At 30.0% G+C, this 57,671-nt stretch carries 49 protein-coding genes, 2 rRNA genes and 1 other annotated feature (2 of these 52 cut by a window edge); of the genes, 7 read left to right on the top strand and 44 right to left on the bottom strand.

Translation table 11 applies throughout. The features are described 5' to 3' along the window. From F3K33_RS08960 to F3K33_RS08910, 11 genes are all read right to left on the bottom strand, one after another. Positions 1-485 carry the 5' portion of an ABC transporter ATP-binding protein gene (locus F3K33_RS08960; RefSeq protein ID WP_020372905.1) on the bottom strand. The gene continues 253 nt to the left of window position 1, outside the view, so 485 of the gene's 738 nt are visible here — the first part of the coding sequence; it begins with the start codon at positions 483-485; its stop codon lies beyond the left edge, outside the window. Positions 486-498: 13 nt separating this feature from the next. Beyond that, positions 499-1,974, bottom strand: coding sequence for an efflux RND transporter periplasmic adaptor subunit (locus F3K33_RS08955; RefSeq protein WP_039772385.1), 1,476 nt, complete (start codon positions 1,972-1,974; stop codon positions 499-501). 2 nt (positions 1,975-1,976) lie between these two features. Further along, the gene (locus F3K33_RS08950) at positions 1,977-3,221 is read right to left on the bottom strand and encodes a TolC family protein (protein ID WP_017212994.1); all 1,245 of its coding nucleotides are present in this window, start codon (positions 3,219-3,221) and stop codon (positions 1,977-1,979) included. A 322-nt stretch (positions 3,222-3,543) separates the two neighbouring features. Beyond that, positions 3,544-4,242, bottom strand: a complete 699-nt coding sequence (locus F3K33_RS08945) for a response regulator transcription factor (protein WP_017212993.1) — start codon at positions 4,240-4,242, stop codon at positions 3,544-3,546. 41 nt (positions 4,243-4,283) lie between these two features. Then, positions 4,284-5,729: a HAMP domain-containing sensor histidine kinase gene (locus tag F3K33_RS08940; RefSeq protein WP_017212992.1), complete on the bottom strand. Its 1,446-nt coding sequence runs from the start codon at positions 5,727-5,729 to the stop codon at positions 4,284-4,286. Next, entirely contained in the window at positions 5,726-6,055 is a 330-nt protein-coding gene (locus tag F3K33_RS08935) for a hypothetical protein (protein ID WP_039772383.1), read from the bottom strand. The genes F3K33_RS08940 and F3K33_RS08935 overlap by 4 nt, the downstream gene beginning before the upstream one ends. 217 nt (positions 6,056-6,272) lie before the next feature. Next, on the bottom strand, positions 6,273-7,118 hold the full coding sequence (locus tag F3K33_RS08930; RefSeq protein ID WP_039772381.1) for a pseudouridine synthase: 846 nt from the start codon (positions 7,116-7,118) through the stop codon (positions 6,273-6,275). A gap of 48 nt (positions 7,119-7,166) precedes the next feature. Beyond that, entirely contained in the window at positions 7,167-7,922 is a 756-nt protein-coding gene (locus F3K33_RS08925) for a YdcF family protein (protein ID WP_039772379.1), read from the bottom strand. Positions 7,923-8,062: 140 nt separating this feature from the next. After that, on the bottom strand, positions 8,063-8,944 hold the full coding sequence (gene hslO, locus F3K33_RS08920; protein WP_017212989.1) for an Hsp33 family molecular chaperone HslO: 882 nt from the start codon (positions 8,942-8,944) through the stop codon (positions 8,063-8,065). Between the two features lie 26 nt (positions 8,945-8,970). Beyond that, a complete protein-coding gene (locus F3K33_RS08915) occupies positions 8,971-9,708 on the bottom strand; it encodes a class I SAM-dependent DNA methyltransferase (protein ID WP_039772377.1) in 738 nt (245 codons plus the stop codon). Positions 9,709-9,809: 101 nt separating this feature from the next. After that, the gene (locus F3K33_RS08910; protein WP_039772376.1) at positions 9,810-10,028 is read right to left on the bottom strand and encodes an alpha/beta-type small acid-soluble spore protein; all 219 of its coding nucleotides are present in this window, start codon (positions 10,026-10,028) and stop codon (positions 9,810-9,812) included. 442 nt (positions 10,029-10,470) lie between these two features. Here F3K33_RS08910 and F3K33_RS08905 point away from each other — a divergent pair, with 442 nt between their 5' ends. Genes F3K33_RS08905 through dapB form a run of 3 tightly spaced genes read left to right on the top strand, consistent with a single transcriptional unit; the run spans position 10,471 to position 13,136 of the window. After that, the gene (locus F3K33_RS08905; RefSeq protein WP_011969120.1) at positions 10,471-11,463 is read left to right on the top strand and encodes an aspartate-semialdehyde dehydrogenase; all 993 of its coding nucleotides are present in this window, start codon (positions 10,471-10,473) and stop codon (positions 11,461-11,463) included. A 29-nt stretch (positions 11,464-11,492) separates the two neighbouring features. Continuing rightward, entirely contained in the window at positions 11,493-12,371 is an 879-nt protein-coding gene (gene dapA / locus F3K33_RS08900; RefSeq protein WP_011969119.1) for a 4-hydroxy-tetrahydrodipicolinate synthase, read from the top strand. Positions 12,372-12,380: 9 nt separating this feature from the next. Further along, positions 12,381-13,136: a 4-hydroxy-tetrahydrodipicolinate reductase gene (gene dapB, locus F3K33_RS08895; protein ID WP_039772374.1), complete on the top strand. Its 756-nt coding sequence runs from the start codon at positions 12,381-12,383 to the stop codon at positions 13,134-13,136. A 234-nt stretch (positions 13,137-13,370) separates the two neighbouring features. Here dapB and F3K33_RS08890 read toward each other — a convergent pair whose 3' ends face one another. The 3 genes from F3K33_RS08890 to F3K33_RS08880 form a co-directional block, all read right to left on the bottom strand. After that, positions 13,371-13,679 (bottom strand): MGMT family protein, encoded by a 309-nt coding sequence (locus F3K33_RS08890; protein WP_039772373.1) that lies wholly within the window; start codon positions 13,677-13,679, stop codon positions 13,371-13,373. A 305-nt stretch (positions 13,680-13,984) separates the two neighbouring features. Next, the gene (gene ppnP, locus F3K33_RS08885; RefSeq protein ID WP_039772372.1) at positions 13,985-14,302 is read right to left on the bottom strand and encodes a pyrimidine/purine nucleoside phosphorylase; all 318 of its coding nucleotides are present in this window, start codon (positions 14,300-14,302) and stop codon (positions 13,985-13,987) included. 84 nt (positions 14,303-14,386) lie between these two features. Continuing rightward, positions 14,387-15,532, bottom strand: a complete 1,146-nt coding sequence (locus tag F3K33_RS08880; RefSeq protein ID WP_039772370.1) for a pyridoxal phosphate-dependent aminotransferase — start codon at positions 15,530-15,532, stop codon at positions 14,387-14,389. A 155-nt stretch (positions 15,533-15,687) separates the two neighbouring features. Between F3K33_RS08880 and dapD the strand changes: the two genes are divergently transcribed. After that, on the top strand, positions 15,688-16,398 hold the full coding sequence (gene dapD / locus F3K33_RS08875; RefSeq protein ID WP_011969114.1) for a 2,3,4,5-tetrahydropyridine-2,6-dicarboxylate N-acetyltransferase: 711 nt from the start codon (positions 15,688-15,690) through the stop codon (positions 16,396-16,398). A 225-nt stretch (positions 16,399-16,623) separates the two neighbouring features. Here the strand turns inward: dapD and F3K33_RS08870 are convergent, their stop codons facing one another. Then, positions 16,624-17,274: a single-stranded DNA-binding protein gene (locus F3K33_RS08870; protein ID WP_011969113.1), complete on the bottom strand. Its 651-nt coding sequence runs from the start codon at positions 17,272-17,274 to the stop codon at positions 16,624-16,626. 195 nt (positions 17,275-17,469) lie between these two features. Continuing rightward, complete coding sequence (locus F3K33_RS08865; RefSeq protein WP_039772368.1) at positions 17,470-18,255, bottom strand: polysaccharide deacetylase family protein; 786 nt, start codon at positions 18,253-18,255, stop codon at positions 17,470-17,472. A gap of 167 nt (positions 18,256-18,422) precedes the next feature. Here F3K33_RS08865 and F3K33_RS08860 point away from each other — a divergent pair, with 167 nt between their 5' ends. Beyond that, positions 18,423-18,947 (top strand): DUF4364 family protein, encoded by a 525-nt coding sequence (locus F3K33_RS08860; RefSeq protein ID WP_011969111.1) that lies wholly within the window; start codon positions 18,423-18,425, stop codon positions 18,945-18,947. Between the two features lie 243 nt (positions 18,948-19,190). Here F3K33_RS08860 and F3K33_RS08855 read toward each other — a convergent pair whose 3' ends face one another. Then, on the bottom strand, positions 19,191-20,069 hold the full coding sequence (locus F3K33_RS08855; protein ID WP_039772366.1) for a YncE family protein: 879 nt from the start codon (positions 20,067-20,069) through the stop codon (positions 19,191-19,193). Between the two features lie 226 nt (positions 20,070-20,295). Between F3K33_RS08855 and F3K33_RS08850 the strand changes: the two genes are divergently transcribed. Beyond that, positions 20,296-20,553 (top strand): TIGR03905 family TSCPD domain-containing protein, encoded by a 258-nt coding sequence (locus F3K33_RS08850; RefSeq protein WP_011969109.1) that lies wholly within the window; start codon positions 20,296-20,298, stop codon positions 20,551-20,553. Between the two features lie 128 nt (positions 20,554-20,681). Here the strand turns inward: F3K33_RS08850 and F3K33_RS08845 are convergent, their stop codons facing one another. The 14 genes from F3K33_RS08845 to F3K33_RS08780 all read right to left on the bottom strand — a co-directional run bounded on the left by F3K33_RS08845 (position 20,682) and on the right by F3K33_RS08780 (position 39,967). After that, positions 20,682-22,661 (bottom strand): HIRAN domain-containing protein, encoded by a 1,980-nt coding sequence (locus F3K33_RS08845; protein ID WP_039772364.1) that lies wholly within the window; start codon positions 22,659-22,661, stop codon positions 20,682-20,684. A gap of 102 nt (positions 22,662-22,763) precedes the next feature. Continuing rightward, the gene (locus F3K33_RS08840) at positions 22,764-24,077 is read right to left on the bottom strand and encodes a bifunctional folylpolyglutamate synthase/dihydrofolate synthase (protein ID WP_039772361.1); all 1,314 of its coding nucleotides are present in this window, start codon (positions 24,075-24,077) and stop codon (positions 22,764-22,766) included. Positions 24,078-24,293: 216 nt separating this feature from the next. Beyond that, on the bottom strand, positions 24,294-25,145 hold the full coding sequence (locus F3K33_RS08835) for a TerC/Alx family metal homeostasis membrane protein (RefSeq protein WP_051144861.1): 852 nt from the start codon (positions 25,143-25,145) through the stop codon (positions 24,294-24,296). Positions 25,146-25,411: 266 nt separating this feature from the next. After that, complete coding sequence (locus F3K33_RS08830; RefSeq protein ID WP_039772359.1) at positions 25,412-28,057, bottom strand: valine--tRNA ligase; 2,646 nt, start codon at positions 28,055-28,057, stop codon at positions 25,412-25,414. A gap of 264 nt (positions 28,058-28,321) precedes the next feature. Beyond that, positions 28,322-28,540, bottom strand: a binding site (T-box leader). Between the two features lie 512 nt (positions 28,541-29,052). Beyond that, positions 29,053-30,243, bottom strand: coding sequence for a MalY/PatB family protein (locus tag F3K33_RS08825; RefSeq protein ID WP_039772357.1), 1,191 nt, complete (start codon positions 30,241-30,243; stop codon positions 29,053-29,055). A 40-nt stretch (positions 30,244-30,283) separates the two neighbouring features. Next, a complete protein-coding gene (gene gloA2, locus F3K33_RS08820) occupies positions 30,284-30,664 on the bottom strand; it encodes an SMU1112c/YaeR family gloxylase I-like metalloprotein (RefSeq protein ID WP_011969103.1) in 381 nt (126 codons plus the stop codon). A gap of 136 nt (positions 30,665-30,800) precedes the next feature. After that, on the bottom strand, positions 30,801-31,178 hold the full coding sequence (locus F3K33_RS08815) for a phage holin family protein (protein WP_011969102.1): 378 nt from the start codon (positions 31,176-31,178) through the stop codon (positions 30,801-30,803). Between the two features lie 320 nt (positions 31,179-31,498). Then, positions 31,499-32,347: a metallophosphoesterase gene (locus F3K33_RS08810; protein WP_011969101.1), complete on the bottom strand. Its 849-nt coding sequence runs from the start codon at positions 32,345-32,347 to the stop codon at positions 31,499-31,501. 39 nt (positions 32,348-32,386) lie between these two features. Next, on the bottom strand, positions 32,387-33,583 hold the full coding sequence (locus tag F3K33_RS08805) for an Mbeg1-like protein (protein ID WP_039772354.1): 1,197 nt from the start codon (positions 33,581-33,583) through the stop codon (positions 32,387-32,389). A 176-nt stretch (positions 33,584-33,759) separates the two neighbouring features. Further along, positions 33,760-34,758: an inorganic phosphate transporter gene (locus F3K33_RS08800; RefSeq protein WP_011969099.1), complete on the bottom strand. Its 999-nt coding sequence runs from the start codon at positions 34,756-34,758 to the stop codon at positions 33,760-33,762. Continuing rightward, entirely contained in the window at positions 34,751-35,374 is a 624-nt protein-coding gene (locus F3K33_RS08795; RefSeq protein WP_011969098.1) for a DUF47 domain-containing protein, read from the bottom strand. Before F3K33_RS08795 ends, F3K33_RS08800 begins: the two co-directional genes overlap by 8 nt. Positions 35,375-36,104: 730 nt before the next feature. Further along, positions 36,105-38,039 (bottom strand): [FeFe] hydrogenase, group A, encoded by a 1,935-nt coding sequence (locus F3K33_RS08790; RefSeq protein ID WP_011969097.1) that lies wholly within the window; start codon positions 38,037-38,039, stop codon positions 36,105-36,107. Between the two features lie 503 nt (positions 38,040-38,542). Further along, positions 38,543-39,208 (bottom strand): HAD family hydrolase, encoded by a 666-nt coding sequence (locus F3K33_RS08785; RefSeq protein ID WP_039768405.1) that lies wholly within the window; start codon positions 39,206-39,208, stop codon positions 38,543-38,545. A 99-nt stretch (positions 39,209-39,307) separates the two neighbouring features. Next, positions 39,308-39,967 (bottom strand): ferredoxin-like domain-containing protein, encoded by a 660-nt coding sequence (locus F3K33_RS08780; RefSeq protein WP_039768402.1) that lies wholly within the window; start codon positions 39,965-39,967, stop codon positions 39,308-39,310. A gap of 343 nt (positions 39,968-40,310) precedes the next feature. Between F3K33_RS08780 and F3K33_RS08775 the strand changes: the two genes are divergently transcribed. Next, a complete protein-coding gene (locus tag F3K33_RS08775) occupies positions 40,311-41,540 on the top strand; it encodes an MFS transporter (protein WP_039768399.1) in 1,230 nt (409 codons plus the stop codon). 128 nt (positions 41,541-41,668) lie between these two features. On the opposite strand, the gene F3K33_RS08770 is transcribed toward F3K33_RS08775, so the two are convergent. From F3K33_RS08770 to F3K33_RS08710, 13 genes are all read right to left on the bottom strand, one after another. Continuing rightward, on the bottom strand, positions 41,669-43,207 hold the full coding sequence (locus tag F3K33_RS08770; RefSeq protein ID WP_039768397.1) for a histidine kinase N-terminal 7TM domain-containing diguanylate cyclase: 1,539 nt from the start codon (positions 43,205-43,207) through the stop codon (positions 41,669-41,671). A 258-nt stretch (positions 43,208-43,465) separates the two neighbouring features. Continuing rightward, complete coding sequence (locus F3K33_RS08765; RefSeq protein WP_039768395.1) at positions 43,466-43,858, bottom strand: zinc ribbon domain-containing protein; 393 nt, start codon at positions 43,856-43,858, stop codon at positions 43,466-43,468. 165 nt (positions 43,859-44,023) lie between these two features. Beyond that, a complete protein-coding gene (locus F3K33_RS08760) occupies positions 44,024-45,187 on the bottom strand; it encodes an ABC transporter substrate-binding protein (protein WP_039768394.1) in 1,164 nt (387 codons plus the stop codon). 282 nt (positions 45,188-45,469) lie between these two features. After that, the gene (locus F3K33_RS08755; RefSeq protein ID WP_011969090.1) at positions 45,470-46,183 is read right to left on the bottom strand and encodes an ABC transporter ATP-binding protein; all 714 of its coding nucleotides are present in this window, start codon (positions 46,181-46,183) and stop codon (positions 45,470-45,472) included. Further along, positions 46,176-46,946 carry an ABC transporter ATP-binding protein gene (locus F3K33_RS08750; RefSeq protein WP_017212967.1) on the bottom strand — a complete coding sequence of 257 codons (771 nt, stop codon included), beginning with the start codon at positions 46,944-46,946 and terminating at the stop codon, positions 46,176-46,178. The genes F3K33_RS08755 and F3K33_RS08750 overlap by 8 nt, the downstream gene beginning before the upstream one ends. After that, the gene (locus F3K33_RS08745) at positions 46,946-48,004 is read right to left on the bottom strand and encodes a branched-chain amino acid ABC transporter permease (RefSeq protein ID WP_011969088.1); all 1,059 of its coding nucleotides are present in this window, start codon (positions 48,002-48,004) and stop codon (positions 46,946-46,948) included. The genes F3K33_RS08750 and F3K33_RS08745 overlap by 1 nt, the downstream gene beginning before the upstream one ends. A 2-nt stretch (positions 48,005-48,006) precedes the next feature. Continuing rightward, on the bottom strand, positions 48,007-48,909 hold the full coding sequence (locus F3K33_RS08740; RefSeq protein WP_011969087.1) for a branched-chain amino acid ABC transporter permease: 903 nt from the start codon (positions 48,907-48,909) through the stop codon (positions 48,007-48,009). A 14-nt stretch (positions 48,910-48,923) separates the two neighbouring features. Then, positions 48,924-50,090, bottom strand: a complete 1,167-nt coding sequence (locus F3K33_RS08735; protein ID WP_039768388.1) for an ABC transporter substrate-binding protein — start codon at positions 50,088-50,090, stop codon at positions 48,924-48,926. A 586-nt stretch (positions 50,091-50,676) separates the two neighbouring features. Continuing rightward, positions 50,677-51,417 (bottom strand): tetratricopeptide repeat protein, encoded by a 741-nt coding sequence (locus tag F3K33_RS08730; RefSeq protein WP_011969085.1) that lies wholly within the window; start codon positions 51,415-51,417, stop codon positions 50,677-50,679. A gap of 597 nt (positions 51,418-52,014) precedes the next feature. Beyond that, positions 52,015-53,415 carry an MATE family efflux transporter gene (locus tag F3K33_RS08725; protein ID WP_011969084.1) on the bottom strand — a complete coding sequence of 467 codons (1,401 nt, stop codon included), beginning with the start codon at positions 53,413-53,415 and terminating at the stop codon, positions 52,015-52,017. Between the two features lie 312 nt (positions 53,416-53,727). Further along, a complete protein-coding gene (gpmA, locus tag F3K33_RS08720; RefSeq protein ID WP_039768380.1) occupies positions 53,728-54,426 on the bottom strand; it encodes a 2,3-diphosphoglycerate-dependent phosphoglycerate mutase in 699 nt (232 codons plus the stop codon). Positions 54,427-54,741: 315 nt separating this feature from the next. Then, positions 54,742-54,858, bottom strand: a 5S ribosomal RNA gene (gene rrf / locus F3K33_RS08715). A gap of 251 nt (positions 54,859-55,109) precedes the next feature. Beyond that, positions 55,110-57,671 (bottom strand): 23S ribosomal RNA (locus F3K33_RS08710) (it continues 352 nt past the right edge of the window).

The raw sequence follows: 57,671 nt of genomic DNA, 5'->3' as shown, positions 1-57,671 counted from the left end.
GCTAATGCTCTAGCAATAGCCACTCTCTGCTTTTGTCCTCCTGACAGTTCATTGGGTTGATGAGACATTCTATCTTTCATTCCAACAAGATCTAAAAGTTCTTCTGCACGTATTCTTCTATCTTTTTTACTCATTCCATAGTAAAGCATTGGCAATTCCACATTTTTCAAAGCTGAACTTCTTGGAATTAGATTATATGTCTGAAATACAAAACCTATTTGTTTATTTCTTACTTCAGATAAACCATTATCAGATATTTCATTGATATTTGTACCATCTAAAATATAGTTCCCAGAAGTTGCTCTATCAAGTGCTCCTATAATATTCATTAATGTACTTTTTCCAGAACCAGATGAACCAACTATTGCTACAAATTCTCCTTCTTTTACACTAATATCAATTCCTTTTAAAATATTTAATTGATTTGGAGTTCCAATATAGAAGCTTTTTGTAATGTCTTTCATTTCTATTATATTTTTACTCAAAGACACTCACCCCCTACTTTGTTTTTCTAGAATTTATTTCTACTGGATCACCAACTTTATAGCTTGTTGGTTCATTAAGTATAATCATTCCATCTGATAGATCAGAACCATCAATTTCAACATTTGCATTTGATTCTATACCTTTAGTTACTGGAATCTCCTTAACGATATATTTCCCACCCTGTTCAACTGCTGCATAAACCTCGTTTTGTCCACTGTTATTAATTACTGCTCCATATGGTACTGAATAAATATCATCTTTTTCATCTGTGATAATATTTACTACTGAATTCATACCTACTTTCACCTTATCATTTTTACCGGTTAACTGTACCTTAACTGTGAAAGATACATCACTGCTTGTCGTATTACTAGTGCTACTAGTACTAGTGCTAGTTTTACCGTTACTACTACTAGTTGTACTTGTACTCGCACTGGCAGTACTAGAAACTGGTTCAACACTTAAAACTTCTGCATCAATAATATCAGAACCTGAAGCATCCGTTGTTATTTGAGCTTTTTGTCCCACTTTTACTTTTGCGACATCTGTTTCATCAACACTCGCATTAACAATTAAATTGTCTAAATCCTGAATTACAAATAATGCCCCAGATGCTTGTATACCTACTACAGCATTTACATTAGTTACTGTCCCATCTACAGTCGCTACAACCTGAGCATCTTGCAATTTCTTTTTCTTGTCTTCATATGCAAGTCTATTACTCTTATCATTAGCTGCTGCTTGAGCAGATTCATAAGCTGTTTTTGCTTCAGATAATGCTTGATCAGAATTAACTTTTGCTGCTTCTAATGCAACTGTTGATTTATCATAAACTCCTTTGGAATTTTCATAATTGGTTTTTGCTGTATTTAGATCTTGCTGAGAGATTTCGCCATTTTGAAACATGACCTTATCATATTCATAAACTTTACTCTTATCTTCCATATCGAGTTTTGCACTATCAACAGATTTTTCTGCATTTATTATATCAGTTTGTAAGTTATTATCATGTAAATACTGCAAATTGTCATATTTTTGTTTTGCACTTGTTAATGATAACTGATTTTTTTGCTCATTTGCATTTAGAGTTTGTTCTGCCTCAGCAAGTTGTTCTTGAAGAGTTGATGTATCTATTGTTGCAAGCACATCCCCTTTTTTTACTACATCTCCAACTGAAACATTAATTGATGCAACATTATATTCTAAATTTGAATATATATTAGTTGAATCTCCACTCTTTATAGCGCCTGATGAACTAATTGTTGTAGCAATATTTGTTTTCTTAAGAGTTGTATACTTAACGCTGCTTTGTGTTACTTTCGTTTTAGCAAATTTAACCTTATAAATACCTGCTCCTATTGCTAAAACAACTAATATCGCAACTAAACTTATAACTTTCTTTTTAGTTAAAAATTTTTTCTTGCTTGCTTCAGTTGTTTCCATAATTTCTTTATTAGCTAAAGTTTTTTTATTAAATAAAAGCTTCAATTTTAGTAACCCTCTTTCATTTCAATGTACTTTAAATAAGACAAATAGCATTGATTTCTTTTATTTATAAAATCCGCATTATCATTATCTAGAGTCAATTTCGCAGCATCTACATCATTTTTTGAAACAAATCCATAATCATATTTTGTTTGCTCAATTTCATATTCTTTTTGTTTCTGGTTTATTACATCATAACTGCTTTTTATTGAATTGTAAGAAGTCATTAAATCATTATATTGTTTTTTAAAGCTTGTCTCAGTACTATTCATTAGCGACTTTAATTTGTTATTTGCTTCTTCAACTTTATTATCATAAATATCTTTATTATCATAATCATCTTCAGCATCATCTAAATCATCAATCTCATCATTTTGAAGTTTTATATCAATATTATTTTCAAGCATTTTGCTCAAATCATCTTCATAATTAATTTTAGATATAACATCAAAATTTTTATCTATATCATTTTCAAATGTAACTTTACTCTCAGAACTTATTCCAAGTAAGTTAAATAGCTTAAGTTTATCAAGCTCTGCTGTATTCTTTGACGAATCCAAGTCGTCAACTGAAGTATTTCCTTGCAATAATTCAGTATATTTATTTTTAGATATAAAGCCACTATCATATTGAAGTTTATATATTTGTTCTTTCTTAGTATTAATATTCACTGTATCTTCTTTTATTTTTTCATTTGGTAAATCAGACAAATAAGTTATGTATGCCTGTTGAGCTGCGTAAACTTGATCTTCAATTTCCTTGTTATAATCATCCCTGGCTGTTTTAAAAGCATCTCGCTTTGTCGTTAAAGTTGTATCAGCATTATCATAAGCATTTTTCGCATCATAAGCTGCTTTGGCATTATCATAAGCTACTTTAAGAGTTTCTTTTTGAGCGTCATCTGTACAATTTTCATAAGCATTTTTTGCCGATTCATAGTTTGACTCGATATTCTCCTTATCACTATAAGCATCATATGAGCTCTTTGCACTACCATAATCATCTAATGCATCATGATATTCCTCTTGTGCTATTTTTAAATTATTCTGTTTAATCTTAATATCTAAATTATTTTCAGTCATGATATCTCTTATGTTTTCTAATGATACTTTAATCGTACCACTATCAGACACTTCGTTAACTGCACTATTATCAGTCGTAGCAGCATATGCACCTGGTATATTAAGAATTGATATGCCACCAGAAACCACTAAAGTTCCAATTAAAAAACTTATAAATGTCTTTCTCAATCTTGTCTCCTCCTCGATTTGTCATTTAGTAATATTATTCTATTTTAAATTTATTTTCTAATTATAATAAAGGATTGTAACATCTCTATTACACATATATAAACAGAATATAAACAAATGTTAAATTCATGTTAAATTTAATATTATAAATTAAAACTAGAGGTGCAAGTAACTTTTGCATTTTCTTACAAAAGTTACTTGCACCTCTAGCCAACATTTCATAATTTCATTATTTTCCCATGTGGTTTTTAAAATTTATAGTATAAACTCAAACCATTATCAAAATAAACATATTTTTATTCAATATGAAATAATTATTAGTTTATAAGTTAAATCTATATCCAGCTCCCCACACAGTTTCAATATACTCAGGATTACTGCTATCTAACTCAATCTTCTCTCTTATTCTATTAATATGTACAGTTACAGTAGAACTATCTCCTAAAGATTCTTCTCCCCATATCCTGTCTAGCAATGTATCTTTTGAAAATACGATATTAGGGTTTGAAGCTAAGAACATTAAAAGTTCAAATTCCTTGTTAGCAAATTTAACTTCATTTTTCCCTATATAAACTCTTCTTGCTTTAAGTAAAATTTTAATACGCCCAATAGTTATTGAACTTTTTTCATTATCGCTATTTTTTTCAATAGTTGTGAGACGTTCATATCTAGAAATATGTGCATTTACTCTTGCTACAAGTTCGCTTGGACTAAATGGCTTTACAATATAGTCATCAGCACCTATGCCGAGTCCTTGTATTTTATAGATATCTTCTTTTTTAGCAGTTACCATCAAAATGGGTATTTCTTTAACAGCTCTTATCTCCTGACAAACTTTAAATCCATCCTTTCCTGGCAGCATAACATCTAAAAGGATCAAATCAAATTCTTCATTTAGCGCAAGATCTAGTCCTTTATATCCATCTTGAGCAATTTCTGTTTTAAATCCAGTTATCTCCAGATAATCTCTTTCTAATTCAGCTATACTTTCATCATCTTCTATTATCAATATCTTTTTCATTGACTATCCTCCCTACCTTATAATATATATCTGTTTTACAATTATCTTTTAGGTAATGTTATTCTTATTGTAAGTCCATCATTATTAAAAGCTTCAATCTCTCCATCATGCGCTTCTATTATATGTTTTGCTATAGCTAATCCAAGTCCACTTCCTTCATTAGGCTTTGTTCGTGAAACATCTCCTCTATAAAAACTTAGAAATAACTTTGAAAGCTCTTCATCAGGAACCCCTGAACCATTATCACTAATTTCTAATATTGCAAATTCCTCATCTTCATACAATTTAATTTTTATTTTAACTAAATTCCTTTGCTTATATTTAACACTATTATCCAATATATTCAGAAGAACTCTATTTATTTCATTATAATCGAGTTTCACTAATGTTGAATTCTCACATTTACTTTCAAATGAAATTTCAACGTTTTTTCCATAAAACTCTTTCTTAGCACACCTGTAAAATCTCTCTATATATTCCCTAATGCTTACTACATCAAATTTAAATGGAAATCGGCCTGTATCTAATTTAGAAAAAAGGAACAGACTATCAACTAATACATCCATATCACAAGCCTTAGTATAAATTGTGTCTAAATACTTTTTTTGTTTTTCAGGAGTATTTGCTACCCCATCACGTAATCCTTCCACATAACCTTTAATTGCAGTTAATGGTGTTCTTAGATCATGGGATATTCCTACCACTAGTTGCTTTCTATCTTCTTCATATTTTAGCTGCATATCGACCGAATGTTTTAATCTTAATCTCATTTCATCAAAATCACCACAAACTTGTCCAAATTCATCATCACTTTCATAATTCATTTCAAAATCCAGATTTCCGTTTTTTATCTGTTCAGCTCCATAGCTTAAAAGTTCTAAAGGGCGAATCAATTTCTTATAAATCTTACTGGATAGTATAACATTAGTTATCGTAACAACAATTAGCGAAATTATAATAACTATTATTATATAGCTTATTACCAAAGTTGACATTTCATTTTTTATGTCAATCCTTACAGGTTTATATGATGGATTTATTGCAATAATATTTACTACTTTATTATCCTTAACAAAGCTATTTTTAACTAAAGATATGGAGTTCATCTCTAAAACTAATGAATTAGATTTGAAAAGTACATCATCTCCTATCATCGAAATAGCTTCTTTATCCTTATCTTCAATATTTGATGACACAATTTCCCCATCATATGTTATTATTAGATGATATCCCTTAGGATCAAGAAATTTCTGTAATTGCTCTGGAAATTTATCTAAATCATTTTTATTTTCTATATTTCTCATATCTGGTTTTAAACTTTGTTGAATGAAATAAGCATTCTGATCATGCTCCCTATAACCTTCAAATTTATTTTCATAAGCCTTTGAAAATGGAATATTCATTATAAATGCAATAATAAATATGATAATTACAGGTATAATTAACATGAATATATTTGAAATGGTTAGACGTTTCTTTATTTTCATAATAGTTCCTCAACCAAATTCTTAATAACATATAAACTTGATAAATTTATTTTATCTGGATTCGTCAACAGGGAATAATCCTTTATCCATAAATTACCCTGAACTATTTTGCACTCTTTTATTTCTTCCGTTGGATCTTCATCATAAACTTCTTCCAATTCCTTTGTCTTAGTAAGTACAACAATTCTTCTGCATGCCTCTTCATGCTCATCGTAAATATTAAAAAAGCTGTTATATGAATCGTAGTTTCTAACTGATGTCACTACCTTTAAAAATAAATTATATCTTTCTGCTGCTTCAATTGCTTTTATCAATTCTTTTTTCATACTATCTCTCCATGTGAATCAAAATATTTCTTCAAAACTATAGTGGTTTATATAATAAAAAGGCTAAATATCCCTATATTATAGAATTTACTTATAATTTTAACTATAACTTTACTATATTTAATTTAATTATCTCATAGGGATATATCCTTTTCAATAAAGTTTACTTATATACTTATCAATATTAGCCTAAAATTGATGTTAACTAAAATATTTTTTACCTAAGCAACTCATTTTTAAGGCTTTTTATTTCATTTTCCTCTAAGTACCTCCATTTTCCTATCTCCAGATTATTAAGCTTTATATTCATTATTCTAATTCTTTCAAGTTTAATAACCTTATAACCTAAAGCTCCGCTCATCTTACGAATTTGTTTATTCATCCCCTGAGTTAGTATAATTTTAAATGTATTATCATCTACCCTTTCTACTCGACATGGTCTTGTTTTAACAAATTTATTTTTTTCACGTTCTATATTTTTCAATTCTTTCAACTGTACTATGGATGAGTCACCTATATTTTCTTCCCCTAGTGGATTTTCTTTATCTTCTATTTTATTATATAAACCTAATTTATCACTTATCCTTCTAACACCAGAACTTTTATTCCCTGTAATCTCCACTCCATCAGACATCCTCTTTAAAAATTCATCATCAAAGTTTTTATTTACTTGAACTAAATATTCTTTTTCATGCATATTATCGCTTTCTAAAATCCTATTAGCAACTTCACCATCATTAGTCATTAAAATAAGCCCTTGCGAGTCTTTATCTAATCTGCCAACTGGAAATATATAGTGTGGATATTTCATATAGGAAATTATATTATCACTAACTTTATTCTCTGCAGTACAAGTAATTCCAACTGGTTTATTCAAAACAATATATACTTTTTCCACCGTAGAAATTGGTTTGCCGTCAAATATTATTTCATCCGAATCATTTACCCATTGTCCCTCAACACAATATCTTCCATTTATAATAATTCTCTTTTCTTTAATCAATCTATTTGTTTCCTTTCGAGAACAAATTCCATAGTTACTAAATAATTTATTTATCCTCATTGTTTACGCTATCCTTTCAAGCTACTAAAATTCAATTGTATATTAATATTAATCAAATATTATACTTTTAACAATAGCAAAAGCTTCTCTTGTATATGTTATAGGAATTAAATACCATACAGTGCAACTAGAATAATTGCTATAATTTACATATCCATTTCTCTTTGCTAAGATACTGCTTCTAAGAGCATGAAAATCGCTTGTTACTATTTTAATATTAAGTTTATCTAGAGGTTTCCCACTATTCTCTTCTATTTTTGCTTTTGAAAATTTAAGATTTTCATCTGTATTCCTTGAATTATCTTCAATTATTACTTTTTCCTCATCAACTCCTCTATTTAATAAATATTTTTTCATTGCATGTGATTCTGGCAGCTTCTCGTCAGATCCTTGTCCTCCTGATAAAACAATGAATCTACAATTATCTTCTTTTATGTATTCTAAAGCTGCATCCAACCTTCCTTGAAGGATTAAACTTGGGTTAGAGTTAGTATCAAGTCCTGCTCCCAAAACAATAATATAATCTGCATTCCCCTTATTATATTTAGGATAATTAATTATAAAAATTTCTATTCCTAAAAAAAATATACCTCCTATGCAAATTAGTACTTTTAAAACTTTAAAATACCTATATATAAACTTATTATTTTCTATTCCCCTCTTAATAAAATGATATATTATTAAAGTAACTCCTAAAATAAAAATAGGAATACTAAATGAGATTTTAGAGCTGCTTATAATATTTATTACTGCAATATATACTATAATAATCATGCCAAAGATAATATCCAAATTTTTTTTCATAACATGCACTCCTTAATTAAAATAAAAAATATTCTGTTATAATATTTATGCACGAAAAAAGAGAATAATCTGCTTTTTCATAGTTTTCCAAATTATTCTCTGTATCTTTTTATTATTTTTATTCTATAATTTTAGTATGTTTATCTACTATTATTTAATAATTCTCCTATTTCATCATTAGTAAATTCATATTTAGTATTGCAAAAGTTACATACTATTTCCTCATTCTTTTTGTCATCATATATCTCTTGAAGAGTTTCCTTTCCAATAGATATTAAGGCTTTTTCAACTCTTTCTCTAGAACAATCACATTTATATTCTGGAGTTAAAGAATCTAATACTTTTAAATCCATTCCATCAAAAATATACTCCAAAATTTCTTCTATTGTTTTTCCTTCACTTATTAATGTAGTTATTGGTGGAATTTCTTCTAATCTATATGTTATAACATCTGCAAGAAGTTCATCTGCGCCAGGCATCATTTGCACTATAAATCCACCTGCCGCCTTTATAGATAAATCTCTATCAACCAATACACCAAGTGATACCGCTGATGGTGTTTGCTCAGATGCTGTGAAATAATATGCAAAATCTTCTGCTATTTCTCCAGTTTGTATAGGCACTTGTCCAATATATGGATCTCTAAGCCCTAAATCCTTTATTACATATAAAATACCATCTGTTCCAATAGCTCCTCCAACATCTAATTTTCCTTTTTCATTAAGAGGCCTATCAACATATGGATTTCCAATAAACCCTTTAACAGATGCATCACTATGTGCAGTTACTGTTATTCCATTTATTTCCCCATTACCATTTATTTTTAAAGTTACAACTTCTTTTTCACTTTTTAGTGTAGTTCCTATAAGTGTACCTGCAGTTAACATTCTTCCTAAAGCTGCTGAAGCTACAGGCGTACATTCATGTATTTTACAGCCCTCATTTACTAAATTAGTAGTAATCCCTGCTATTATTCTAACCATTCCATCCTTAGCTGTTGCTCTAACTATTTTATCTTGCATTTTTATCTCATCTCCTATTTCACGTCTTATTTACTTACTATGTAAAGTATTCTTTCACTATTTTCATTTACTTCCTCATCAGAATATCCTGAAAATTTATTTATTATTCTAAAGTTACATTTTTTTAATATATCTTCTATATAGCTTTCTTTATAAGCTCTCTCAAAATGCTCTTCTTCAAATTTTTTATATAGTTCATTTTCGGTTTTTACGAAGAATGTTAAAAACATATTTAATACATCATCTTCAAATGAATTTTCCCACGTATAAAAAATTTCTTCAGAACTGTAAGTGTATATATTATTTCCGAGAACGGTAGAAAGTTTATAATACGAATTTATATCAAAAATAAATATACCATTTTCTTTTAAATGTTCATATACACTTGAGAAATAATCAAGCAAATCTTCATCCTCAGTTATATAATTAGTTGAGTCAAGAACAGAAGTTATAAGATCAAATCTTTTATTTAAACTTAACTCACACATATCTTGACAAATTACTTTTGCTTTAATTTTATTCTTTTTAAATTTATCAAAAGCTACATTTAACATATCATCTGACAAATCTACTGCATAAACAGTTTTAAAGTATTTTGCTACATTAATCGAAACATTTCCAGTTCCACATGCTAAATCCAAATAATCTTCAAACTTTAACTTATTTTTTCTACATATATTTATAATCTTATCTGCAACTTTATCATAATTAATATCTTCATATATTAATTCATCATATATATTGGCAAACTCTTTATAAGCCATCTGCTTTATCACGCCCTTAACGTAAATTTACTAATTCATCTAGTATATTATATCGTAATTATTTACTTAGTCAAATTAGTAAAAATATAGAAGCTTGTCATTTACTTTGGCACTTTTTTTCTTTTAGCCATTATTCCGCCTATTCTTCCGGTCTCTCCAGAAGATAGTCCGCCCCATCCTTCTTTATTAACTTTATCGATTAAACCAAGTTCTTCTGCAATTTCATATTTAACTTTTTCTCTCATTTTTTCAGCTTCAGTAAGCTCTTTATTTGCTTTAAGTTTTGCTTTTATTGTCTTTTTTACAGATTTATTACTCATTCTTTATCCCTACCAATCTTAATAATTAGTTTTTTATTGATATTTCTTTATTTATGAAAAGAATAAAAGAAATAAAAAAATTCTAAGTTACTTGAATTACACTATAAAAATAAATTGTAAAGTTTATCTTTTCATCCAATATTATTTCCTTCTATCACTTTACTATTCTATAAAAATATATTTTTACAAAAATTACATTTAATTTATAATATTTTATAAGATTTATACGACATAATAGCTGCTAATAATTATTTCAACTTCTTGCATATATATGCATAAATATACACATTATTTCATTACTCCCCTAATTAATGGAATAAATAATTCTTTATGAATAGTTTTTTTCAACTTATTTTGCTCATTGACTTGATATTTAATCAATATTTAACTATAGTAATTGTATGTATAAAAATATTAATAAATAAATTTAGGAGGGATTATTGTGTATAATATTGCAATAGTTGGGGCTACTGGAAATGTAGGTAGAAAATTTTTAGAAATCTTAGAAGAAAGAAACTTTCCAGTAAATAATTTATATCTTTTTGCATCAAAGCGATCTGAAGGAAGTACTCTATCATTTAGAGGAAAGGATTATGTAGTTGAAGAAACTTGTGAAAAGAATATAAAAGATAAAAAAATAGATTATGCACTATTTTCAGCTGGCGGAGATGCTAGTACAGAATTTGCACCTATTTTTGCGCAATATGGGGCAGTAGTAATTGACAATAGCAGTGCATGGAGAATGGACCCTGAGGTGCCACTTGTAGTACCAGAAGTTAATCCAGAAGATATCAAACTTCATAAAGGAATAATTGCAAATCCAAATTGTTCAACAATCCAAGCAATGCCTATAATGAAAGCTTTACATGACAAATATGGAATTAAGAGAATAGTTTATTCAACATACCAAGCAGTATCTGGAGCTGGTGTCCAAGGTATAAGAGATTTAGAAGATGGTGTTAAGGGTGTTGCACCTAAGAAGTTCCCTTATCCTATCGCTGGTAATGTTTTACCTCATATAGATGTATTTTTAGAAGATGGTTACACTAAAGAAGAAGAAAAGATGATTAAAGAAACTAGAAAAATTCTTCATGAACCAGATTTAAGAGTAACTGCTACTACAGCTAGAGTTCCAGTACTTAATGGGCATAGTGAAAGCATCAATGTTGAACTTAATTCTGAATTTGATATAAAAGATATTTTCGAATTATTTGGAAACACTCAAGGTGTAACTGTATATGATAAAGTAGACGAATTAAAATATCCAACTGCTCTTGAAGTTTCAGGAAAAGACGACGTTTATGTTGGAAGAATCAGAAGAGATTTTAGTGTGGATAATGGTTTAAACCTATGGGTTGTTGGTGATAACATAAGAAAAGGTGCAGCACTTAATGCTATTCAAATTGCTGAAATAATGATAAAAGATAATAAATAGTTCTTAGTAATTAAGTTGGAGGAATCTGAATGTCAATATTTCAAGGCTCAGCTGTAGCTATAGTTACGCCATTTAATGAAAATGGAATAAACTTCGAATCACTTAAAAATTTATTAGAATGGCACGTTAAAGAAGGTACTGATGCCATTGTAATTTGTGGTACTACAGGTGAAGCTACTACGATGACAGAAAAAGAGAAAAAAGATGCAATTAAATTTACAGTTGATGTAATAAACAAAAGAATTCCTGTAATTGCAGGAACCGGTTCAAACAATACTGCTGCTGCTATTTCAATGAGTAAATATGCTGAAAGCGTTGGAGTAGATGGACTTCTTGTTATTACACCATATTACAATAAAACTACTCAAAATGGTTTGATAAAACATTTTAAAGCTATAAATGATGAGGTTAATACTCCTATTGTACTTTATAACGTACCGAGTAGGACAGGTGTTAATATTGCACCTAAAACTTTAGCTAAGCTTGCTGAATTAAGCAATGTTGTTGCGATAAAAGAAGCTAGCGGAAATATCAGCCAAATACTTCAAATGAAGGCGCTTTGCAGAGATTCTATAGATATTTATTCTGGTAATGATGATCAAATTGTATCTATAATGTCTATTGGAGGTATAGGCGTAATTTCAGTTTTAGCTAATATAATTCCAAGTAAAGTTCATGAAATAGCTGAAAAATGTTTAGCTAATAAATTTAAGGAAGCTTTAGATATTCAATTAGACACATTATCTTTAGCTAATACTTTATTTTTAGAAACGAATCCAATCCCAGTTAAAACAGCCATGAATCTTATGGGCCTCGATGTTGGTCCTTTAAGGCTTCCACTTTGTGAAATGGATAATAACAATGAGGAAATACTAAAAGCTGCTTTGCTAGATTATAAATTGATATAAGGTGATAATATGATAAAAATAGTATTAAATGGTTGCTCAGGTAAGATGGGTAAGATGATTACAGAGTGCGCTGATAAATTTAAGAACTTAGAGATTGTTGCTGGAATTGATAAATTTCCAAGTAATGCTCCATATCCTATCTTTGAAAGCACTGAGGATTTAAACATCCAATATGATGTTTTATTAGATTTTTCAAGAGCTGATGCTCTTCATAGTCTATTAGAAATAACAGAAAAAACTAACAAACCATTAGTAATATGTTCAACTGGCTTTACACCAGAAGATTTATCTTTAATAGATGAAAAGAGTACTACTCTTAAGCTATTTAGATCAGGTAACATGTCTTTTGGTATTAATTTAATTAATTCTCTTTTAAAGAAAGTAACTCCTCTACTCTATGGAAACTATGATATTGAAATAGTTGAAAAGCATCATAATCAAAAGGTGGATGCTCCAAGTGGAACTGCAATTATGCTTGCTGATTCCATAAAAGACTCTATAGAAGATACAACAAAGTACATCTATGGAAGAGAAGGAAATTCCAAAAGAGAAGAAAATGAAATTGGTATACATGCAGTTAGAGGTGGTGGTATAATTGGAGACCACGATGTTATCTTTGCCGGAACTGGTGAAGTAATAGAATTAACTCATAAAGCAATTTCAAGAGAAGTTTTCGCAGTTGGTGCTCTAAAAGCGTGTGAATATATGGCTTCTGTATCTCAACCTGGATTATATGACATGAGTGATGTTATAGGAATTCAATAAATTAGTTACTAATTAAAATAAATAACTGTACTATAGTTTCTAGGAATTTAGATGGATGATTCTAAGAATAATAACCATCTAAATTCCACTGAAACATATTATAAATGCTTATATTACTTATTTTAAGTGATATAAGCATTTATAATATTACATCTACTTGTATTATTAAATATTCTATATAAAGGGAATCAATAGAATTTAAATAATTCTGTTCATTCATCTTGCATCTCCACCCTAATATTCCCACTTATTTTTCTTCATATCAACATGATTACTATTTTTAAAGGATACACCTTCTTCTAATAGCAGAAATCGTTGTTCATCCCACCCTGGTACCAATCTTCCAGCATGATTTACCACGCGATGACATGGATATTGCCCATAAAATTCTGCCTGACTAAGAATCTTCCCAACAAGCCGTGCATTTTTGTCTCTGCCAATAAGAATAGCAATTTGTCCATATGTAGCTACTTTCCCTTCAGGGATTTCTTCTACAACTGAAAGTACTTCATAAATTAATTGTTCATTCATTATCTTTTTCATACATTCACCTTTTATAATAATCCTTGCTTGAAGACATTGCGATATTTTGCACCATATTTTAATATTTAATCTTCTGTTTTGATGATATAATACTAACAAAAAAATAAATATTGTGTCAACGTAACACAGTGAAAAGTAGTTATAATGAATTACCTGTTAAATTTACTTAAGCCTATTTCGGATAGTTATTGAGTTTTTTACTTTGTTTAGCAAGTTCCCACGCTCGGCATACCATGAAGAAAAAAGCACCTGTAAAAACAGATGCTTTCATATCTATATCTTTATAAGTATTTTTAATACCTTAACTATTCTTTAATATAAGAGCAACAGTAATCTGCCACTTCTTTTACTATTAGACTGAATTTAGAGTTTGCAGGTACTATAAAAGTATCTCCTTCTTTGTATGTATCAAATTTATCTGAACCTGGTAATTTTACATCCATTGCCCCTCCTAGGATCTCCATTACCTCTTTATCTCCAGTTCCAAATTCGTAATCCCCAGGTAACATTATCCCCAAAGTTTTTCTTTCACCATCTTCAAATATGATGGTTCTGCTAGTTACATTTCCATCGAAATATACATTTGCTTTTTTTACTGCTGTAACATTTTTAAATTCGCTCATTGTTATGCCCCCTATTTTTATTTATTATTTATATTAAAGAGTTCATTAAATAATAGCTTATCTTATTGTTTCTAAAACTTTTAATTAGCAATTTGTGAAATTTGATTTTAAAAATCTTTCAAATCTATCAAATGCCTCTTTTAAAATTTCATCACTATAGCAATATGAAATTCTCATATATCCTTCCCCTAAATCACCAAAGGCTGTACCTGGTACGCAAGCAAGCTTTCCTTCATTTAATAACTTTTCACAGAACTCTTCAGAAGACATATTGAACTTTTTAATTGAAGGAAATATATAAAATGCTCCCTTAGGTTCTGCAACTTCCAAATTAAGATCCCTTAATCTATTCAAACAGTAGTCTTTTCTTCTTTCAAAGGTCTTTCTCATATTTTCTACATCATTTAAAGATTTTTTTAGCCCTTCAAGAACTCCATATTGTGCAATAGAAGGTGCACACGAAACACCATATTGATGTACTTTCATTATTTCTTTCATGTACTGTTCACAGCATGCAACATAACCTATTCTAAGCCCTGTCATAGAAAATATTTTAGAGAACCCACTTACATATATGACTTTATCTTTTATTTCCTTTGCCTGTGCTACTGAATAATAATCATCAAAAATTATAGACGAATACATTTCATCTGTTATTACTATAATATTTTTATTTTTTATTAATTCAACAAGTTCGTTTCTTTGCTCCTTAGATAAAATTGCACCTGTAGGATTTGATGGAAATGACAACATTAATACTTTAATGTTTTCATTCTCTAATTTTTCTCTAATTTTATCTAAATTTAATGTAAAATCTTCATTTAAAGGATATGTTACTACATCTGCCCCTATCATTATAGAAATATTTTCATAAGCTGGATAAGCAGGTCCAGGTATTAATATTTTATCTCCTGAATTCATAACAGCAAATAATACTGAATATAATCCTTCACTTCCACCAACTGTTATGCATATTTCATCTTTATTATATTCAATATCAAATGTTCTTAAGTAATTACAAATTTCTTCTCTAAGTTCGTCAACACCTGCATTTGATGTATAAACTGTTTTATTATCTCTTATAGCCTGAATCATAGCCTCAGATATATCTATTGGCACAGGAAAATCTGGCTGTCCGATGGTTAGTGATATTGCTCCTTCAACTTTCTTAACTTTCTCTGCAAATCTTCTTATTCCCGAGATTTGTATTTTCTCTACTTGTTTATTCATAATTTATGCGCCCCCGTTTTGCAATATAAACTTATTTTACCTCATTAATAAAATTGATTCAAACTATTTGTGTTTTTTTACTTATTCCCCTTTTAATTGCGTTCAATCTTTATTATAATAAGGATGATTGCGAAAATAATGGAAAGGGTGATATAATGTCATATAATTTAACGGATCCTTATGAAATTGCTAGATTTATTAAGGAATCAAAAAAATCTACTCCAGTAAAAGTCTATGTTAATGGAGATTTAAGCAATGCTGAAATGAATGATGTAGAGTGGTACGGTTCTAACGGATTTTATATACTAATGGGAGAATCTGATTCTATAACTAAAATAGTTTTAGATAATAAACATCTTATAAAACACTTTAGAATAGAAAATGATAGAAGAAATTCTGCTATTCCAATGCTAGATTTACTTGAAGTTGACGCTAGAATTGAGCCAGGTGCTATCATCAGAGATAAGGTTACTATTGGTAAAAATGCAGTAATAATGATGGGTGCAGTAATAAACATTGGTGCTGAAATCGGAGATGGAACTATGGTTGACATGAATGCTGTAGTTGGTGCTCGTGGGCAATTAGGTAAGAATGTTCATCTAGGTGCTGGTGCTGTTGTTGCTGGAGTATTAGAGCCACCAAGCAAAGAACCATGTATGATTGGCGATAATGCCTTAATTGGTGCTAATTCTGTAATCCTTGAAGGCGTTAAGATAGGTGCAGGTAGCGTTGTAGCTGCTGGTTCTGTTGTTACAGAAGATGTTCCAGACAACGTTGTTGTAGCTGGTTCTCCTGCTAAGATAATCAAGGCAGTAGATGACAAGACAAAAGATAAAACTCAAATATTAGATGACTTAAGAAAGTAATTATTTTTTATTAGAAATTCAAAATTACATAATATATTATTGAGAAAGTACCTATCAGATGTATAAAGTTAATATACTGGTTATTTCTCATAATTAAATAAAAGGTTTCAATAAATCTATATTAATTGAAACCTTTTTATTTACCAAAAAAATACTATATTTATGTTACATAATGCTTATAGCTTTTTCGAATTTAGAATATTTATTTTAATTAAATAAACAATTCTATACTGCGCCCTCTTCTCCAGTGCTCTCTTCCTTATTAGCTCTTTCCATTTTTGAGATTGATACCTCATATGCAATCTTTTTCACAACTTCACTATCAGATACCTTTTTTTGATATTCTCTGCTTTGAAGTCTTCCCCATACCTTAATATTATCTCCAACATTTAAAGTTTGACAGAATCTTGAGTTCCTTCCCCAGGCAATAGTTGGAATATAATCTGATTTATTGTATGCTCTATTTACGGCAAGTAATACATCTGCAATCTCACGTCCAAATGGTGTAGTTCTATAAATAGGCTCCTTACAAATGTATCCATCTAAAAATATTTCATTGGGATTTTTACTTCTTTCTAGACATGGTTCAATGTTTCTTGCAAAAACAGTAAGTATTAGCTTGTTAGATCCATCAATAAACTTGTTATAAGATCTAAGTTGACCTTCAACAATTATTTCAACACCCTCATCAAGCTTTATGTCACTTAGTAATCTTTCTGAAACAGTAATATTTAATTTATCTACTGAATCACTTAATCTCATTACATCTAAATCAAAAGTGTAGAAACCCTCCCCATACATTTCATGACTAAACTCTAATCCAGATGTTACCTTGCCTTCAAGGTAAATTTTGTTATTTAACATCAAATTATCCATTGTAATCCCTCTCTCCATCGGAAATTATTTTATTTTGTGTAATATATGCTCCCACTAGCATATATTACCATTATAATACAAAAACTAGTTTATTTTCAATAAATATTAATTATTTTTATCCGATGACTAACTGCCCTTAGTAAATCACAATTTTAAAGATAGTAGTAAGTGGCACTAGTCCCTGGATAAGTTCGTCTAAGATTCAGCCCCAGCTGAATCAAGTTTCACTTTATGTTGAATCCCTTGATTGTCTACGCTATAGTTATCTGAATATATCATTTGACCTACTGATTTAAACTCATATCCTTTATCCTTTAGTTCTTTAATAATTCTATCTAAATTATTTGGAGTATACTTTGCATTATTATGAAAAAGAAGTATAGATCCTGGTTTAACGTTTTTCATAACTCTGTTATATTCAGTTTCTTCAGATATCTCTTTCCAATCTACAGAATCAACACTCCATTGAATTGGTACATATCCTAGGTTTCTTACTTTTGAAAAAGCCTCTTTATTATAATCTCCACTTGGAAACCTAAATAGCTTAGGTCTCTCACCTGTATATTTTTCAATTGTATCATTAGTCTTTTCTATCTCCTCTTTCATTCTATCTGCTCCTATTTTAGTGAACATAGGATGTTTGTAGCTATGATTACCTATTTCATGCCCCCTCTCCTTTATTGCCTTAAGCTTCTCCACATTGTCCTTGCTGTAATTTACCCATCCCCCCATTATGAAGAATGTTCCTTTTACATTATATTTGTCCAATATGTCTAATATTACATTCAAATTATCTTTTTCTGCCCAATTTATATCAAATGTTAAACTAATAACTTTTTCATTAGTATCAACACAATATATAGGATCTTCTTCCTGAATGTTACCCATTGCCTGTATCGCTTTGCTAATCCCTATAGATATAAATACTAAAAAGATAATCAAAAATATGTCAATACCGATTCTCTTTTTCTTCCACGTCACTTTCCATGCTCCTTTTAACTTTATATTTTATATTTAAACTATATGCATTACATATTTTTTTATGCTATTAAGTAAACTTAAACTTATAAATTATGATATACTCCTATTCACTAAAAAAAAATTTGTGTTATAATAAAAGGAGATTTTCATCAATTATGGAGGTAATTATGTACGAAAGTTCATCAGAATTAGCAGAAAATAAGTTATTAATGTTATATGTTTTAAAATCAATAAAAAATCCTATATCAAATACTCAGCTTACTGAAATAATTCTTGAAAATAACTTTATTAATTATTTTACATTCCAGCAATATTTATCAGAGCTTGAGGAATCTAAATTCGTTGAATATCATGATGTAAATGATAAAAAATTATTGATATTAACAGAAAAAGGAGATAATGTTCTCTCTTTATTTAAAGATAGAATATCCCCTTCAAAAATGTCTACTATTAATGACTATATAAAAGAAAAAATAGAGTCTATAAAAAAGGAATTAACTATACATTCTGATTACACATTAGGTGCAAACGATAGTTTTATTGTTAACCTTAAAGCTGTAGAAAACGACTCGTTATTAATGGAATTAAAATTATCAGTTCCATCCAAAAATCAAGCTACTTCAATTTGTGCTAAATGGAAAGAAAATCCTTCCGAAATTTATACCAATATAATAAGTTTATTAATTAATTAAAGTTACTTTTATCGATTTAAGACATAATCAAAAAAATAATATTTCCATCGGCCACGCCTATTTTCCACAATTGGAAGTTTGACTCGCATGCGCTCACTGAGTAAGCGATTCACACCAAATCATAGATTTGGGTTCTCTGTTTATCAGCGGAATGCCCTAATAGCAGGCTATGAGGCCATTCTAATTTCTTGCCTGATAAAAAATAATCATGGTATTTTGGACTTGTTATTTTCTTTCATATGTCTAAGTTAAAGTCATACCATTGGGTTCATTTCCTATTGGTATGGTTTTTATTCTCCTATTTTTCATATCTATTATCTTCAGTACTCCATTCAAAAAGTCTCCAACAAATATGTTATCTCTAGATTTCACTATTCCTCTAGGCATTCCGCCAATATCAATTTTTTCCTCTTCTTTAAGTTCATTTAAATTTACAATACTTATAGAACCATCACATAAATTAGAAACATATAGGAAGCTGTCTTCTTCAAATAAATCTACTGGCGAGTGTCCAACTTGAATTTTATTTATTAATTCAAGAGTATTTAAATCTATTATTCCAACACTACCATTTTTATCACGCCCAAGATAACTCATACATACGTATAAATATTTTTTATTTTGTGATACGCTTATCTTTGCAGGAGTATTTTCTACTTTAATTCGTTTTATCTCCTTATTATTTATATAGTCAATTATAGATATACTGTCATCTCCCATATTACTTATAAAAACTAAATTTCTATCTTTTAATAATGTGATATTATGAGGAAATCTTCCTGTTGGTATTTCGAAATTAATCCTATCATTTAGCAAATCGTATATTATTAAAGAGTCAGATTCTCCGCACGAAACATAAGCAATATCATTATAAGCCACTATATCATTTGGATGCGCTCCTACATATATATTGCCTTCTTCTTTAAAACTATTAAAATCTATCAACGATATGCTATTATTATAGTTATTTGCAACTAATAGCTTATTTTTATATAATGATAATCCATGAGGGCCAAATGGACCTTCACCAATAGATAAAACTATATTTTGAGTATTTAGATTCTCAGTGTTTATTTTATTCAAACTATCTGAACCAGTATTGCATAAAACAATATAACTCACTCCATTCCCCCCTTTTAAGATAATCATTCTACTATCTATAATATATTCTGAATATATATTATTGGTACAACTTATTAACTTCATTATCTTTATTTATTGACAAATTTCTTGTATAATAAAGTGAGCTTAACTAATTACATTTTCAAAGTAAGTAATTTTGGAAAATTCTTTATAGCTGCTTACTTTTCATGTATATAGTTATATTTTATCTTAAGGAGTGTGTGGAATGTTTTCATATAAAACAACTGGTGTTTGTTCATCTACAATAAATCTTGAAATTGAGAATAATATTCTTAAAAATGTAGAATTCGTTGGAGGATGTGCTGGAAACTTATTAGGCATTGGTCAATTAGTTAAAGGTATGCCTGTGGATGATATAATAAAAAGATTAGGTGGAATAGATTGCAGAAATAAAGGAACATCTTGTCCTGATCAGCTATCAAAAGCACTATTAGCTTGGAAGAAAGAAAATTCTATAAACTAAAAATAGATTATAAATTTCTAGCAATAATTTATTCAATTTTGCTAACATAAAAACCATGCATAAGTAAAGAAACTCTTCTTTCTTATGCATGGTTTTTATGTTTTATTGAACTTCAATCCGTACTATTTTTATTGCAAATAGTCTTCTCTCTCCCCAGATAGTAATGATAAAGTATTTGTTATTTCCTCAATTACATCTTTATAACTTAGATATATTTGAATTTTTATAACACTATAATCTTCACTTATCTCTTCTACTTTTCCATAAAGATATTTACCTTTATCTATTAAATTCTTTAATATTAAATTATTGTCTCTTGGAACATACCCCATTACAAATCCTTCTGTTGTTATAACTTCAATTGCATTTTTATCATATTCATTATCAAAATCTCTTTTTAAATATACAATATCCTCTTCCAATAATTTATTGTATATTTCACTCATATCAAAGTAGCTTGTTCCAGCAATGTTTACACTGGTTAAATATATATCTTTAACATGAGCATCAATATGCATATTCTCATCTATTTGGACATATTTTTTATTCTTTTTGCTACTTGATTTAATCAAAAGTGAATTTAATGCTCTTCGTACATCACTAACAATCTCTGTGCTAATAGCGTCCTTAATAGTTTCTTTATCCAATGAATCAAACTCGTCTTTAAATCTTTGAAGATTTGCAGCCGCTTGAATTCTAGTCTCAATTAAAGGTGATTTTAGCGCCTGAAAGTTAATATCCTTATACTCATCTATAAAATCTTCATATTGTGCATATTTTATAATTATAAAGAAACAAATTTGTGCTATATCCTCATAAAGTAAATTTTCTATTTTTAATTCATCCTGTCCGCTTAATATTTCAGTCATTGGTAATTTTCCCAACCCTAATTTAAAAGCACATTTTTTTATAGCCTTATTTCCAATGGAAAATGCATATTTATATAAAAGTGCATTTGTATAATCTCTTTTTATAATTAATTCAAATTCACTTTTCTTTAATCTGTACTTCGTTCTATCTGCACAACTTATTAATATACTACTTTCAATTTCTATATTGTGAACTTCATTCGCAATTACATTATGCCACAACTCTTTCTTGCAAATTTTTTTACAATTATCTACTATTTCTTTATAATCATTATTTAACTTATACGAATTTGAATTTCCTTTATTCTTATATTCATCAATAATAATAGCTTCTATTGAATATAAAATTGAAACTACAGCATATAACGAATATATGCCACCACTTATATTATCAATAATTTCTAATAACTTATTGCAAACTTTTGTTGAATACTTAATATCATCCAAACTATAGTCTGAAAGCAATGTACTGAAAGATTTTGCAAAAACTTCAATCTCTTCTTTTGAAAATTTTGTATCCTCCAAATAGCTCAGAAGATCTAACGAAAGCATAGTGTAAGATAATAATTCCGTAATGCCAACACTATTATCACAACCTTTTTCAATCATCCATTTTTTTATCTCATAAGTTGTAGGAGTAAGATTCATTATACAAAATATCTTCCCATATCCTTTAGATCTTTTTGAAATCTCAAAAATTATATTATTACAACTTCCAATATATTCATATGACTTGATTGTATAGAAAATATATTCATTATGAATAGAAAACACATTTAATATATCCTTCAAGTTTTTAATGCTGCATATAGGCGAAAGTAATATCCCTAATTTCACCGCTTCTGAATACGAACTCTCTTTAAGTAAATTATTTACTCTCTTGCTCATTGCTTGTAACATCTCTTTATTATTCTCCATAGAGTCTTTGAAGATTTTAATCAAGTTTTCATAATAACCGATGATTGGATTTAACGTAATATAATCATGGACACTTGATAATTTTTCTTCATCCAAAGCATAATTACATAAATGTCCTACTAGCTCACTAGCTAGCCTATTCTTTTCATAATCCTGAAGTTTACGAACTTTGTTCGTAATAATCTTAAATTCCCTTCTTCCAGCCACTTCAAAGTCTTGATAGCTATATAGTGTATCTGGATTTCTATCACGAAATTCTTTTAAATCATAATAGATTGAGTTCTTATTATTGATGTAATTTTCTATTTCTATCTTAACCATATAACTTTCACTACTCCTTTTAATCAAAATTCCGAAGCTTGCCTCGGAATCTTTTGATTTATATTCTTTTAGACTAATTCGGAAAATATATGTGCCCCAATTCTACTTATTAGGAAATTTATTTCTTATAATTTTTCTCATATCTCCAATCATGTATAATGATCCACTAACTACAATTAAATCCTCTTCCTTAGCTTCTTTTAACGCTAGAGAAAAAGCCTCCTCATAACTTTCTAATGCAATAGTATTTGAATTATAGTTTAATATTTCCTCTTTCAAATTTTCACTAAGTTCAGCTCTTTCACTATGTGGTGTAAGTGCATAAACTTTTTCAGCTAATGGTGTTATTTCCTGTACCATTTCTTTTACTTGCTTATCTGCTAAAATACCAAGCAATAAGTATAATTTATTATATTTAAAATACTTTTCTATATTTTTTCTAAGAGCTTTAATTCCATCTATATTGTGTGCCCCATCAATTACTATCGTAGGTTTCTTTTTTAAGACCTCGAGTCTTCCTATCCATACAACTTCCTGTAAAGCTTTCTCAATTAAGCTTGTATTTAATTCTATTTTTTCATTCTCGCATAATACCTCTATTGCACTTAAAGCAACTCCCAAATTTAATATTTGATGTTCTCCAAGCAAAGGAAATTTAATCTTATATATATTTTTAATACTTTTAACAACTACATTTTGATAAAAATCATCATAATTGATATCAACCAATTTTCCATTTTGTTCATTCACAAAATATACTTTTGATTTTTTTTCTTCCGCTATCTTTAATATTACTTCTTCTGCCTCTTTTTTTTGAGGATAGAGTACAACCGGTATATTTTCTTTTATAATTCCGGCCTTTTCTTTTGCGATATCTTTTAAATTATCACCCAATATATTTATATGATCTAAACTTACTGATGTTATTACACTAACCTTAGGCGTTAATACATTGGTAGAATCTAATCTTCCACCAAGACCAACTTCAATTACTCCATAATCTATTTTTTCTCTATAGAAATGCAAAAACATTAATGCAGTTATGATTTCAAACTCAGTAGGATGTTCATATCCTTCTTCAATTACTTTATTAACTACTAATTTAATTTCTTCTACTAAGTCTACTAATGATTTTTTGCTAATATTACTTCCATTTATTTGAATTCTTTCTTCAAATTCTTCTAAATATGGGGATGTATACATTCCGACTTTATATCCCATTCCAATTAATATTTTTGATATCATAGCTGTAGTTGATCCCTTGCCATTAGTCCCTGCAATATGGATAAGTTTGAGTTTTTCATGAGGATTTCCAAGTAACTCTAAAATTCTAAAAGTTCTTTCAAGTCCATAATTAGATCCAAACTTCCCCACGCTTGTAATATAATCCATTGCTTCTTTATAAGTCATGCTCATTTTTCTTACCTCTTTGTCTTTTATGTTTTTCTATAAATGCAAAATCTAAATAGTATGTATTTACTTTACATTATATCTTAATTCTAGTGAAATGACTAATTAAAAGCTAAACAAAAACATCTCTGTATTAAATTTATTCCATAATTCTTCAAGAAGAAACTCGAAGGCGACTGTGGTTAAATTCCGTATTGTGCCTTTGCGCCCTTTTCATAATATCTATAATCTTCTTTTACACCAATTTCTAAACTTATCAAATTCACTTAATAATAGAGATATTAATATACTAGCTAATAAAATAGACAATATAATCAACACAGAATTTGTAACTGAAATTTCAATTTCCCAAAACAATATTACTAACTTTATTCCCGTAAAAATTAATATACATCCAACTCCATATTTCATGAACTTGAACATATTATTCATCTTTTCTAATATATAGTACATACTTCTAAGTCCTAAAATCGCAAAAATATTAGATGTATAAACTATGAAAGTATCCGTTGTTATAGAAAAAATAGCTGGGATTGAATCTATTGCAAAAATAATATCTGAAAATTCTATTATTAAAAGTACTATAAAAAGAGGTGTAGCATAAATGATCTTATTCTGCCTAACAAAAAATTTATTTCCATGCAAAACATTTGTTATAGGCATTATCCTTCTTAAAATCTTAACTGCCAAATTATCATGAAATTGAATATTATCATCTTCCCTAAGAAATATTTTTGCACCACTAAGTAGCAATAATACTCCAAAGATAGATAATATAAAACTAAATTTATTTACCATAGCTACGCCAAGTAAAATGAAAATTAACCTTAATACCATCGCCCCTATAACGCCATATAGAAGTATCCTTTCCTGGTATTCTTCCTGTATTCTAAAACTTGAAAATATCATCAGAAATAAAAATAAATTATCTAAACTTAACGACATTTCTACTATGTAACCACCAAAGTATTCTATTGCTGATGTTTCACCTCGTGTGTAATATATAATAATATTAAATAAGATTGATAAGGATATCCAAAAAATTAAGTTAAGTAAATGCCTTCTCGCTTTCAAAATTCAAACGCCTCCATATATATTATTCTAGAATTATATATATTAATAATCCTCCTATTATATCCTTACCTTTCAAAAATTTTTAACTTTTTTCATTTTACTAACTATATAATAATTGAAATTATTATGATGATAATAATTTAATGCATGTTTGTTTATATGCTATAATAGCTCCCTTATCTTTTAGAGTAAAACTTTTAAAAAATAAAAAGATATTACCAAGCTCCAAGGAACTTAGTAATATCTTTTACTGAATTTCATTAAAATTATTTTAAAGCTTCAATTCTAACTTTAACAGCTTCTAACATTTCAACATACTTAACTCTCTTTTCTTTTTCAGCGTCAACAACTGCTGCTGGTGCTTTAGCAACAAAACCTTGATTTCCTAGCTTTTTATCTATTCTATCAATTTCTCCTTCTAGTTTCTTTGCTTCTTTATTTAATCTGTCTAATTCCTTATCTTTGTCTACTAAGTCAAGTAGCGGCATAAATAATTCTCCGCCTTTAACAACTAGAGATACAGCATTTGCAGGAACATTAGCCTTATCACTAATAAATTCTACTTCTGATGCAGACGCTAACTTTTCAATGTATGCTACACCTGAGTTAAATGCTTTTTTAGCATCCTCAGCTATATAGCAGATTACTTTTGCCTTTCTTGAAGGTGGTACGTTCATTTCAGCTCTAACATTTCTTAAACCTTTTATAGCTTCAATTACAAATGCCATATCATCTTCTGCTTCTTTATTTACTAAAGCTTCGTCAAATTCAGGCCAAGCTGAAGTTGTTATAGTTTCCTCATCACTTAAGTGAGTGAATATTTCTTCTGTTATAAATGGCATAGCTGGGTGTAATAATTTTAATCCTGTAATTAAAACTGTATTTAATACGTTGTAAACTATTCCCTTAGCTTTCTCATCTTCTCCATAGAATACAGGTTTAACAAGTTCTATATACCAATCACAGAATTCAGTCCACATAAAGTCATAAACTTTTTGCATAGCAATTCCAAGTTCATATTTTTCCATGTTTTCTGTTACTTCTTTTATTAAAGTATTCATTTCTGATAATATCCACTTATCAGCTAAAGAATATTCTTTGCAGCCTTTATATTTGTTCATTACTTCTTTATCAAGGTTCATCATTACAAATCTTGAAGCATTCCAAATCTTATTTGCAAAGTTTCTTGATGATTCAACTCTTTCAGGATAATATCTCATATCATTTCCTGGAGCATTACCAGTAGCTATCATAAATCTTAAGGCATCAGCACCATAAGTTTCAATTACTTCTAGTGGATCAACACCATTTCCTAAAGATTTACTCATCTTTCTACCTTGAGAATCTCTAATTAAACCATGAATAAGAACTGTATTAAATGGAGTTTCTCCCATGCAGTGAAGTCCTGAGAATATCATTCTTGCAACCCAGAAGAAGATAATATCATGTCCTGTAACTAATGTACTTGTTGGATAGAAGTATTCTAAGTCTTCTGTTTTGTTTGGCCAGCCAAGTGTTGAGAATGGCCATAATGCTGAAGAGAACCATGTATCAAGTACATCATTATCTTGTTTAATATTGGAGCTTCCGCATTTAGTACATGCCTTTGGAGCATCTTCAAGTACCATCATTTCTCCGCAATCTTGACAATAATATACTGGAATTCTATGTCCCCACCATAATTGTCTTGAAATACACCAGTCTTGGATATTTTCCATCCAGTTGAAGTATATCTTATCAAATCTTTCAGGAACAAATTTAGTTTTGCCATTCTTAACTACTTCTACTGCTGGCTTTGCAAGACTTTCCATCTTAACATACCATTGTTTTGAGATTATAGGTTCTACCGTAGTTCCGCATCTATCATGAGTTCCAACATTATGAGCGTGATCTTTTATCTTAACTAAGAGACCTGCTTCTTCTAAATCCTTAACTATAGCTTTTCTTGCTTCATATCTATCTAGACCTTTATATTTACCACCTTTTTCATTGATAATTCCCTTATCATCCATTACTCTTATGATTTCTAAGTTGTGTCTTTTACCAACTTCAAAGTCGTTAGGATCATGAGCTGGAGTCATCTTAACTGCACCAGTTCCAAATTCTAAATCTACATATTCATCGCCAACTATAGGAATCTCTCTATTAACTAGAGGAAGTATTACAGTTTTACCTATAAGGTGTTTATATCTTTCATCATTAGGATTTACAGCTACACCACTATCTCCAAGCAATGTTTCAGGTCTAGTTGTTGCTATTTCAATAACCCCGCTTCCATCAGCTAATGGATAATTGATATGCCAGAAATGTCCTGCTTGTTCTTCATATTCAATTTCTGCATCTGATAATGCTGTTTGACAGTGTGTACACCAGTTAGTTATTCTATTCCCTTGATAAATCAAACCTTCATTATAAAGCTTAACAAATACATGTTTTACAGCAGCACTAAGGTTTTCATCCATTGTAAATGCTTCTCTTGTAAAGTCTGCAGATACCCCAAGCTTTTTAACTTGGTTTCTTATTGTAGCTCTATACTTGTCACTCCATTCCCAAACTTTTTCAAGGAATGCTTCTCTTCCCATTTCTTTTTTATCATAACCTTGTTCTGCTAACTGATTTGCAACTTTAACTTCTGTCGCAATTGACGCATGGTCTTCTCCAGGTAACCATAATGTACAATATCCTTGCATTCTCTTAAATCTAATAAGCATATCTTGAAGAGTATCATCAAATGCATGCCCTAAGTGAAGTTGACCTGTTATATTTGGTGGTGGCATGATTATTGTATATGGTTTTTTATTCTTATCGATTACTGGAGTAAAGTATCCCTTCTCCTCCCAATTTTTATAGATCCTATCTTCAAATTCTTTTGGATCATATGTAGTTGATATATTTTTTATTTCTTCTGACATTTTAATTCCTCCAAACTTAGTTAAACTAACAATTAACTTGTTAAATTTTTATATTCTAAACAATAAATATTGTAAAGAATATTTATTCCTAAGAATATATATTCTTTAGAATATGCACTGCAATTGCTGTGTCTTAATAAGTTAAATCCGACTCACATTCAGTCTCTTTTGGCTTTCGAATAAGCGAATATAAAATACAGACTGTGAAAGTTCCAAGAAGCAAATATAAAATTTTGATTCTCAACGCAAAAAGAGCCTTCATCACAAAAGGACGAAAGCTCGCGGTACCACCTTTATTTCCACATATACAGAATTACTGCATTAATGGACTCTTAATTTAAATAACGATTCAGACAAACCGTCTTTAGCTACTATTATTTCACTAAAGAAGCTCAAAAGCTACCTTCAAAATTTCTTGCATAAGGGTTTTCAGCGCCTCCCTCTCTCTTCCTAGTTCTTGCTAGTTCTTTCTAAATCTATGATTTAGCTAAAGAACTGTACTCCTCAGCTCGTCTGAGTGAGTTTCCTTGCTAAAAGAACCGTACTCCTAAACTCTCCTGAGTTAGTTTCCTTTTAATGCTCAAAAATTTCTACTCCTCTTTTTCATTGCTTTTATATATTATATTATTACTTTAACTCACATAAACTTCATGATTAACTTTAAAGTGTTAATCATGAAATTTGAACTCTCACTTATGATATCTTATAGTATAATTTTTGTCAATAATAGTTTTCCAGTACTTTTTCTATGATAGTCTTCCTTATAATACTTTTTCAAGACCATTGTAAGTTTTATCCTATTTAACCCGCATTATTCCTATAAATATTTATATATGTTCCTATGTATATAGAAACATATTTTTCTATATACATAGATAAATTTAATCATATATTACTTTAAAACTATATTTCTATAAATAATTGTTCATATAAATATAGTTTCATTTTTATTGAATTTAAATAAGATAATTACTTAAGGATGATATTTAGCATGTCTATCTGTAGCACCTTTCTACAGCTTCTAATAGTCTATCCAATGCTTCTTTAAGCACCTTTGTTGGACATGCTAAATTTATTCTCTCGAATCCTTTACCCTCATCGCCAAAAACATAACCTTCATCTAAGAAAAACATCGCTTCTGTTGTCATAAATTTTTCTAATACCTTATGATCCTTCTCCAATGTTCTAAAATCTAGCCATTGCAAATAAGTTCCTTCTAGGTTTATTATATTGACCTCAGGAATATTACTCCTAAAAAAGTCTTCTACAACTTTTCTATTCTTATTTATAGTCTGTATAAGTTCCTCAAGCCATTGCTCGCATTCATTATAAGCAATTTCACATGCTTTGTATCCAAAAATATTAAGACCTAAATTTCCTGTAAACTTTCTACGTTCATACCTGACTTTATCTCTTATTTTTTTATTTTTAATAACAATATTAGAAACTTGAAGACCTGCTAAGTTAAAAGTCTTACTTGGTGCTGTACAAATAACTGAATTATTCGCAAATTCTTCAGATATATTTGCAAAAACTGTATGTTTAAACCCTGGCATTATTAGATCAAAATGAATTTCATCAGATACTACAATAACATTATTATCACAACATATTCTACCAATATTTTTTAACTCCTCTTCACTCCAAACTCGTCCGACTGGATTATGCGGATTACATAAAATTAGTAATTTGGTCTCCTCTAATTTGGCTTTCTCTTCGAAATCTTCAAAATTTATTTCATAATGATCTTCATTAAGTATTAATTCACTTTTTATTATCTTTCTATTATTATCTGTAATTGCTTTATAAAAAGGATAATATACAGGTGTCATCACTAAAACATTATCTTCCTCTTTAGTAAGCGCTCTAACAATTGTATATAGTGCTGGCACAACACCTGAGAATTCAGTAATCCATTCTTTCTCTATATTCCATGTATGTCTTCTTTCCATCCAATTGCATACTGCTTTATAATACTTATATGTAGCTTCTGTATATCCCATAATACTAGAGTCTATATATTCTTTAAGCCCTTCAATAATTTCTGGTGGATTTTTAAATTCCATGTCTGCAACAGAAAAAGGCACTATAGATTCACTAACATCATTATTAATTTTTCTCATCAAATTCCATTTACTTGCACCTACATTATTTCGAGATACTAGTGTTTCAAAATCATACTTCATTAAAAATACCCTCCTTAATAATTTTTATTGCCTCATGTGCTTATTCATGTAATTCTAAGGGCAGACCATCTGGATCACTAAAAAAAGTAAATTTCCTATTTGTATATTCATCTATTCTAATTGGCTCTGTTTCAATCCCTTTTTCATTTAGCTCTCTTATTACTTCTTCAATATCTTTTACATGAAAAGCTAAATGTCTCAGTCCACATGCTTCTGGATATGATGGTCTCTTAGGCGCATTTGGCATAGAGAAAAGTTCAATTTCACTACTTCCTATCTTTAAATCCAGTTTATATGAATCCCTATCTTTCCTATAATTTTCTCGTATTATTTCAAATCCTAATATATTTACATAAAAATTTTTTGATACTTCATAATTAGACGCAATTATCGCAATATGATGTATATGATTTATATCCATAAAATTCTCCTTTTTAAGCACTAAATTATATAAAATTATATATTTATGTTCTATAAAAAACAAGATGCAAAATTATAGGGATGATTATAAAATAATCATCCCTAATATTGTGAAAATATTATTACTTATTAAATACTTACATTACTTTCCCGGGCAATATTGCATCTAATATTCCAATAACTAAAGCAGCTAAAATTGCTCCAATGATAGATACTGCCATAGTTGGAACAAAAAATTGAGCCACATATAATATTATTGCTGCTATGAAAAATCCTTTTATACCTCTTCCAAAAGGTGATGCATCAACACCCATGAACGCCTCTACTAGATAATCTATTACACTTATTACCACCGCAGCTATTAAAAATGACCACATTCCTGTAATAGTAAAGCCAGGTGTTAAGAAAGATGTTATGCCTAAAACTACAACTGTTAAAACCAATCTTATAATCCATCCACCTATGCTCCTGTTATTAGAACCCTCTTTTGCTGAATGTTCTTTATCATGTACCATAAATAATTACCTCCTTAAATTAAAAAATTAATTTTATTTGGGTGTAATTATATTGTTCCCACCTTATAAAAATATATTATGTTTTTTATATGTAATATTAATTAGTATATAAATGATACTTCCAATACTGTATAAATAATCAAATTAAACAAATTTTCCTTGCTCAGGTCTTGCAATTTCATCTAAATTATCTATGAGATATTTTAGATGTTCTCTTAATTCGCTCCCTTCCATGGGCCTTCCATAACTTGGAATTTCTAAATTAGGTTTTAACTCCCAAAGTAAAATAACTAAGTTTATTTTAAAAAAACTTTAAATTTCTAGGATTCATTTCTTAAAGTTATACTTAATATTTCTGGCATATTAAATAATCTTATACCGGGTTTACTATGTCCCATTCCTCTACTTACAATAAGCTTTTTCGTATCTATTGTATAAATTCCACTATTATACTTGGGGAAAAATTTTCTTTCTGGAGAAAGTATTCCACCTATAAATGGTAATCTAATCATTCCTCCATGAACATGTCCTGATAAAACTAAATCTATGTCAAATTTTGTATATTCTTTAAAATATAGTGGATTATGAGCTAATAATATATTATATTCTTTGGAATCGCACCTCTTTAATACTTTCCCAATTACTTCTTCTATATTTGAAGGCCTATTTCTTGTTTTATAAAATGAAAGAGGGATATTTATGCCATAAATATTAAGACAACTACCCTTTTCTTGAATAGTGAGTTTTTCATCATTTAGTATAGTTATATTAAATTCACTCAGCCTTTTTGTAATAAAATCTAAATCGTGTTTTTTTAATCTCTGTTCATGGTTACCTATAATATAATATATTTTATAACTTTTACTCAAAGTTTCTGCTAGCTTAAAAAAAACGCTAAAATCTTTATCATATTTATTAACCATGTCTCCAGTCATAACGATAATGTTTGGAGCTTCAGTATCAATTTTTTTAATCACCTGGAAATTATCTTTTCCGATAAAATTATAGTTATGAAAATCTGATAAATGAATTATCTTAAATTTATTAAATTCTTTTGGAATCTTATTACTTTTTATTTCATATTTAGATAATTTTATAATTTTATTATCTAAATATATTAATGCAGAGATTAAAGCAAAACCTGATAATGTCAATAAATTTTTAATCATTTATTTACTCCATTTCTTTCAATACTATTTTTTATACCTCTAAATCTCATTCTCAATCCTATATATCAGCTCATCAACTGCACTTGATATGCTCTGTATTAAATCTATTTGGCTCTTATCTATTATTTGTAATTTTTTTATCGACATACTTTCCAATAACTTCATTCTTACTACTACATTATTAAGCAATTCCTTTGAATTGCTTTCCTCTACAATAACAAAATCCTTCCAAAACAATAATGGTAAGATCAATATCTCTGATACAGAATATCCTATACTAAAAAATTCTTTATAGTTAGAACAACCATCATGGCAAAACATTATTAAATACTCGCCTAATGATTTAAATAGATTATCCTTACCATCAGTCCTGCACAACATGAGCTCTATTACATTTACAATGCCATCTATCACTAAATATCTTAAATTATCGGGTAAATTTGATATTATGCTGGAAGAAAAGTAATTAATTATTTTTGAAAATTCAGCTTCATTTGTCTCATCTCTTAAATTGCCATTTCCGTCTAAAAGCACACTTGCCTTGTGGTAATCAAATGGATTAATCTGGATTTCAGTTTTTATATATATATTCTTTTCTGATATCAAATTAAATAAACAATTTACATAATCGTATTTTGCATTTATAGATATAATTTTTTCCTTGTTTTTACTAATCTCTTCTCCATATCTACTGATAAATTCTTTCGAAAATCCCTGTCCATCAATAGAAACACATTTGCTTACCTTAGGAGAAAATATTGATACATATTGAGCCTTGTTCCCGCCCTTAGAATGGCCTGATACCGTAATATCACTATATTCAAGGTTATTTATATATTTTAAGGCCTCTATTTGTTCAAGTGTATCATATTCATAAGCACCTTTACCATTGTCATTCCATTCTTTTGTTGTAGCTGTTCCTCTAAAAATTACTGTTGCATTCCCCTCCTCGTTTACAAAGCAGGCATATTCCATTCCATTATTGTAATCATTTATATTCTTAATTCTTAGATTACTTAAATTTGGTTTAACTTTTATTTGATTTAATATCATTATCCATTCTTTTGTATCCATTCTTATTATACAATCTCCAATGGCTTCCATAAGATAGTCAAAATTCTCACTTTTTAATAAATTATCTACAAGATTTATAAGTTTTTCGTTTTCTTTTATATCCCATTTTAAATATATCAGATTATCTAGAAGTATCAACTCTTCATAAGTCAAACTGTTCATTCTTCCTCCATATAACATTAGATTGATTATCTTTATATTAATAAATTATTCATATAATATAAAAATAAACCTATAAATCTCAGTTATATGAAATCTATAGGTTTATTATTTTAAAATATCATCTATTGCATATATAAGATCTTAACATAAGTTTCTCGAACTTATTACTTAAATACCTAAATAAATAGCTTAGCTATAAATATAATAAATGCTGAAAGAGCTGCTGTTATTGGAATAGTTAAAATCCAAGCCCAAACTATATTTTGAGCAACTCCCCATTTTACAGATTTAATTCTTTTAGAAGCTCCTACTCCCATTACAGTTGTTGAAATAATGTGAGTTGTACTTACTGGGGCGTGAAATAGTGTTGCTAAAAATATTACAGCTGCGCCTCCTGTTTGAGCCGCAAATCCATTTACTGGTGTAAGTTTTGCCATCCCGCTTCCCATTGTTTTGATAATTTTTTTTCCTCCAGATGCTGTTCCAAGAGCCATAGCTATAGCACAACATGCTATAACCCATGTTGGCACTTCAAATGTACTGATAAGTCCACCACTTAATAATGCCATAGTTATTAATCCCATAGACTTTTGAGCATCATTACTTCCATGATTTAATGCCATAAGTGAACCAGCAACAACTTGTAATTTCAAAAAGATTTTATTTATTATTCCAGGCTTAAATGGTTTTAATATCCAATTTAATAATATCATTAATATGTATCCCACTGTAAAACCAATAATTGGTGCAATAAATATCCATATTACAACATCATGAAAAAGATTATACCAATTTACTACATCAAATTTCAAATTATAAGCTATTCCGCCACCAACTAGTGCACCTATTAACGCATGAGATGAACTACTTGGAATACCAAAATACCATGTTATTATGTTCCATATTATTGCTGAAATTAAAACTCCTAATATAACCCATTGAGGCATAGAATTATGACTTACTATGTTTTCTCCTACAGTTTTTGCAACCGCTGTTCCTGAGAATGCACCAATGAAATTAAAAATTGCACATATTACTATAGCTGTTTGCGGTTTAAGCGCTCTTGTTGTAATAGAAGTAGCTACCGCTGTTGCTGTATCATGGAATCCATTGATAAAGTCAAATATTAATACTGTAATTACTATTAATACTGTTATAGTCATAGTACTAAACATTCTTAATGACAACTCCCTCTACAATATTTGCAATTTTTTCACACTTATCAATAGTGTTTTCTAATATTTGATATATTTCTTTCCATTTTATAATTTCTATAGGATCTTTTTCATTTCTAAACAAGTCACCTACTGTATTTCTAAATAAACGATCTACTTCACTTTCTATTTGGTTTATTGTTACTATCTTTTCATTTATATTATTTTTACCAGCTATTAAATGAAGTTCATCCATTAATTCAGATATGAGTTTTGTAGATTTTATTATCATATCAGCTAAATATTTTGCTGGTTCTGTACTTTCAGTAACGTTAAACATTACAAATCTATGTATTGTTGAGTTGATTAAATCTAAAATGTCATCTAATCTTTTAATCAATAAGTACATGTCTTCTCTATCAAAAGGAGTTATAAATGAATCATTTAATTCTTTAACCATAACATTTACTAATCTATCACCGTTATGTTCTAATTCTTCGATCTTGCTAACATTAAGTTCAATATTGGATAATGAGTTTAGGCTTTCTCTTAATACTTTTGCACCTTCCTCTACATTTTGTGCAGCTTCTATAAACATTTTATAGAATTTATCTTCTTTTGGATTTAAATTAAACATATTATCACATCTCCCTATAAAATATAAATATTCGACATATTGTTAAATATCATAATCCAGTAACAAGTATATTCTATTTTGTAACATTTTTAAACTCTTTTTAAAAAACTTAACCTAATTTTAATATTACTCACCTTATTTTAACAATTGTAGTATTTCTTGAATCACTTCAAATTATGTTATCTTACTACTAAAAAATTAATAGCCAACATCTACTCCTTTATCAATTGATAATAATCATATGATATCTTTTATTAACTTCAAGTAAAATTTAATAATATTATCATTACTTGATCAATTTATTAGGTGATAAAGTATTAATATTACTTGGCTTAAATAAGTAAATTAAAATATTTAAAGATAATATAAACAAACACTATTCTTTATGCTATAACTTGCATAATTTCATTATACGAAATATAAATGTATTATATATAATTGAATCCGATTTTCCCTCAAAATATATTAATAGAAAATACTTATTAAATATATAATAAAATTTAACATTACATAAAGAATATTTAAATATACTCATAATCATATGAAAAAACACGTATACATTAATATTATAAATTTCAATTGCATATGTAAAGAAAATTATAAAAATACTCTTCCAAATAATAAACTGTAAAAATTATATTATTCTATATTTTAATATAATTCCAAGAAAAACCTCGATATTTAACATCGAGGTTTTTCTATAATTTTAAATCACACTCAAATTAATGTTCTAATCTTTTTTTACTCTTGGGAAATATACTGTATGAAGTAACTCATGAGCTTTATTACTTAATGGATGATCTAAATATTTTTCATATATAGCAAGTACTTCTGGATTTTCATTTGATCTTCTAAGTGTCTTTGATCTATCTATATTATTCAATCCTTCTGCTCTTTTTTGCAATGCTGCCTGCTTATTTCCCTTTGTTTTAGGTTGACCACCACCGCCGATGCATCCACCTACACACGCCATTATTTCTATTGCATGGAAGAATTCTTCTCCTGATCTTATTTTATCTAACATCTTAGCTGCTTCCCTAAGTCCATGAGCAACACCTATTCTTAATTTTATATCTCCAGCTTCAAGTTCGCAAACTCTGAATCCATCCCAACCTCTAAGGCCTTCAAATTCTATATTATCGAATCTTTCTCCAGTCATCTTTTCAAGAGCTGTTCTTGTAGCTGCTTCTATAACTCCACCTGTTCTACCAAATATAATTCCAGCTCCAGTGTATTCTCCCATAACTGTATCTATTTCTTCATCTTCAATTTCTTTTAAGTTTATTCCTGAATTTTCAAATATTTTAATAAGTTCTCTTGTTGTGATTACATAATCAACATCATAGTTCATATCTACTGAAAATTCTGCTCTTGAAGCTTCATACTTCTTTGCAATACATGGCATAATAGCAACTGAAGTAACTTCATCTCTTGAAAGCCCCTTCTCTTTTGCCCATATTTCCTTAGCCACTATAGCAAACATCTCCATTGGAGATTTAGCTGAAGAAGGAACATCTAACATATCTCCATAATTCTGCTCTATAAATTTAATCCATGAAGGACAGCATGAAGTAAGAATTGGAAGTTTTACACTCTCATCCCCAGCTAGATGTCTTTCAAGTCTTTCTTGAAGTTCTGCAGCTTCTTCCATTATTGTTAAATCAGCTCCCCAGCTCGTATCAAACACATAATCTACTCCTAGTTTTCTAAGACCTGCTGCTATTTTCTTTTCAACATTCTCTCCTGGTTCAAAGCCAAAAGCTTCACCTATCGCAACTCTAACTGCTGGTGCCATCTGAGTAATTACAACCTTATTAGGTGTTGCTAAATCTCTAAGAAATAACATAGTATTATCTCCTGCACTTATTGCATCAACAGGACATGCAGAGACACATGCTCCACAATGTGTACATCTATTATAATCTATTTCATGTTTCTTTTTTAATTCTCCATTTATGCAATCAACAGGACATGCTCTTTTACAAGCTCCGCATCCAATACATTTTTTAGTAATTGTTAATTTTACTAAATGGTTACATTGTGATGTATAACACTTCTTTTCCTCTATATGTTCTTCAATTTCTTCATAGAATTTGTCTATTATTTCTTCCATGATATTATGCTTTTGGTTCATCTTACTTTTCACTGTCACTGCAAGATTTCTCAAAAGATAAATCTCACGCATATTAGACACACCTTTACTTATTCTGTTTAATATATTAAACATTTCAGTTATGTCCTCTTTAACAACTTCATAGTTCTTATAAGATCCATCTTTAATTTTTGCTAGTAAATATTCTATATAAAATTTTTCAAATTGAATAATACAGTCTTCTTGTGATAAAACAATAATTGTTCGTGCAATATTTTCATAAAATAGTCCAAAATCAAATTCTTTATCTAAGCTGTCCTCTGTTAAAAAGCCACCGAAAGGAAGTCCTATTTGAGCTGCTTTAAAGTTACTTTTGTTTATAAGCCCACCACATAATTGTATTATTTCATTAAGTGTAGCCCCTTCCGGAACTTCTATTATCCCTGGATTGTTAACTTTTCCACATATAGCAATTTTTCTGCCGTTTGACAGTTCTTTTAATTCCTCTTCGCTAAAAACAGAAAAAACTGAACCTAATGCACTTTGTATAAAAGATTTTTTATTATCTCCCATAATATTCACTCCTTAACATTTTGTCTTCTTTTTATTTTCAAATCTAATCATATAAAATATATATTATTTAGTATAATTGTTTATTATTTTTAACAAAACCGTCGCATAATAATCTATTGTATCTATTAACGCACTATTTTAATAAAGAAAATCCATATATATGATACACCATATTTCGAGAATTTTTCAAGTTAATAAAACTTTCTTAACACGTTTAATAATAAACTTATTATCCTCCCCCTTAAGTTAATAACGAGATAAATACGAAGCTCTCAATTTTATGCATCGCCAGTCTATTATAACATATATTTATAGAAAATTATTAAATATTATATGATTATTTTATAAAAAAAGACAACAAATTTATTAATAATAAATTTGTTGTCTAAAATAAGTATTATTTTAGAATAATCTCCAAGCTATGTACCGCATTTTATCAAAATAGTAAGATAATAAATATTTATAAAAACACAATTTAACGTAAATTCTGAATATATTAATTATTACCTATCAATATTCTTACTTAAATACTCCTTAATATCTAGTAAATTCTCAAAGCTTTTATGACAATACTTTAGTATATCATTGTCGGCTTTCTTAAGATCTTCTACATGTATTCCTATCATTTTAGCTTTATATGCTCCTTCAATACCTGCAGCAGAATCCTCTATAACAATACAATCTTCAGGATTTACACAAAGCTTTTTAGCGGCCTTTAGAAATATTTCTGGATCTGGTTTGGCTTTTACTACATCATCACCATAAACCATAACATCAAAATCTTCTTTGATATCAGTATTTCTAAACTGAATATTAGCTCGTTCTATTTTAGCTGATGTCGCAAGAGCTATTCTATATCCTCTCTCTTTTAGAAACTCTAAAATTTCCTTCGCCCCTTCTTTAATAGCAATTTGACCACTTTCTACTGCCTTCTTTAATTCCTTATCTTTTTCTTCATACATTTGTGTTATAGGCAAGTTTTCTCCATATAACTCTAAAAATTTCTTGATTACGTTTTTCCGTCCTCTTCCCATTACAGAAATATAGACATCATCACTCATATCATATCCATACTTCTTAAAAATCTTTCTCCAAGTCTCTAGGTATACTCTCTCTGTATCGAATATAACTCCATCCATGTCAAATAACACCGCTTTTATTTTTTTCATTATTCCCCCGTGAATTAATTTTTTATTTAATCAAAATTCTCTCTTTTTTAAAGACCTTTTAAATATCATTTATATAACTCCAAATTATGTATAAGGAATCTATATATCTATACCCTTTAAAACATCTTGATTAAATTTCTCAATTCCGATTCTATCAATAAAAAATCCCAGCTTTTCTCCTGCCTCTGCATTTTCTATATAATATTCAAAAATATTATCAACTAAACTCAATGCTTGGCTTTCTGTTATATCTTTAGCAATAATATCTGCCATTCTTGGGTTATAACCTCCTGATCCTCCTGCTGCAACAATAAAACCGGTTTTATCGGCTATCACTCCAATATCTTTACTATAAACGCTTCCACAAGCATTTCTACAGCCTGCTACTCCTATTTTAGTCCTACATGGCATTTCCATCCATTGATATTTTCTTGAAAGTTTCATTCCAGTCCCAATTGTGTTATATTTAGATCTTTTACAGTATCCAGCTGGACACATTTCAACATTCTTAACTGAATTTTGTGTTTTAACTGCTGGTTCCATTCCAAGTTCATTCCAAACATTTTCCAAGTCTTCTTGCTTAAGATTAGTTATTAATATTCTTTGTCCTGAAGTTATTTTTAATATACCATTATATTTTTTTGCTATATCCACAATTTTTTGCATAGTTTCTATAGTAATAAAACCGCCTGGAATATGCGGAGTTATTCCAAAAGTTCTCTTTCCATTACTTATCTTCTGAAGATTTCCAAAACTCATATTATATCCTCCTCTTATGTGTATTAATAATATTTAATACCAGATTAATGTTTATTTTATCATATTTTTAACATAAATAATTATTTACAGTTGATAAATTCTTCTTCAAAATAACTTTTTAATATTAGTAACAAAGCTATTTATTGTGTCCAAAATAGTTTTTGCTAATAACTGTATCCGCAATTCTAAAAGAAAATAATTCCATTATTAGCTTGATACGCGTTCTTCACCAGTATATACTATTAATAATGCTATTTAATATATTATAAACCTATAAGTTACTTATGTTTATGAATATTTATTTAGCCATAATACTCTATATACAGAAAGGTTCTGAAATATAATGATTTCAACTAAAGACAATTCTTCTTTGCTTAAAAACAAATCATTAAGACTATTAATGACAGCACGTGTATCCACTAATTTCGCATATCAAATGATTACAGTTGCTATTGGATGGCAAATGTATTCCTTAACTCATTCAGCATTTTATCTAGGTCTTGTTGGACTAGTTCAGTTTTTACCAATGCTTTTTCTCTCCCTTTTTGTTGGACACATATCAGATAGATATGATCGCAGAAAAATAGTAACCTTAAGTCAAGTAACTCAAAGTGTGTTTATTTTTATTATGGCTTTTGGGAATTATAATGAGTTAATTACTAAAGAGCGATTTTTAATTCTCATTTTCTTTATAGCGGTAGCTCATTCTTTTGAAGGTCCACCAATGCAAGCCTTATTGCCTAATATCGTTAGTAAGGAGATTTTCCCGCGAGCTTCTGCTTTAATGTCTTCAGTTTCAGAATTTGCAGTTATTATAGGACCAGCTGTTGGCGGAATTTTATATACGTTTGGCACAACACTAGTTTTTTTATTAACTGGTATCTTATATTTAATATCAGGTATTCTTATATATCATATTTCAATTGAGAAAGAAATTTTTAAATCTGAGCCAACTAGCATAAAATCTTTATTCGCAGGAATATCTTTTATAAAGAGTAGACCTATAATACTTGGAGCAATATCACTAGATTTATTTGCAGTATTATTTGGTGGCGCAACTGCCTTACTTCCAATATACGCAAGTAGCATTCTAATGATAGGTTCTTTTGGTTTAGGCATACTAAGATCTGCTCCTGCCGTTGGAGCATTATTAATGTCTGCTTATCTTGCAAGGAAACCATTAAAGCACAATGTAGGGAAGACAATGTTCATAGCTGTTATATTCTTCGGTTTATCTACTATAGCTTTTGCAATATCTAGATCTGTTATAATATCTTTCATTGCTCTTTTGATTTTAGGTGCTTCCGATGTAATTAGCGTTGTTATAAGATCTACGCTTGTTCAACTTAATACTCCAGATTATATGAGAGGAAGAGTTAGCTCTGTAAATATGATATTCATAGGAACTTCTAATCAGCTTGGCGAATTTGAATCAGGAATTACAGCTTCTTTATTCGGGACTGTTCCCGCTGCTCTTATTGGAGGCATTGGAACTATAGCAGTTGTAATGTTATGGATGAAATTATTTCCTTCTATATTGCATGTTGATAGATTTGAAGCAAGCAAAAACTAAAAATGTATTTTTAGTTCATGAATTTTTTAATTAAATATTTTAAATAAAAAAACTTTAAATAGTATTATAGTAACTATTTAAAGTTTTTTACTTTGTAATAATAAATGCGCTACACCATTTATAATAGTCTAACTATTCCCCATTTTTATAGAAACCCTATTTCTCCCTAAACTCTTCGCTTCATACAAAGCTTTATCTGCAAATTTAATCATATTTTCCAAATCTCGTTCTCTAACTGATGTAAATATCCCAAAAGAAGATGTTATCTTTATGCATTTATTGTCATGGAGTATTTCCAAATTTTCAATCCTTCTTCTTATTGTTTCACCAATCTCTAAAGCTTTTTCTGAATTAGCATTATCTAGTAGAATTAAAAATTCCTCTCCCCCATATCTTCCTATATAATATTTTTTTCCCAATAATTCTTTACAAATATTCATTACCTTTTTTAGAACAATATCACCTGTAGGATGCCCATAAGTATCATTAATAATTTTAAATTTATCTATATCCATCATTAATAGAGACATATGTTTCTTATCCGAACAAGCTTCAATTTTTTCTTTTGCAATTTTATAGAAATACTTTCTATTATATACCCCTGTCAAAACGTCAGTGATGCCATAGTACTCAAGTTTCTTAATCATTAAAACCTGTTCAGTATTATCACTCAAAACAATAACTTTACCCTTCCCTCTGTTATTATTAATTAGTGTAAGCTTTCCTTTAAAATAATAGAGTTTATTCTTGATTTTAATTTCACAGTTGAAACTCGTTTCTTTTTCTTCATATATATATTTGATAATTTCCTGATACTCTTTAAACTCTGTGCATACGTCTTGTCCTATTGCTAGCTTTGATTTTATATTAAAAATTTTCTCTGCTATATTATTCATATCTATTATTTTGTTTTCTTGGTCTAATACTAATATTGCTTCAGAAATATTGTCAAAAACAACATGTCTAGCAATAGTAGCTGTTTCAAAGATATTTGATTTAAACAAAGCGTATGTATATATCAAACAAAATACTCCCATAAAAATTGGAACTATATCTATTCTTATAGACGTAATCCTTGACATGTATATCCAATATCCAATCCAAGGAATAAATGATGTAAGCATGATTTTAAAGCTTCTCTTTTTATATAAACTGTTTTCTTTTCTATAAAAAATTAAATACAGGCTATTCCCTACTATGAAGCATACATTTACAAAAATTACGCATATAACATATACAATGCCTGGTTTAAGATTTGCAATATATAGATTATCTGCAATGTCAACTGTGTAACTTTTATAAAAAAGATGATGATAATCATTAGTAATATTTAATGCCACTAATACCATAGGCAACGAAAATAACAACATATAGAGCTTTTTAGTGATATACCTACTTTTATTAGTATATTCTAGGGCCATGATGACCCAAAAAGCCGGAATGGATGCTATTCCTATATATTCTATTCCAGTAAACAATTTCATAAAGGTTAAATTAGGACATATTAACTCAAAAGAATAAAATAAACTATATATAAAAACACATAAAATAACACCTAAAAGACCGTTTAAATGTATTCTTCTTTTTTTATAAAATAAAAATATGCATAATTGCGCCGAAACAAATGCCGTTAAAAACATTGCAAGAAATATTATATAATTAAACATCTAATATCCTCTTTCATAATCACTAATTCTTTAATAAATTATTATCCTAAAGCCAATTTTAACTTTTGGAATCAGAAACCTATTCTATCATTATATATTATAAAACCCACGTTATTCCATTTCAATAACTATTACAATATATTTCTGTAGTTAAAGATTTCTTTATCAATTTTTACTCGAATCAACGTGATTTTATGAAACTTTTAATTAACGAAAAAAAATCAAGTAGCTACAACGGCTACTTGATTTTTTTTAAACTCAAAATTTAATCCTATTCCCACAATGAGGACAAAATTGAAAACTTGGGTCAACTTCCATACCACAGTTCCTGCATATACCACTATTATAATTATCTCTATAATTACTGCTTTCTAGCTCATCAAGATCCCAATAAGTTATATTCACAGGTTCGTTATTCTCAATGGCTTTTCCTTTGTCTACTGAAATACTAAAGTTAGTTCCACATCCATCACATATTATATAATATTTTATATTCCACCTAAAAAGCGGAATAAAGAAAAAATGAAAATAATTAAAATTTTTTATCAGCTTTCCACGAAAAACTTTATTACATTTTTTACAGTTTAAATTGTCTAAAATCTTTATTTCTTTATTTTTATTTTCAATGCCAAATATACCTATAAAAAACATACAACCATTTACCTCTATCTATAAATATTATTATCATATATATCTGTAAATACTAAGTATACATTTAGAATCCTTATAAATCAAGTTATTCAATTAGGGCCACAATATTGGAACTTAATTGTAATATACATTATCTATTTTATTAAAGTATTTACATTTTTAATTCTATTCAGGCTTTATTGTATCTAGATAAGTAAACTTGCCATCTTTAACTATCTTCAAAACAGCTTCTTTTACTGCATTATTGTTTTCATCAATTGTTATTACCCCTGCTGCACCCGGAAAATCTTTTGTTTTTGCTATTTCATCTCTAATTTTAACTGGATCTACAGAATTAGCTCTCTTAATCGCATCTAAAATTACTAGATATGCATCATACCCTAATGCTGTAGCTGCTGCTGGCTCCTTATTATATTGCTTTCTATATTCATCAAGAAAAATTTTAGATTCTTCAGTTATAGGTGTCTCAGTTGCAAAAAATGTTGAAAATACAGTTCCTTCAACATCCTCTTTACCTATATCTAAAAATTCCGGTGTCTCCCAGGTATCAGCTCCAATTATTGGTGCTGTAATTCCAAGTTGCCTTGCCTGCTTTATTATCATTGCTCCTTCAGTAAAATTCCCTGGAGCAAATATTACATCAGGATTGCTTCCTTTAATATTTGTAAGCTGTGCTGAGAAATCCTGATCTCCTGTGTTATAATTTGCTTTTGCTACAACAGCATTATTATCCTCAGTTAGCTTTTTAAATTCATCAGTAAAGAATTTGCAGATTCCAACTGAGTAATCACTTGAGACCTCTTGAAGAATTGCTACCTTTTTAGCCTTTAACTTATTAGCTGCGTATTTTGCCATAACAGTTCCTTGAAAAGGATCAATAAAGCAAACTCTAAAGTAATAATCATTTCCTGCGGTTACTAAAGGGTTTGTACAAGTTACCCCTACAGCTGGAACCTTAGCTTCCTGTACTATATCACCTGCTGCCATAGAGAAACCACTTCCATAGCTTCCTATAATAGCATTAACATGCTCCTGCTCAATAAGGTTTGCAGCTGCACTAGCTGCTTCAACTTTATCAGATTTATTATCTGCAAAAACCAGTTCAACTTTTTTACCAAGAACAGTTGGATAAATCTTGTTTGCAAGTTTTGCACCTTCTGTTTCTAATTGTCCACCTGCTGCATTTGCACCTGTCATTGGTTCAAACACACCTATTTTTATTACATCACTATCCTCATTGGCTTTTGTGCCTGATTTTGAATTACAACCTCCTAAAGTAAAAGAAGTCATCATAGCTATAACCAAAAGCAATGAAATTTTTCTTTTCATATATATATCCCCCTAATATCTAAGTATTAATTTAATCTTATTGACGTACAAAATAAGAGCAACAAAATAGTAACTCAAAAAATTCTAATATCCCAGCATTTATTTCTTATAATATACATCTCTTAGTTCAATTAAAATTATCTTTTTCTAAAAACTTATATTTTAATTTAATGTATTGTAATAATAAAGGCAAAATAAATTCATTAAATGCAAAAAATAACAAGTCAGTATTTTATTATTTCCTGACTTGCCATTTCTCCTCTAAATACGAAAATTCTCATATTACAAAGCTTCACCAAGATAAGCTTTTTTAATTTCATCATTAGAAAGTAATTCTTGCCCTGAGCCACTTAGTGTTATTCTTCCAGTTTCCATAATATAGCCAATATCAGCTATTTTTAAAGCTGCATTTGCATTTTGCTCAATTAGTAGAACTGTCATGCCTTCTTCATTAATTTTCTTTATAATTCCAAATAATTCTTTTACGATTATTGGTGCAAGTCCTAAAGAAGGCTCATCCATCATTATTAACTTTGGTCTTGACATAAGTGCTCTTCCTATTGCAAGCATTTGTTGCTCACCTCCTGAAAGAGTTCCCGATAATTGCCAAGTTCTCTCCTTAAGTCTTGGAAAAAGTGAATATACCTTTTCCAAGTCTTCTTGAATACCTGATTTATCCTTTCTTGTATAAGCACCTATTTTTAAATTTTCCAGTACTGTAAGATCTGAAAAGACTTTTCTTCCTTCTGGAACTAATGCTATTCCTTTTTTCACCATAAGTTCTGTATTAAGCTTAGTTAAATCAGTTCCATCATCCAAATTTATAGTTCCACTCTTTGGTTTAACAAGACCTACTATAGATTTTAATGTAGTACTTTTTCCTGCTCCGTTAGCACCAACTAAAGTTACGATCTTCCCCTCTGGTACCTCTAAGCTTATTCCCTTTAACGCTTCAATTCCACCATAGGCGACTACTAAATTATCAATTTTAATCATCTTCAGCTACCCCCAAATATGCATCTATAACCTTTTTATCGTTTTGTATTTCAGAAGGTGTACCTTCAGCTATAGTAATTCCATATTCAAAAACCTGTATTCTATCTGATAACCCCATAACCATATTCATATGATGCTCTATCATAAATATAGTTAAATCAAATTTATCCTTAATTTCTCTAACAAAATCTGTAAGTTCATCAGTTTCTGTAGGATTCATTCCTGCTGCTGGTTCATCAAGAAGAAGAAGCTTCGGATTAGTAGCAAGCGCTCTTGCTATTTCAAGTTTTCTCTGCATACCGTATGGAAGAGAACTTGCTTTCTCATTTTTTAACTTTTCAAGACCTACTTCTTTTAAAAGCTCTAAAGATTTCTCAACCATTTCTTTTTCTTCTCTTTTATATCTAGGAAGCTTTAACATAGCTTCAATACAGTTTGACTTAATATGAACATGATTTCCTATTAAAACATTGTCAAGTACACTCAAATCTTTAAAAAGTCTTATGTTTTGAAATGTTCTTGCTATACCAGTTTGAGTTATTTTATCTTGTCTCATTCCAGTAATATTAGTATCATTAAAGATTATTTTTCCTCTTGTAGGAGTATACACATTAGTGATCATATTAAAGGCTGTAGTTTTACCAGCCCCATTAGGTCCAATTAAGGAAATTATTTCTCCTTGATTAATTTGAAGGTTAAAGTCTTTTACAGCCGTAAGTCCTCCAAACTGCATAGTCGCATTTTGTACGTTTAATAATGCCATTACTTGTCCCCTCCTTCTTCTAGAGGTTTGTTATTAGAATATTTAAATATTGATTTCCACGAAAATTCTTTTGTGCCCATTATTCCATGTCTAAAGAATAATACTATTATCATAAGCAAAATTGAGAAAATAACCATTCTAAGTCCTGGTATCCCTGAAAAACTAAAGATTCCTAAATCAAATTGCTTTTCCATATCCAAAAATCTTAAAGCTTCTCCAAGTATTGTTACGATGAAAGCTGATATAACTGTTCCTGTAACGCTTCCCATTCCTCCAATAACTATTATAAGGAGTATATTGAACGTAAGGCTGAACTTAAACATATTAGGATCAATTGTTCCCATTAAGTTCCCAAGTAATCCACCTCCAACTCCGGCAAAAAAAGCACCAATAGCGAATCCTATTACTTTGTGTTTGAACAAACTTATCCCCATACTTTCAGCCGCAATCTCATCTTCTCTAATTGATTTTAGAGCTCTTCCATAGGAACTATTTATAAGCGACAGCAATATTATTATTGTCACAATTGCTACTCCAAAGCTCCAATATAGGTTTGTCATATGAGGAATACCACGAAGACCCAAAGCTCCATTGGTTAAACCTTGTATATTAGTAATAACTATTCTTATAATTTCTGCAAATCCTAAAGTAACAATAGCCAAATAGTCACCCTTAAGTCTTAAAGCCGGAGCACCTATTAAAACTGCTATAAATGCGGATAAAAGACCAGCTATTAACAATGCTACAATAAACGGTACCGATATATGATTAAAAGGCGCCATTAATGGTTCCATAAAGAAATTTTGATTTTTAACTTTTTCACTCATTGTAAGCAATGCAGTTGTATAAGCACCTACTGCTACAAAGCCTGCATGTCCTAATGAAAACAATCCTGTAAATCCATTTATTAGATTTAAGCTTAATCCAAGAACTGTATATATTGCACATAAATTTAAAATTCTAATTTTATAAGAGTCTAAGCTATTATTTGCAACAAATAAGAGTAAAAATACAATTGCAATAAGAGCTATATTTAAAAATTTATTTTTATTGTTCATTTTTACACCTTCTCTGTTAAATTTTTGCCCATTATTCCTGTAGGCTTAAATAGCAATATTACGATTAATAGTATAAATGCTAAAGCATCCCTATACCCTGTAAGTCCAGGGAAAAATCCAATTAACATAATTTCAGCTAGTCCAAGTATAAAACCACCAATAACTGCTCCCTTAATATCTCCTATACCACCAATTACAGCGGCTATAAAACATTTAAGACCTGGCATCATTCCCATAAGTGCAACTATTTGTGGATATTTTACACACCACATCATAGAACCTACTGCAGCTAATCCCGATCCAATAGCGAAAGTAAATGATATTGTCTTATTTACATTTATCCCCATAAGTCTTGCAGTTTCAACATCTTTTGAAGCTGCTCTCATTGCCATACCAATATTCGTATTATTAACTAAGTGTAATAAAACAAATAGTATTACTATTGTAACAACTGGAATTATAAAAGTAAGTCTTTGAATTGAAATTCCACCTATAACTATTACATCTGTAAATAGCTTCACATCTGGAAATGCTTTAGGTCTTCCTCCAAATAAAACAACCGCTAAATTTTCAAGTAAGAAGGATACACCAATAGCTGAAATCAAAGCTGAAATCTTAGGTGCATTTCTTAACGGTCTATAAGCAGTGAATTCAATTCCCATTCCAAGGAATGCTGTTATAACCACTGCGATTATAAAAGCAAAGTACCAAGGTAGTCCAAATGTTGCAACTCCGAAAAATCCGAAATATGCAGCCATCATAAATATATCTCCATGCGCAAAATTTATAAGTTTTAATATTCCATAGACCATAGTATATCCTATGGCTATAAGTGCGTATAAACTTCCTAGTGAGATACCATTTGCTAAATTTTGCATAAATGTGCTTAAATTCATTAAAGTCATATTTTCACCCCTAATTAATTTTCTTCAGGTTTTATTGTATCAAGATAAGTAAATTTACCATCTTTAACTATCTTTAAAACTGCATCTTTTACTGCATTGTTATTTTGATCTATAGTTATTACTCCAGCAGCACCAGGAAAATTCTTGGTTTTTGCAATTTCATCTCTAATCTTTACTGGATCTATCGAATTAGCTCTCTTAATTGCATCTAAAATTACTAGATATGCATCATATGATAAAGCTGAAACCGCTGCTGGTTCTTTATTATATTCTTTTCTATATTCATCAAGAAAGACTTTTGATTCGTTAGTTATAGGAGTCTCACTTGCAAAAAAAGTAGAAAATACTGTTCCATCAACATCTTCTTTACCTATATCTAAAAATTCTGGAGTTTCCCAAGTATCTCCTCCAATTATTGGAGTAGTTATTCCAAGCTGTCTTGCTTGTTTTATTATCATAGCTCCTTCTGTAAAATTACCTGGAGCAAAAATCACATCTGGATTACTGCTCTTTATATTTGTTAGTTGAGCTGTAAAATCCTGATCACCTGTATTATAGTTAGCTTTAGCTATAATTGCATCTTTATCTCCTGTAATCTTTATAAATTCATCAGTAAAGAACTTACAAATTCCAACTGAGTAATCACTTGAAACCTCTTGAAGTAAAGCTACTTTTTTAGCTTGCAATTTATTTGCTGCATATTTTGCCATAACAGTTCCTTGAAAAGGATCTATAAAACAAACTCTAAAGTAATAATCATTACCAGCTGTTACAAGAGGATTTGTAGCTGAGGCTGCAACTGCTGGAACCTTGGCATCTTGTACAACATCTCCTGCCGCCATAGAATTTCCACTTCCCCAGCTTCCTATAATTGCATTAACTTGTTCCTGCTCCACAAGATTAGATGCTGCACTAGCCGCTTCAACTTTGTCTGATTTATTATCTGCAAAAACCAGTTCAACTTTTTTACCATTAACTGTTGGATAGAGCTTGTTCGCAAGTTTTACGCCTTCTACTTCTAGCTGTCCCCCAGCTGCGTTAGCACCAGTCATTGGCTCAAATACACCAATTTTTATAACATCGCTGTCTATATTTGCTTTAGTATTTGATTTTGAACATCCCGCCAGCGTAAATGTAGTTGTCATAGCCAGCGCCAAAATCAAAGAAATTTTTTTCTTCATAAAATAAGCCCCCTAGTATTAGTTTTATTTTCTCAAGGTGTACTCTGCAAAAAAATAATAATTTGATAATAAGATTTACAAAAAACATAGAAAATAATTAACCAGCTATTCATTGTTTAAATATTACTATTCTTTTTAATATTTCTATTGAAATTGTTTATATAAATTAATCCTTAAAGTATAAATTTATTAATTTATTAATTTATTCCGACGATTATTAACAAATTATATATTATCCTATATCCGCCCATCTGTCAACCCACGAAAGACATTTGTATTCTCTACAAATATAAATATTAGAACTATATTATCAAAAAACGTTCGTTATGTAGAAATGTTATGATAGTTTTTACAAGTTAATTTATAAATTTATATATATCAGTTATGTATTTCCTAGTCTCTATCTCTTTTAATTAATTCTAGAAAGATATTTTCACTTTACTTTTCAGAATATGCTTAATTGATTTATATACAGTATTTTAACGTTGTTTACCTTTGGCTTATTAAACCTTATAAAAATACAAAAAAGCTTAATGTTACTAAAATATAACATTAAGCTTTTTTATCTATACAATTTTCTTATAGACTAAAATCCTGCTGGCTCTGATTTAGCACCAGCTTCATGCATTTCTTTGATTGCTTCTACATACATGCTTTTATCTTCTACAATCTTAGCAGCTTGCTCATAGCAATATAATGCTTTATTTAAATCTTCAAGATGATAATAACATGCAGCTAATCTATTGATTAAATCAGGATTTTTCCTGTTTATTTTTAGTGCCATTTTATAATATCTTACCGCACTTTTATAGTTCATACTATATTTATCTCTCTCATTAAATTCTACTATATTTTCTTTACTTAAATATATATTTCCTATACACTCATAAGTTGCACAGATTAATAATTTATGATCTTCCTTTTCATTTTTTGAGATGTTCTTTTCGCCTTTTCTAAGATGATCTAATGCATTTTCTATGTTTCCTAATTCTGCATACGAAAGTCCCATATATATGTGGGTTAATGAATCATCAGAGTCTTTACAATATACATTAAATGCTTCAATCGCATCTTCATTTTTCCCTAACTTTCTACATACTAGACCTTTTATAAAATATGAATAATAATTTTCTTTATTAAATTCAGCTGCTTTTTCTGTGAAATATAATGCCTTATCTAGCTTTCCTTTTTTAAAATCTCCCATTGCAAGATCATTTAAAACTAGTGATAATTGCTTTTCACTTGTTATAGTTCCACCTTTAACATTTATCCTATTCTCTTCTAAAAAACTTTTTATTTTGTCTTGTATATTTTGATTATCTTCCATTTTGTTCCTCACTTTTTATCTTTATTTTAATAACAAATGCCAAAAATGTTAATATTAATTCTAGCATTTTTATTTTCATATATATTTATATATTATTTTTCATTTTATTACAATAAATACTTTATTAAATTTTTAATTTATATCCACTTTATAAAAATGTATGTTTATCTTAATATAATTATCAAAATATATTAAGTATTTTTAATTCATTGTAACTAAAGTCCTCCACTTTCCCCCATAATTATTACGATTATATCCTTATGCCACTTTATCACTGATTCTCCATCCATAATCTCACTCCCGATCTTCTAATTATATCATTTATATAAAACTCATTTTATATTCTCAGTATATATATTACAAATTTTATATATTCAGTATTTTACATTCAAATATTTGTAAAATTCTTTCAACAATATTATATAAATTCAATATTCAATTTCAAATTACTCTATTAGATGTATCGATTTAAACACAATTAAAATAATCAAAAAATGTAATAAGGAATGAACTAAGATTATTGGTGTTAAATAATCCTATTTCATTCCTTATCACATAAATCATACGACAATACAAAGTTACTATATAAACTAACTTTTACTTACTTATATAATTGCATGCATCTATATCTGATTCATACAAACAGCTTTTCTTTTTTGAGTATTCTATATCTATTCTCCTGATGCTAATATAGTATGCACTTATAAGTGGAATACATGCTCCAAGCCATGCTAATGGATTAGCCATACACACGCCTAAAAAACCTAACGGTCGTGATAATATAATTGCAGCGAACGTCCTCATCAACAATTCCATAATTCCTGCTACTGTTGGAATAAAACTTTGCCCTAATCCTTGAAGCGTATATCTATATATAAACAGTAGTGAAAGTAAAAAATAATTTAATCCGTTTGAAGTTAAATATATTTGTGACAACCTAATAACTTCTTTTTGATCATATCCAACAAAAATTCCTGTAAGAAAATAACCTGCAAAAGTATTTATAAGGCCCACTATAATACTAAATGCTACTGATATAAAAACGCATTTCTTTACGCCTTCTTTAATTCTATCAATTTTTTCCGCACCAAAATTTTGTGCTGTGTATGTGGCCATTGTTATACCAAATGACATCATCGGTTGAGTAGCGAGAGTATCTATTTTCTGAGCGGCAGTATATGCAGCTACAGAAGTAGCCCCAAGGCTATTTAATGCAAATTGTAATATAATAGCACCAATTGCTATTATAGATGCCTGAAATCCCATTGGTAGAGAAATTTTAATGTGTTCTAAAAAAGTTTCTTTGGATAACTTTAAGTCACTCTTCTTTAACTTAAGTATGGGCAAATTTCTCTTTATGTACCACATACACAATAACGCCGATACTCCCTGTGCTATAACAGTTGCACAAGCTGCTCCAGTTACTCCCATCTTGAATATTAATATAAATGCAAATTCTAAAATTATATTTAAAATACACGCTACCACTAAGTATATTAATGGCGTTTTGCTATCTCCCAAGGCTCTAATAATATTTGAAAAAAAATTAAAAAACATCGATGCTATTATTCCAATAAATATTACTACTACAAAATTATATGCATCATCAATAATTTCTACAGGTGTATTCATTAGTTCTAATATAGGTCTAGCTAGAATCGTACTTATAGTTGTAAGAATTATAGTTATTATCATGCTAATAACTATGCCTGTGAAGTAACTTTTCTTAACCCCTTCCTTATCATCTGCACCAAATTTTTGCGCAGTAATGATTGAAAGTCCCGATGTTAAACCTTGAGCAAACCCTAAAATTAAAAACATTATGCTTCCTGTACATCCTACCGCTGCTAAAGCATTTACGCCTATTGTACGGCCAACAATAAATGTATCTGCTATATTGTAAAATTGTTGAAATATATTTCCTATTAATAAAGGAATAGTAAACAGCAATATCAATTTTGCCGGATTTCCTTTTGTTAAATTTCTAGTTATTATCATTTAATGTCTCCCCCTTAAAGATATTAGTAAAAATTAATTTATATTAGTCAAACATTTAATACGATATCACAAAAATATCCTATTTCAATTCTGAACTCCACAACTATGTAATTATACGCTTTATATTAATAGAAATATATAAACAAAAAATACAAAATTTTATATTTAATTTGAATAAAATCACAAAAACAGTAAATCTATATAATTTAAAATTTTAAAAGATTTACTGTTTTTGCAATAAATTATATTTCTTTGTTATAATTATTGTAATTTTTTCTTAAATTCAGATTTTACACCAACTTATCCTATCATTTATTCCTTATCTGATAGGTAATAATGAGTAATTGGCTTTAACTTTTCATCCAATTCATATACTAAAGGTATTCCTGTTGGAATATTCAAATTGGCTACATTATCAGCTGGAATGTCGTCTAAATATTTAACTAAAGCTCTTAATGTATTTCCATGAGCAGATATTATCACTCTTTTACCTTCTTTCAAATCTTCAGCTATATTTCCTCTCCATTCCTCTAACACACGTCTTTCAGTATCAGCAAGGTTTTCTGTTAAAGGTATTTGTTCTTCATTTAAATCCTTGTACTTATATTCATTCCCAGGGTATCTGGTATCCTCTTTAGTCAATTCTGGAGGTTTTACATTTACAAATCTTCTCCATTTATGAACTTGCTCTCCTCCATATTTTTTAGCAGTTTCTGCTTTATTTAATCCTTGTAAAGCTCCATAATGTCTCTCGTTTAGTCTCCATGATTTAAAAACAGGAATCCATGCCAAATCCATCTCATATAATATTATCCATAATGTTCTTATCGCTCTTTTTAGAACTGATGCATAAGCTACATCAAATACAAAACCATTTTTCTTAAGTATTTTTCCTGCTCTTCTTGCTTCCTTTAATCCATTCTCTGACAAATCCACATCTGTCCATCCCGTAAATCTATTTTCTAAGTTCCAAAGACTTTCTCCATGCCTTACTAGTACTAATTTAATCATAATCTCACCTTCTAAAGTAATTTATCACAATCACAATTTAATGATAATTAGAAAATTCTTAAACAGTCTCAGATAATGAAATCTAAATATAAAAAATTGTGCATAGAAATAAATTTCAATATATATGCTTATCTCTATTAATACCAGTATAGTCGTGTCCCAAAAATTAGTTACACGTTGTATAAGTAGTTATTGCAAATCCTTAAATCTGAATTTTTATATTTAAGGATTCTTTAATTATTATTTTAAATCAAAAAACTTTATAATAAAAAATATGCTCAGATGATAAGTTATCATCTGAGCATATTTTTTATTACCTCGCAATGTCCTACTCTGCCACACAGTCTCCCATGCAGTACCATCGGCGCTATAGACCTTAACTTTCCTGTTCGGAATGGGAAGGAGTGTTACCTCTATGCCATCATCACGAGATTAAGTGAGTTCCCAAATCTATAATTTGGTTTAACGAACTTATGCAAATCGCTTTTGGGATTTGTATTCCTTATTTGTGTAAATTAGCACTCAGCAAACGAATATGAGTCGAGTTTCCTTTGAAAAAAGACTCTTAATTTACGCTTATACTACATTTACATAAATCTACTACTGTAATTATTCCTTTGAAAAAACCTTGTTCTTTCAAAATTGCACATAGTTTCTTTAATATATATTACAACTTGATTATATTGGTCAAGCCCTCGACCTATTAGTATCAGTCAGCTAAATATGTTACCATACTTACACCTCTGACCTATCAACCTTGTAGTCTTCAAGGGGTCTTACTAGCTTATGCTATGGGAAATCTCATCTTGAGGTGGGCTTCACACTTAGATGCTTTCAGCGTTTATCCCTTCCCGACTTAGCTACCCAGCTATGCTTCTGGCGAAACAACTGGTACACCATAGGTCAGTCCATCCCGGTCCTCTCGTACTAAGGACAGCTCCTCTCAAATTTCCTACGCCCGCGACGGATAGGGACCGAACTGTCTCACGACGTTCTGAACCCAGCTCGCGTGCCGCTTTAATGGGCGAACAGCCCAACCCTTGGGACCTACTTCAGCCCCAGGATGCGACGAGCCGACATCGAGGTGCCAAACCTCCCCGTCGATGTGAACTCTTGGGGGAGATCAGCCTGTTATCCCCGAGGTAGCTTTTATCCGTTGAGCGATGGCCCTCCCACGAGGTACCACCGGATCACTAAGCCCGACTTTCGTCCCTGCTCCACTTGTAGGTGTCGCAGTCAGGCTCCCTTCTGCCTTTACACTCTTCGAACGATTTCCGACCGTTCTGAGGGAACCTTTGGGCGCCTCCGTTACATTTTAGGAGGCGACCGCCCCAGTCAAACTGCCCACCTAACAATGTCCTGTCACCAGTTTCATGGCATCCAGTTAGAACTTCAATACTATCAGGGTGGTATCCCAACAACGACTCCACCAAGGCTGACGCCCTAGTTTCCCAGTCTCCCACCTATCCTGTACAGACAATACCGAAATTCAATGCTAAGCTACAGTAAAGCTCTACGGGGTCTTTCCGTCCAATCGCGGGTATCGAGCATCTTCACTCGCACTACAACTTCGCCGGATTTGCAGTTGAGACAGTGCACAAGTCATTACGCCATTCGTGCGGGTCAGAACTTACCTGACAAGGAATTTCGCTACCTTAGGACCGTTATAGTTACGGCCGCCGTTTACTGGGGCTTAAGTTCACACCTTCGCGATATTTCACTAAGTGTTCCCCTTAACCTTCCAGCACCGGGCAGGCGTCAGCCCCTATACATCAGCTTTCGCTTTAGCAGAGACCTGTGTTTTTGTTAAACAGTTGCTTGTGCCTATTCTCTGCGGCCTGATTTCTCAGGCACCCCTTCTCCCGAAGTTACGGGGTCAATTTGCCTAGTTCCTTAACTGCAATTCTTCCGTCGGCCTTAGGATTCTCTCCTCATCTACCTGTGTCGGTTTGCGGTACGGGCACTACTTCTCTCTCTAGATGCTTTTCTTGGAAGCATGGAATCAGATACTTCGGTTCCGTAGAACCTTCCCCATCACGCCTCAGAATTGTTGGAACGGATTTGCCAATCCCAACTCCCTAAACGCTTAGACTAGCATCCAATAGCTAGCACATCCTATCCTTCTCCGTCACACCATCGATAATAACGATTATAGTGGTATTGGAATATCAACCAATTGTCCATCGACTACGCCTTTCGGCCTCGCCTTAGGTCCCGACTAACCCTGAGAAGACAAACTTTACTCAGGAAACCTTAGATATTCGGCCTGTAGGATTCTCGCCTACATCTCGCTACTAATGCCAACATTCTCACTCGTAATCAGTCCACCGCTCCTTACGGTACGACTTCAGCCCGATTACGACGCTCCTCTACCGCTCACGCAAAGTAGCGTGAACCCGTAGCTTCGGTGGTAAGTTTGAGCCCCGGACATTTTCGGCGCAGGATCTCTTGACTAGTGAGCTATTACGCACTCTTTTAATGAGTGGCTGCTTCTAAGCCAACATCCTAGTTGTCTTAGAAATCCCACATCCTTTTCCACTTAACTTACACTTTGGGACCTTAGCTGACGATCTGGGCTGTTTCCCTTTTGACCATGGAACTTATCTTTCATAGTCTGACTGCCGGACTGATAGTATGTGGCATTCGGAGTTTGATAAGGTTCGGTAAGCGCTATGCCCCCTAGCCTATTCAGTGCTCTACCTCCACTACTCACATTTTCCGACGCTAGCCCTAAAGCTATTTCGAGGAGAACCAGCTATATCCGAGTTCGATTGGAATTTCTCCGCTATCCACAGCTCATCCCATGCTTTTTCAACAGCAACGTGGTTCGGTCCTCCACGAGGTTTTACCCTCGCTTCAACCTGGCCATGGATAGGTCACCCGGTTTCGGGTCTACAGCATGCAACTAGTCGCCCTATTAAGACTCGGTTTCCCTTCGGCTCCGTACCTTAAGTACTTAACCTCGCTACATACCGTAACTCGTTGGCTCGTTCTACAAAAAGCACATCATCACACACATAAGGTGCTCTGATCGGTTGTAGGCACATGGTTTCAGGTTCTATTTCACTCCCCTCCCGGGGTTCTTTTCACCTTTCCCTCACGGTACTGCTTCACTATCGGTCATCAGGTAGTATTTAGCCTTGGGAGGTGGTCCTCCCTGCTTCCCACAAGGTTTCACGTGTCTCGTGGTACTCTGGTGCAGAACTGATTATCATAGTTTTCACTTACGGGACTATTACCCACTG

This window comes from Clostridium beijerinckii, from assembly GCF_008705175.1.
Taxonomy (GTDB): Bacteria; Bacillota; Clostridia; order Clostridiales; family Clostridiaceae; genus Clostridium; species Clostridium beijerinckii.
Note: the sequence above shows the minus strand (reverse complement) of the source record. Positions and strands in the feature narration are given on the sequence as shown.

Excerpts from the sequence above, each read along its gene's own strand:
- F3K33_RS08930 (WP_039772381.1), bottom strand. The coding sequence starts at position 7,118 with ATGAGGATAAATAAATTATTTAGTAACTATGGAATTTGTTCTCGAAAG.
- F3K33_RS08910 (WP_039772376.1), bottom strand. The coding sequence starts at position 10,028 with ATGAGTAATAAATCTGTAAAAAAGACAATAAAAGCAAAACTTAAAGCA.
- dapA (WP_011969119.1), top strand. The coding sequence starts at position 11,493 with ATGTCAATATTTCAAGGCTCAGCTGTAGCTATAGTTACGCCATTTAAT.
- F3K33_RS08815 (WP_011969102.1), bottom strand. The coding sequence starts at position 31,178 with ATGGTACATGATAAAGAACATTCAGCAAAAGAGGGTTCTAATAACAGG.
- F3K33_RS08775 (WP_039768399.1), top strand. The coding sequence starts at position 40,311 with ATGATTTCAACTAAAGACAATTCTTCTTTGCTTAAAAACAAATCATTA.
- F3K33_RS08745 (WP_011969088.1), bottom strand. The coding sequence starts at position 48,004 with ATGAACAATAAAAATAAATTTTTAAATATAGCTCTTATTGCAATTGTA.
- F3K33_RS08800 (WP_011969099.1), bottom strand. The coding sequence starts at position 34,758 with ATGTTTAGTACTATGACTATAACAGTATTAATAGTAATTACAGTATTA.
- F3K33_RS08725 (WP_011969084.1), bottom strand. The coding sequence starts at position 53,415 with ATGATAATAACTAGAAATTTAACAAAAGGAAATCCGGCAAAATTGATA.
- F3K33_RS08940 (WP_017212992.1), bottom strand. The coding sequence starts at position 5,729 with ATGAAAATAAAGAAACGTCTAACCATTTCAAATATATTCATGTTAATT.
- F3K33_RS08945 (WP_017212993.1), bottom strand. The coding sequence starts at position 4,242 with ATGAAAAAGATATTGATAATAGAAGATGATGAAAGTATAGCTGAATTA.
- F3K33_RS08795 (WP_011969098.1), bottom strand. The coding sequence starts at position 35,374 with ATGTTTAATTTAAATCCAAAAGAAGATAAATTCTATAAAATGTTTATA.
- F3K33_RS08780 (WP_039768402.1), bottom strand. The coding sequence starts at position 39,967 with ATGAGTTTTGGAAATCTTCAGAAGATAAGTAATGGAAAGAGAACTTTT.
- F3K33_RS08790 (WP_011969097.1), bottom strand. The coding sequence starts at position 38,039 with ATGGGAGATAATAAAAAATCTTTTATACAAAGTGCATTAGGTTCAGTT.
- F3K33_RS08805 (WP_039772354.1), bottom strand. The coding sequence starts at position 33,583 with ATGAACAGTTTGACTTATGAAGAGTTGATACTTCTAGATAATCTGATA.
- F3K33_RS08730 (WP_011969085.1), bottom strand. The coding sequence starts at position 51,417 with ATGGAAGATAATCAAAATATACAAGACAAAATAAAAAGTTTTTTAGAA.
- F3K33_RS08935 (WP_039772383.1), bottom strand. The coding sequence starts at position 6,055 with ATGAAAAAAGAATTGATAAAAGCAATTGAAGCAGCAGAAAGATATAAT.
- F3K33_RS08830 (WP_039772359.1), bottom strand. The coding sequence starts at position 28,057 with ATGTCAGAAGAAATAAAAAATATATCAACTACATATGATCCAAAAGAA.
- F3K33_RS08810 (WP_011969101.1), bottom strand. The coding sequence starts at position 32,347 with ATGATTAAAAATTTATTGACATTATCAGGTTTTGCTTTAATCTCTGCA.
- F3K33_RS08765 (WP_039768395.1), bottom strand. The coding sequence starts at position 43,858 with ATGTTTTTTATAGGTATATTTGGCATTGAAAATAAAAATAAAGAAATA.
- F3K33_RS08870 (WP_011969113.1), bottom strand. The coding sequence starts at position 17,274 with ATGGATAATTTGATGTTAAATAACAAAATTTACCTTGAAGGCAAGGTA.
- hslO (WP_017212989.1), bottom strand. The coding sequence starts at position 8,944 with ATGCAAGATAAAATAGTTAGAGCAACAGCTAAGGATGGAATGGTTAGA.
- F3K33_RS08770 (WP_039768397.1), bottom strand. The coding sequence starts at position 43,207 with ATGTTTAATTATATAATATTTCTTGCAATGTTTTTAACGGCATTTGTT.
- dapB (WP_039772374.1), top strand. The coding sequence starts at position 12,381 with ATGATAAAAATAGTATTAAATGGTTGCTCAGGTAAGATGGGTAAGATG.
- F3K33_RS08850 (WP_011969109.1), top strand. The coding sequence starts at position 20,296 with ATGTTTTCATATAAAACAACTGGTGTTTGTTCATCTACAATAAATCTT.
- F3K33_RS08735 (WP_039768388.1), bottom strand. The coding sequence starts at position 50,090 with ATGAAGAAAAAAATTTCTTTGATTTTGGCGCTGGCTATGACAACTACA.
- F3K33_RS08915 (WP_039772377.1), bottom strand. The coding sequence starts at position 9,708 with ATGGCTTATAAAGAGTTTGCCAATATATATGATGAATTAATATATGAA.
- F3K33_RS08925 (WP_039772379.1), bottom strand. The coding sequence starts at position 7,922 with ATGAAAAAAAATTTGGATATTATCTTTGGCATGATTATTATAGTATAT.
- F3K33_RS08750 (WP_017212967.1), bottom strand. The coding sequence starts at position 46,946 with ATGGCATTATTAAACGTACAAAATGCGACTATGCAGTTTGGAGGACTT.
- F3K33_RS08740 (WP_011969087.1), bottom strand. The coding sequence starts at position 48,909 with ATGACTTTAATGAATTTAAGCACATTTATGCAAAATTTAGCAAATGGT.
- ppnP (WP_039772372.1), bottom strand. The coding sequence starts at position 14,302 with ATGAGCGAATTTAAAAATGTTACAGCAGTAAAAAAAGCAAATGTATAT.
- dapD (WP_011969114.1), top strand. The coding sequence starts at position 15,688 with ATGTCATATAATTTAACGGATCCTTATGAAATTGCTAGATTTATTAAG.
- F3K33_RS08785 (WP_039768405.1), bottom strand. The coding sequence starts at position 39,208 with ATGAAAAAAATAAAAGCGGTGTTATTTGACATGGATGGAGTTATATTC.
- F3K33_RS08760 (WP_039768394.1), bottom strand. The coding sequence starts at position 45,187 with ATGAAAAGAAAAATTTCATTGCTTTTGGTTATAGCTATGATGACTTCT.
- F3K33_RS08860 (WP_011969111.1), top strand. The coding sequence starts at position 18,423 with ATGTACGAAAGTTCATCAGAATTAGCAGAAAATAAGTTATTAATGTTA.
- gpmA (WP_039768380.1), bottom strand. The coding sequence starts at position 54,426 with ATGATTAAATTAGTACTAGTAAGGCATGGAGAAAGTCTTTGGAACTTA.
- gloA2 (WP_011969103.1), bottom strand. The coding sequence starts at position 30,664 with ATGGATATAAATCATATACATCATATTGCGATAATTGCGTCTAATTAT.
- F3K33_RS08840 (WP_039772361.1), bottom strand. The coding sequence starts at position 24,077 with ATGAGCATGACTTATAAAGAAGCAATGGATTATATTACAAGCGTGGGG.
- F3K33_RS08755 (WP_011969090.1), bottom strand. The coding sequence starts at position 46,183 with ATGATTAAAATTGATAATTTAGTAGTCGCCTATGGTGGAATTGAAGCG.
- F3K33_RS08880 (WP_039772370.1), bottom strand. The coding sequence starts at position 15,532 with ATGAATAAACAAGTAGAGAAAATACAAATCTCGGGAATAAGAAGATTT.
- F3K33_RS08845 (WP_039772364.1), bottom strand. The coding sequence starts at position 22,661 with ATGGTTAAGATAGAAATAGAAAATTACATCAATAATAAGAACTCAATC.
- F3K33_RS08890 (WP_039772373.1), bottom strand. The coding sequence starts at position 13,679 with ATGAAAAAGATAATGAATGAACAATTAATTTATGAAGTACTTTCAGTT.
- F3K33_RS08825 (WP_039772357.1), bottom strand. The coding sequence starts at position 30,243 with ATGAAGTATGATTTTGAAACACTAGTATCTCGAAATAATGTAGGTGCA.